Here is a 41,998-nt window from a genome sequence, read left to right as displayed (position 1 = left end):
GGCGGCTGCCGCGTGTGGTTTGGTTTGTTGCTGTTTCGCTCTTCTCCTCGCCGCTCCACTACTCTATAACAAAAAAAAAATTTTTTTTTTTTTTTTTTTTTGTTTTTCTCGGCCGGGCCCCCCCCCCCCCCCCCCCACAGCATATTCCTTGCGTCAGGGGCGTAAAATCAGGCGGAGACGGCGGCCGGTATGGCGCAGGAGACGCCGGTTCCCTGCAGGCCGCAATAGCCGTAGGGGTTCTTCGCCAGATATTGCTGGTGGTCTTCCTCGGCGAAGTAGAATTCCGGCGCCGGCGCGATCTCGGTGGTGATCTTGCCGCGTCCGGCACCGCGCAGCGAAGCCTCGTAAGCATCGCGCGAAGCGAGCGCCGCCTGGTGTTGCGCGTCGTTGAACGTGTAGATCGCCGAACGGTAGGTGGTGCCGACATCATTGCCCTGGCGCATGCCTTGCGTCGGGTCGTGGCTTTCCCAGAACAGCTTCAAAAGCTCGGCATAGGACACGATCTTCGGATCGTAGACGACGAGCACGACTTCGGCATGGCCGGTGAGCCCGGTGCAGGTTTCCTGATAGGTCGGGTTGGGCGTGACGCCGCCAGCATAGCCGGCCGCCGTGACCCAGACGCCATCGACCTGCCAGAACAGGCGCTCGGCACCCCAGAAACAGCCCAGCCCGAACATCGCCGTCTCAAGCCCTTCGGGATAGGGACCCTTGAGCGGCCTGTTCGAGACGAAATGCTTCGATGCCGTCGGGATCGGCCGGTCGCGGCCGGGCAACGCCTCGGAGGGCTTCGGCAGGTTGAGCTTCTTGTTCAGCATATCGCTGAGAAACATGTGCGATTTCCTTTTCTTCTTGCTTGAGCCTTCCCCGATCCGGGGAACGCTGGATCCGGGAACGCAGGAATTTTAGGTCGCGGCGAACCGCCCGCTGGGGCGCTGCCGCCTGTAGCCGATGGCATAAAGAACGAAGGCCAGCACCGCGAACACGGCAAAGCCGGGCTGGCTGAGCACCCAGGCGATGGCGCCGTCCCACAGCAGCGGATTGAGCTTGTCGCGGACGAAGCTTTCAAAGGCGCTGCGCGTGTCCGGCGAGACGGCGAGCCAGCTGGTGTTGAGCGGGGTCATCACCAGCGCCGAAGCCGCCACCGACCGGGTCGCGTCGAGCACGGCCATGATGACCGAAACCGAAAGCGCGACCATTGCAGCGAGACGAAAGACGAAGCGAAACATCCAGACCCTTCCTCCCCAGGAGTTTATCGGAATGTCGTGTCGGACTGTTAAATAGGATTTACCTGCTTCGTCTGCAATCGCGACACGCGAAGTTGAACTTACGCCGGCGGCTTGCACCTGGGCCGGCTGACGAGCCAGACGGCGAAGACGCCGCGGCCGACTGGTTTGTAGGCGCCCAACGAGCACACTGATGCCATGGGCTGAGCATCCCTGTCCGGCAAAGCGAATAGAGTGTCTTGGCATTCGGCACCGGATCGACTAGATGAGCCCCGCGCCTGTTGCTTGACGGCTCGGGTGCGGGGAAAGGGTATCCGCTGGTTGACGGCGCCCACGGCCGGAATTCCGGGCCGGAATCCCAAAGGAGATGCATCTCCCCAACCCGCACGGCGAAACCGGCCGCGTCGAAGATGCTAAAAGGACGGAGAGGTGGCCGAGTGGTTGAAGGCGCACGCCTGGAAAGTGTGTTTACGGGAGACCGTAACGCGGGTTCGAATCCCGCTCTCTCCGCCAGCTAATCCCGAGAAACCCTTTATTTTTGGTAAGGTTCGGTTAGTAGCTTACTAACCAGCCTACTAATCACTAGGGTCAAAACTCCGCCAATGGCCGAGATGGGTGGAAGACCGACGTTCGTTGACAGAAAGACATCACCGTCGCAGCGTCGTCTACAAACGGGGAGGTGTCTCAATGTCAGTGGAAATCCGGGCTGCCTCGGAGGCAGACTTTGACGCGCTCGTTCGGCTCAATCAGGTGGTTCAGAGTCTCCATGCTGAATTGCATCCAGACGTTTTCAAACAGGCAGCCGATCCGTCTGCGGTGAGGACATTCTTCGCAGCGAGGCTGGCTGATCCGAAGAGCTCGATCGCGATTGCTGAGATTGATCGTGCTCCAGTCGGCTACGTCTGGTTTGAAATTCAGTCGCTGCCAGAAACGCCGTTCACTTTCCCTCGGCCCCTGATCTATGTGCACCACATCTCGGTTATGCCGGAAGCTCGTCGTCGTGGAGTTGCCGCAGCTTTGATGTGCCATGTTGAACAGCGAGCTGCTTGCGAAGGTTTCGACGAAATTGCTATGGGCATCTGGGCAGCCAATCTCGACGCGCGGCATTTCTTTGGGTCGCAAGGATGCGTTCCGTACAACATTGCACTTTGCAAGAAGCTTGTGAGAGTCAGCTAAGGGTCAGCAAGCGGACGTTTGAATTACGGTGACAGTGCACTTTGAATTACGGCGACAGAATTACGGTGACAGTGCACTATTTGTCATGTTTGCTCGGCTGTCGCTGTGCGTAAATTGAACGCATGGCTCGACTTGCATTACCGCGCCGCCGATGTCGTGCAACCGATGGGCAGCGAAGCACTTCTCGACCGTGATTGCCGAGCAAACCGGAAAGAGCAGTGAAATTGGGAAACGCGACAGGCGGGAAAAAGAAAATGGTGCACTGTCACCGTAATTCGTAATTTGCAGAGGGCGCGAAGGATCGCTACTGAGCGGCTCCATCTGCGCCGCACCCCTTACCCCAGATCAGCCCACAAGCCGAACGACCCGCGCTCCACCAGAGCGCGGGCTTCGACAGGTTCGTTAGTGTCGCTACGCGTCTAGCGCGGAACCGCTTGTATTCCCGAGACCGAGCGCTCTGTTTCGCCGGAGAAAACCACGAAGGCAAAGATCAGCACGGCGACAGCGACAATCATTGAGCCGGTGGCGACGATCGGCTCGAGCGCCGGATTTCCCTGCAGCATCAGGTAAAGCGCCGGCAACATCACGACCAGGCCGAGATTGTACACGCCATAGTGGATCATCGCCGTCCTGCGGGCAGCCTTCGCCGGGTTCAGCGCATAGTAGCCGCCGAATATTGCACTAGTGACCCATCCCAGCAGGTTGATGTGCGCGTGAGCCGGAAACGCGCCGTGATCGCCTGAAATTGCCATCTGCAGGCCAGCTGCAATTCCCAGAATAAGAAAGACGATGGCTGTCTTGAAAAAGAGCTCCGAAACCTTAGGCATGTCATTCTCCCAAACCCGTTTTGCCGCCGCATCATGCTTTGTTTCCGGCGACCTTGCCAAGGGGGGACGTCGGGCCTGCCGAACCATTTGTTGGCGGCCTGACGGCCCGTTGGCGGCCGGCCGCCGGGCCTGGCCGGTTGCGAGTCCAGCCGGTAAAAAATATGCGCTCACGCTAATTTGATTGCAATATCACCCGCCAGGCTTCCACGTCGTTCTCACAAGGGAAGTGTCCTGCACGATGGTGGTGCCATACGCGCCAAAGGTCAGCCCGTCAGTGTTGCAGCAAGGCCTCGCCAAACTTCTCCCACAGCTGTGTGCAATCTGTTGCTCTGAGGCTGGGGGTTCCGAGTGGGCCATATCGGATGACGGCGGCGTGAACATCATAGCCAACGATAGGTGCATTGGCGACAAAGTGGATAGCCTCGCCCAATCGGCGAGAGCCAATTGGCGCATCGGTTTTGTTGGTGATGTCGAAGACACCACAAATATCCACTTCCTGATTTCTGGCTGCCAACGCAGCTTCCATTACCTGTTCGTGCATCATCGAAATCTCTCCTAACGGTCTAAGTCTAAGAACCGCGGCTTTTGCCGGTCCGGCAGCTGACAACCGCCAAGTCGAAGTGCCTTTTGCAGCATCTCGATTGGCTCTTGCTGCGAGCCACTCCGCCCGCTCCCGCGGCAAGCCGATAAGGCAACTGCCCGCGAAATCCGCAGGCACGTCCACGGTCGCATCAAACACGGCCCACGTGCCAGTCGGCTCCTGAACGGGCAAAAACCTCATAACAGCGCCTGCTAATATACCATACCGACTGTGAGGACGGAGCTTTGTTCCTGCATCGATCAAACGAATGAGAGATGTTGTCGAAATGTCAGGCGACGCTCGCCGAAAACAATCGTCGGCGACATCGCCAGGATCGAAGGCTGAGCAGCGATCCGGCCGCATTCGGGACAAGCACAAGATGCGGGAGACAAGCGCGGTCAGAATGTTCAGCCAGAATCGCGTTTTCGTTGCGGATGGATGGTCTCGCCGCGCTTCAGCATCTCCACGAACGCCGCGATCTTCTTCTTGCGTCCGGCTTCGGTCTTCATGTTGTGGGTGCGGAAGGCGAGCGCGAAGCGGTTTTGCTCGCTGAGCTTCGCCAGCATCTCTTTCGCCTTGGGCTCGGCGTCTATTGCCGCCTGGAGGTCGTCGGGGATCTTCATTTCCTTGCCGCTCCTATAGGCGCGCGCCCAGCGGCCGTCGGCCTTGGCTGCCTCGGCCTGCCTCAGCCCATGCTCGGTCATCCGGCCCTCCTCGATCAGCCGGGCGACATTGTCGACGTTGATCTGGCTCCAGGTGCTCTTCTTGCCGCGCGGGGTATAACGCTGCAAATAGCTTTTGCCGTCCAGGGCCTTGCGCACCGCATCGATCCAGCCCCAGCATAACGCCACGTCGATGGCTTGCTTCGGCGTGATCGACGGCAGCCCCGAATCGCGCTTATGGATCTTGATCCAGACTTCGTCCTCGCTGTCGTGATGCTCGCCAAGCCAGGCATGGAAGCTTTCGGCATCCCTGAACTCGCGCACCTTGGCCGGGTCGACCTTGACGGGCGCCATCAGCCGGTCCGCCCGTGACACAGGCGTGTAACGACGCCGAACCGCTTGCCGGCCGCGCGCGCGCTCATCTCAGCTCCAAGTCCGCAATCCGCAGGCCGGATGATTCCCGCTGGCACGCGTTCAGCCTGCGCGATTGGGCGTGCCGAGGACATGGGATTTCGGCGGCAGCATGACGTCGTCGAATGTCTGCGTGAACATCGCCGCCGCAAAGAAAGCGACGGCGCGCAGGGTTTCGGTGCCGGTGTTGACGAGGTCGTGCCGGACCGGCGTCGGAAGTACCAGGACGCTGCCGGGCCTGACCGGGTGGATGCTGCCGCCCTCGATGTGCAGCTCGCCGGTGCCGGCGATGATGTATTGCGTCTCCTCGGTGGCGTCGGTGTGCCAGCCGAGCCGCTTGCCGGGCTCGATCTCGTAGACAATGACTGAGGACTGGGTGGTGCCGTGCCCGCCGTAAACCGCGAAAGCGCCGGCCCATTTGACCGACGGATCGTCCTCTGCCCAAACCAGCGAACGTTCGAGCCTGTCGGATGCGACGACTGCTGTCATGGCTTCGTTCCTCTCAGCGAATGGCGAACACGAATCTAGATGATTTTTCTGGTCTGCGTCAGCAAAACTGGCTGCCAACCGTTTCCTCGCCCATTGCGCGTAACTATTTGTCGTGCCGCGATCTGACCATTCTACTCTGGGATCGGATCACTGAGCCGATTTCACCATGCAACCAAGCCTTTACCTTTCAGCCAGTTTGGAGTTGCCCCTGCGTTGCGTTCGTGGTCCGGTACAACCAGGGCGCTCAATGCGAATTCGGCAACGGTCGCCTCACCGACCGTCAAGGCAACACACCGTGAAGGCAACCCAGGAGATAGCAATGGGCATTTTCGACAGTATCAAAGGTGCGATTTTCGGAAACGCGGTTGCGGCCGAAGCGCCGCCGGCGCAACCGTCTCCCGCGCCTGCTTCGAGCACGGCCACCCAGCCGACGGCGCCTACCCGACCCGACCCGGCTGCAACCCCGGCTCCGGCAACGCCATCCGCGCCGTCCTCTGCTCCTGACATCGCTGCCATTCTCGACAAGGCGGTGGCCGCGAAAGGGCAAAAGCTCAACTGGAAGAATTCGATCGTCGACCTGATGAAGGCTCTGAATATCGATAGCAGCCTCGGCGCCCGCAAGGAGCTTGCTCACGAGCTGAACTACACCGGCGACATGAACGACACCGTAACGATGAATCTGTGGCTGCATGATGCACTGATGAAAAAGCTGGTCGAGAATGGCGGCAAGCTTCCGAGCGATCTGGCCGCCTAGAGTCATAAGACAAGCAATTCCAGGAAAACGTGTGAACGGTTTTCCATCCGGAATTGCGTCAAACAAAAAAGACAGACCGGTTCGGCGTTCCGTGAAACGAAGAACCGTCCTGGTCCTGCCCGCACCGTGGTTCTTGCTGCGCTGACTTCGACCGCAACCGAGCAGACCCGACTGCCAAGCAATCAAACTGCCAAGTAAATAAATTGAGACCCATCCCGGCCGCCGGGATGGGTCTGTGGCGAAGTCGCATGGCACAAAAGTGCTGCCGCCTCGCGCCTGGATTGCCTCACGCAAAACCGACGATTTCGGTCGCTGCCCCGCGCGCTGGTAGGACCACCATTTCGCTGGCGAAACCCGACGTTCGGCGTATCATTCTCGCGGGAGAGGGTTCATGGTGGGAGGAAGCCAATGAACGTGGTGCAGAGGGTGACTGTCGCCGACTTGACGGCCCAAGAGCTTGTTTCATCTGCGCTTTCAAGATTCGGCGCCGGCGACACCATATCGACGAGGGCGATGCTGGACATCGTTCGCCGGACGGCCCCGGCCTGCGGTGACAGTGACGACGATCTGGTCGAGATTATCGTCATGACGGCCGTTGGTAGGACCATGGGGGTCGTGTTCGACCATCGCTACCCTTAGCAATCCGCAACGAATACCAGGCTGCGCCCAGGAGCAGTGCGGGCGGTTGGCAGCGCGCGGGGGAAATTTACTGGTGCGGCCAAGGAAGCGAGCCTTTTTGTGCGCGAAGGCCAGCCTGGCGCCGTGCCCTTGCTTTGAGCAAAAACCGCCGCTCATGTCGGGTCATGCCCGAGGGTAGGCAACTGGGCGACACGCTCGAAGGAACTCGCTGAAATGTTGCCCGTTATGCTCTCGTTGAGATGAGGAGAGCTGCCATGGCCGACGACAAAACCAGGACCGACAGTCGCGACCGCTCACGAGTGGCGGGCGGCGAAGACTATGAGGTACGCCATTTCGCCGAGGAAGCGGGCATTACCCCTGATCAGGCACGCACGCTGATCAAGCGCCACGGCACCGACCGCAAGGTGCTGAACGAAATCGCCGAGAGCATAAGAGCGTCGTAATGGCTAACAAGAAAACCGCAATGGCCGACCGCAAGACGCGCGATCCGGACGAAAAGAAGGCTCTGCACCTGGCCGAAACCACCGACGTTTCGCCGAAGCAGGCGAAGGATCTGATGCGCAAGCACGGCAAGGACAGCCCGAAAGTCGAGAAGGAAGCCAAGAACTTCAAGGCCGAGGGCTGAACGGCCGGAGGTCTGCCCCTCACCCGCAACTTAGTAGTCGCTGCTCAACGTGCCCAGCCGGTTAGACGCGCGGCACAGGGTTGTGGCCGCAATCCTGCAGCTTATCGGTTTTCTAACAAATTCGGGCTATCCCTTCCGCTATCGCGGCTCAGGGATGCCATATGCGCGGGATGTCTGGTGAGGCGAGGCCGTCGATAGACGACATACGGCATGTGAGGTTGGTGTTTTGCCTGCTGGCGGCCGTCGTGATGGCGACGGCGCTCCTCGCCTTTGCCACCTCCCTCCTGCAGGATCCCGATAGCTGGTGGCACATCAAGGTCGGCATGGATATGCTGGCAAGCCGCACATTCCCCTCCGTCGACATTTACTCCTACACTTTTGCCGGCCAGCCATGGATCGCCAAGGAATGGCTTAGCCAGGTTCTCCTTGCCCTTGCCTTCGAAGCCGGCGGCTGGAACGGCGTGGTACTGCTGGCGACTGCGGTAATCGCGCTGACGGCCTTCCTGACGTCGTGGTATCTCAGCGCGTCGTTGAAGCCGACGCTGGCGATAGCACTGACACTGGTGCTCGCGCTCTTGATCGGGCCAATCTATGTCGCCCGACCCCACATCTTTACCTTGCCCATTATCGTCGTCTGGACCGCCGGTCTTTTCCAAGCCGCACGCAACGAGAAAGCGCCGCCTCTATGGCTGCTGGCGCTGCTTTGCCTGTGGGCCAATCTCCATGCCACCTTCACCTTCGGTTTCATTATCGCCGCCTTCGCCGGCCTCGATCTCGTCATGCGCACGCGCTTGTCGAACTCCCGGCTGCTGGCCAAGTGGATCGCTTTCGGGCTGCTTTGCCCGCTGGTCAGCCTGCTCAATCCCTATGGCGTCAAGGCCATACTCGCCACATTCACCGTGGCCTATGGCAATGAGGCGGTGCCTTACATTGCGGAGTGGCAACCCTTCGACGCCTCGCGGCATACCCTCCAGGAGGTGGCCCTGCTGGTGGCGTTTTTCGGGCTGCTCGTGTCGAGATTGCGTATTGGCTGGGCCAAGGCGCTGTTCCTTGTCTTCACCTTGCACGTCTATCTCACCCACATACGGTTCATGTACCTGTTCTTTCTTCTTGTCCCGGTCGTCCTTGCCGTCGAGGTTGCGCAACAATATCCAGCGCTTTCAGCCCCTACATGGGCCGCGGAAAAGCGCGACGGACTTGAACAATTTTTCGCGCGGCAATTTTCCAGAATTTGCGCTGGACTTGCCGTTTTGCTGGTTTTGGCGGCCGCGGTCTTCCTGGCCTATCCGGTCGTGCCGAGCCAGAAGACTTCGGCGAGGGATGCGCTGGCCTTCGCCCAAGCCCATAATCTGTCAGGCAATCTGCTGAATTCCTACAATTTCGGCGGCACGCTGATTTTCCATGGCATCAAGACGTTTATCGACGGCCGGGCGGATCAGCTCTTCCTGAACGGCTTTACGGAAACGGATGAGCAGACTGGGCACAGCCGGGGCAAGCCGATCCTGAAAGCCCAGCTCGAGAAATATGCGATAGGCTGGGCATTGTTGACCGCCGACGACAGCCGCATTCCGTTCTTCGACGAACTGGGCTGGAAGCGGGCCTATGCGGACGATTACGCTCTGATCTATACCCGCGCAGACTGATCCCCGGCAGCTTCGCGCGCCGGTGCGCACCTCCCCCTGAAGCTGTGGCCAGCGCCGAGGCGGCGAAATCCTTATGGGATTTTGATTTCTTTGCTCCGCGTCCCGTCTCGAACCTTTATGGCACTTTGATCCATATTCGGCAGAGCGATGTATCCGGCCGCCGATGTGAAGCGGTGAGCGGGCTTGGACAGTTTTGTCCAAGTTGAAAAGAACAAACTCAATATAGGAAATTGCACGATGGACATCATTGTTGTCGGGATAGGAATCTCGTTCTTTGCTCTATGCTTCGGTTACATCAAAGCCTGCGACGGGCTGTAAGTTTAGGGGATCGAAACATGCTCTTCGACTATATCCTCGGCGGCGCCGTGACCCTGTTCCTTCTCGCTTACCTGACATACGCCCTCGTTCGCCCGGAACGCTTCTGATCTCCGCTGGCAAGGAGCCAACCCCATGACAATCAACGGATGGCTGCAGATCCTCGTCTATTGCGGGATCGTCGTTTTGCTGGCCAAGCCGCTCGGCGGCTACATGCATCGCGTTTTCAGCGGCGAGCGCACATTCCTGTCGCCAATTCTGGCCCCGCTCGAGCGCGGGCTCTACCGTATGTCCGGGACCAGCGAGCGCGAGGAGCAGCACTGGACCTCCTATGCGGCGGCCCTGCTGTTCGTTAACCTGGCCGGCTTCCTGGTGCTCTATTTCCTGCAGCGGCTGCAAGGCGGCCTGCCCTACAATCCGGCCGGCATGACCGCCGTCGAACCTGGGCTTGCCTTCAACACCGCCGCCAGCTTCATGACCAACACCAACTGGCAGAACTACGGCGGCGAAAGCACGATGTCCTATCTCGTGCAGATGGCCGGCTTGACCGTGCAGAACTTTCTGTCGGCCGCGACCGGCATCGCCATCGCGGTCGCACTGATCCGCGGTTTTGCTAGAGCCTCAGGCAAATCGATCGGCAATTTCTGGGTCGATATGACCCGCTGCACGCTCTATCTGCTTGTGCCGTTCTGCATCGTGTTGACGCTTGTCTATGTCTATCTCGGTATGCCGCAAACGGTTGGTGCTTACGTCAACGCGACGACGCTGGAAGGCGCGCAACAGACGATCGCGGTCGGGCCGGTCGCTTCGCAGGTTGCCATCAAGATGCTCGGCACCAATGGCGGCGGCTTCTTCAACGCCAATGCAGCGCATCCCTTCGAAAATCCCGACGCGATCTCGAACCTGATCCAGATGGTGACGATCTTCGCCTTCGGCGCGGCGCTAACCAATGTCTTCGGTCGCATGGTCGGCAACCAGCGCCAGGGCTGGGCAATTCTGTCGGCGATGGGCGTGCTGTTCATCGCCGGCGTTGCCGTCTGCTACTGGGCCGAGGCCGCCGGCAATCCGCTCGTCCATGCGCTGGGCATCGACGGCGGCAACATGGAGGGCAAGGAAAGCCGCTTCGGCATCGCTCTGTCGGCACTGTTTGCCGTCATCACCACCGCCGCGTCCTGCGGCGCGGTCAACGCCATGCATGACAGCTTCACCGCACTCGGCGGCATGATCCCCATCATCAACATGCAGCTCGGCGAGGTCATTGTCGGCGGCGTCGGGGCCGGCTTCTACGGTATCCTGATGTTCATCGTGATCGCCGTCTTCGTTGCCGGGCTGATGGTCGGACGCACGCCCGAATATCTCGGCAAGAAGATCGAGGCCAAGGAGGTCAAGATGGCGATGCTTGCCGTCCTCTGCCTGCCGCTGGCAATGCTGATCTTCACCGCTATCGCGGTGGTGCTGCCGACCGGTGTTGCTTCCATCGCCAACACCGGCCCGCACGGTTTCTCCGAAGTCCTCTATGCCTACACCTCGGCCGCGGCGAACAATGGCTCCGCCTTTGGCGGCCTCAGCGGCAACACGCCCTGGTACAATATGACGCTCGGCATCGGCATGCTGATGGGCCGCTTCCTGGTCATTATTCCGGCGCTGGCGATTGCTGGCTCGCTGGTGGCGAAGAAGACCGTCCCTGCCTCCGCCGGCACCTTCCCGACCGACGGGCCGCTCTTCGTCGGGCTGCTGGTCGGTGTCATCCTGATCGTCGGTGGCCTGACTTTCTTCCCGGCCCTCGCGGTCGGACCGATCGTCGAGCACCTGGCCATGATCAACGGTCAGACCTTCTGAAACGCTGAAACGGCCATGCCCAGGTTCAAGATCATGTCTCGAAAGGTCCGGCATCGTTCCGAGCCGGAGGGGGAGAAAACGCCCCCTCCTTTCCCGACCCTGTCCACATTCCTCGCTATTGCGGCAGCCTTGATCATGATCTGGCTGCTGGCTTACGGGCCGCCGCACCTTCGTTCGGCACACGATCGACCGGTCAACAACATCGACACTGGAGCCACCAAATGAGCCAGTCGAAATCCGTGAGCATCATCGATACCCGCATCCTGTGGCCCGCTATCGGCGGTTCCTTCAGAAAACTGAACCCGCGCACCTTGGTGCGAAACCCGGTGATGTTCGTCGTCGCCGTCGTCTCGGCGCTCACCACCGTGCTGTTCGTCAAGGATCTCGTTACCGGCGGCGGTGATCTCGGCTTCACGCTGCAGATCATCATCTGGCTGTGGTTCACCGTGCTTTTCGCCAATTTCGCCGAAGCGGTGGCCGAAGGCCGCGGCAAGGCGCAAGCAGACTCGCTGCGCCGGGCGCGCACCGAGACGCAGGCCAAGCTGTTGACCGGCGGCGATCGGAGCAAGTTCAAGCTGGTGCCCGGCACCAGCCTGAAGGTCGGCGACATCGTGCTCGTCGAAGCCGGCGACATCATCCCCTCGGACGGCGAGGTGGTCGAAGGCGTGGCTTCGGTCAACGAGGCGGCGATCACCGGCGAATCCGCACCGGTCATCCGCGAATCCGGCGGTGACCGTTCGGCGGTGACCGGCGGCACGCAGGTCTTGTCCGACTGGATCCGCGTGCGCATCACCGCGGCTGCCGGCCATACGTTCCTCGACCGCATGATCTCGTTGGTCGAGGGCGCCGAGCGCCAGAAGACACCCAACGAGATCGCGCTCAACATCCTGCTCGTCGGCATGACTCTGATCTTCGTGCTGGCCACCGCTACAATCCCAAGCTTTGCCTCCTATTCGGGCGGCTATATCTCGGTGACGGTGCTGGTCGCCCTGTTCGTCACCTTGATCCCGACCACGATCGGCGCGCTGCTGTCGGCCATCGGCATTGCCGGCATGGACCGCCTGGTGCGCTTCAATGTACTGGCCATGTCGGGCCGCGCCGTCGAAGCGGCCGGCGACGTCGACACGCTGCTGCTCGACAAGACCGGAACCATCACGCTGGGCAACCGCCAGGCGACGGCGTTCCGTCCGGTGAGGGGCGTCACCGAACAGGAACTGGCCGACGCCGCCCAGCTTGCTTCGCTTGCCGACGAAACACCGGAAGGCCGCTCGATTGTCGTGCTGGCGAAGGAGAAATACGCCATCCGCGCCCGCGACATGGCAAGCTTGCACGCGACTTTCGTGCCCTTCACCGCGCAAACCCGCATGAGCGGCGTCGACCTGGAGAGCTCCTCGGTCCGCAAAGGCGCCGTCGATGCGGTGCTCGCCCACGTCAACCTCTCGACCGTTGCCACGGGCGGTACTCGGCCCGGCAGCGACACAGTCCGCGACCTCCAGGCGATCGCCGACGAGATCGCCAAATCCGGTGGCACACCGCTGGCGGTCGAGCGCGACGGGCGCCTGCTCGGCGTCGTCCATCTGAAGGACATCGTCAAGGGCGGCATCAGCGAGCGTTTTGCCGAATTGCGCCGCATGGGTATCCGCACGGTGATGATCACCGGCGACAATCCGATGACCGCGGCGGCGATCGCGGCGGAAGCCGGCGTCGACGATTTCCTTGCCCAGGCGACGCCCGAGGACAAGCTGAAGCTGATCCGCGACGAGCAGGCCAAGGGCAAGCTGGTCGCCATGTGCGGCGACGGCACCAACGACGCGCCGGCCCTTGCGCAGGCCGATGTCGGCGTCGCCATGAACACCGGTACGGTCGCGGCGCGCGAGGCCGGCAACATGGTTGATCTCGACAGCGATCCGACCAAGCTGATCGAGATCGTCGAAATCGGCAAGGCGCTGCTGATGACGCGTGGCTCGCTGACCACTTTCTCCATAGCCAACGACGTGGCCAAGTATTTTGCCATTATCCCGGCAATATTCGCCGTCTTCTACATCGCCCCGGGCCAGACCGCAGGGCCGCTGCAAGCGCTCAATGTCATGCATCTGGCGACGCCGCAGAGCGCTATCCTCTCGGCCATCATCTTCAACGCGCTGATCATCATTGCACTGATCCCGCTGTCGCTGAGGGGCGTCAAATACCGCGCGGTCGGCGCCGGTGCGCTGCTCAGCCGCAACCTTCTTGTCTACGGCCTTGGCGGCGTCATCGTCCCCTTCGTCGGCATCAAGGTGATCGACATGGCCATCACTGCTCTCGGTCTCGCATAAGGAACCACGTCGATGCTCAATCAAATCAGGCCCGCTATCGTCATGATCGTCTTCTTCTCCGTTCTGACGGGTTTGGTCTATCCGATCGGCATGACCGGCATTGCCCAGGCGCTGTTTCCGGGCCAGGCCAATGGCAGCCTGATCGAGAGGAACGGCAAGGTCATCGGTTCCGAGCTGATCGGCCAGACTTTCACCAGCGATCGCTACTTCCATGGCCGTCCGTCAGCTGCCGGCGACGGTTACAATGCCGCCGCCTCGGGCGGCTCAAATCTCGGCCCGACTAACCCGAAGCTGATCGACCGTATCAAGAGCGACGCCGAAAAGTTGAGGGCCGAAAACCCGAACCAGCCGGTGCCGATGGATCTGGTCACCACGTCCGGCAGCGGCCTCGATCCGCATATCAGCCCCGATGCGGCCTATTTTCAGGTCACCAGGGTGGCCAGGGCCAGGAACGTCGATGAATCCAGGATCAAATCGCTCGTCGACAGCCATGTCGAGGATCGCGAATTGGGCTTTATAGGCGAGCCGGTGGTCAATGTGCTGGCCCTCAACCTTGCGCTGGACGATGCCACGAAACAATGATGGCGGGCGCCGGGATCGACACCGAAGCCGGCGCCGTTCATGATTGATCCTAATGCCAGACGACAGCCGCACCGCCGAAACCAGGCCCTCTCCCGACGCGCTGCTTGAGCATGCCGAGCGGGAGGAGCGAGGTCGCCTGAGGATATTTCTCGGCGCCGCTCCCGGTGTCGGCAAGACCTACGAGATGCTGATGTCAGGCCGCGCCAGGCTGGCCGACGGGATCGACGTGGTGATCGGCATCGTCGAGACGCATGGTCGCAAGGAGACGCAGACGCTGGTCGAAGGCTACGAGGTCATTCCTCGCCTTGAGATCGACTACAAGGGGCGCATTCTCGAGGAGATGGATCTCGACGCCATCCTCGCCCGGCGCCCGGCGCTGGTTCTGGTCGACGAACTCGCCCACACCAACGTCGCCGGCAGCCGCCACCCCAAGCGCTACCTCGACGTCCAGGAAATCCTGACGCACGGGATCGATGTCTACACGACACTGAACATCCAGCACGTCGAAAGCCTGAACGACGTCGTGGCCCAGATCACACGCGTCAGGGTGCGTGAAACCGTCCCCGACTCCATCATCGATCAAGCCGACGATGTCGAGATCATCGACCTCACCCCCGACGACCTGATCAAGCGGCTGGAGGAAGGCAAGGTCTACTTCCCCAACACCGCCCAGCGCGCCATCGAGAACTATTTCTCGCCGGGCAATCTGACGGCGCTCAGGGAGTTGGCGCTTCGCCGCACCGCCCAGCGGGTCGATGAGCAGTTGCTCAACCATATGCAGGCACACGCGATCCCGGGACCGTGGGCGGCCGGAGAAAGGGTTCTCGTCTGCGTCGACGCGCGTCCTGGCGGAGCGGCTCGCATACGCTATGCGCGCAGGCTGGCCGACCGCCTCCGTGCCCCCTGGACGGCGCTTCATGTGGACACCCCTCGCTCAGCCGCCATGCCCGAGGAGGACAAGGATCGGCTGGCGACGCAGTTGCGCCTTGCCGAGCAGCTCGGTGCCGAGGTGACGACCATTCCGGGTCAGAATGTCGCGCAAGACATCGTTCGCCATGCGACGGCGAACAACTTCACCCATATCGTGATCGGCAGGCCGACCCGATCACGCTGGCGCGAATTGATCGAAGGCTCGCTCACCTATGATCTCATCCGCGACGCCGGCAACATCAGCGTCCATGTAATTTCGGGAACCGACCAGGGCACCGACGCACCCTCGAAAAATGTCAGCGCGGCAACCGAGCAGAAGCAGTTTCAGGTTAGGCCCTACCTGCTAGCTACAGCCTATGTCATGGGCTCGCTGGCCTTCAGCACTGTTCTCGACCAGTTTCTCGACGTTCGCAATCTGGCCATTGTCTTTCTGCTGGCGGTGCTCACATCGGCTGTAATGGGCGGGCTCTGGCCAGCGTTGTACGCCTGTGTCGTCAGCGCCCTTGCATTCAACTACTTTTTCCTAGAGCCGCGCTACACACTGACGATCAGGGATCCGGAGAGCATCGTTGCGCTTGCCGTCTTCCTTGTTGTCGCCGTTATCGCCAGCAATCTGACGGCGCGGGTGCAGCGTCAAGCGATCGCTGCCAGCTCACGGGCGCGCGCCACGGAAGACATCTATCAGTTTTCAAAGAAGCTCGCCGGCGCCGGTACCCTGGACGACGTGCTATGGGCCACTGCCTTCCAGATCGCCTTGATGCTGAAGCTGCGCGTAGTGCTGCTTTTGCCCGAGGACGGCACAATCGCGGTCAAAGCCGGCTACCCACCCGACGACACGCTGGCCGAGGCCGACATCGCAGCAGCCCGCTGGGCGTGGGAGCATAACCGCGCCGCCGGGCGCGGCGCCGACACGCTGCCCGGAGCAAAACGCCTCTATCTGCCCTTGCGGACCGGACGCACGGCGGTGGGCGTCGTCGGCCTCGACAACGACAAGCAAGGTCCGCTGCTGACACCCGAGCAGCAACGTCTGCTCGATGCGCTCGCCGACCAGGCGGCGGTCGCCATCGAGCGCATCCAGCTCGTCGCCGATGTTGACCGGGCCAAGCTTGCGGCCGAGGCAGACCGTCTGCGCTCGGCCTTGCTCACCTCCATTTCCCACGATTTGAAAACGCCGCTTGCCGCCATCATGGGCGCGGCCGGAACACTCAGGGACTTCGAGGCCGCACTGCCCGAGCAGGACCGGGCGGAACTGCTGTCGACCGTGCTTGATGAATCGGAAAGGCTGAACCGCTTCATCGCCAATCTGCTCGACATGACCAAGATAGAATCCGGCACGATGGAGCCGAATTATGCATTCCACTATGTCGGCGACATTGTCGGCTCAGCCCTGCATCGGGCCCGCAAAATCGTCGGCGAGCATAAGACCGAGACCGATATTCCATCGGATCTGCCGATGTTGCGGCTCGACCCCGTTCTGTTCGAGCAGGTGCTGTTCAATCTCCTCGACAATGCTGCAAAATACGCGCCGCCAGGTTCGACGATCCGCCTGCAGGCCTGGGCCGACAATGGCAGCGTCATCCTGCAGATCATGGATGAGGGACCAGGCATTCCGCCAGCGGACCTGGAGCGCGTTTTCGACACTTTCTACCGTGTGCGCAAGGGTGACCAGGTGCGTGCCGGCACCGGGCTCGGATTGTCGATTTGCCGCGGCTTCATCGAAGCGATGGGCGGGACGCTCTCGGCGGCGAACAGGACCGACCGCTCGGGCGCGGTTTTCACTATAAGAATGCCGGTGCCGGCAGAACTCCCCGATGTCGGTGAACCCGATGCTGACGATCGAAACATGGACCACCTGTCATGACGAATTTGGACGTCAGGATATTGGTGGTCGACGACGAGCCGCCGATCCGGAAACTGCTTCGCGTCGGGCTCGGCAGCCAAGGCTATGCGATCAGCGAGGCGCCGAACGCCAGCGCGGCGATTGAACTCATGGAGACGGAAAAGCCGGACCTGGTCCTCCTCGATCTCGGCCTGCCCGGCATGAGCGGGCATGAGCTGCTGCGCAAATGGCGGGATGATGGCCTGGACATTCCCGTGGTTATTCTTTCGAGCCGCACTGATGAGGCCGGCATCGTCTCGGCCCTCGAACTCGGCGCCGACGATTATGTCACCAAGCCGTTCGGTATGAACGAGCTTGTGGCACGCATCCGCGTGGCGCTGCGCCACAAGTTCCAGCAGCAGGGTGAGAAACCGGTGTTCCACACCGGCGACCTCTCCGTCGATCTGGTGAAGCGCATCGTCAAGGTCGAGGACAAGGAGATAAAGCTCTCGCCGAAGGAATACGACATCCTCCGCATCCTCGTACAGCACGCCGGCAAGGTTCTCACCCACCAATTCCTGCTGAAGCAGGTCTGGGGCGATTCCACCGACGTTCAATATCTCAGGGTCTATGTCCGGCAACTCAGGCAAAAGATCGAAAAGATGCCCGACCAGCCCCGTTATATCACCACCGAGACCGGCGTCGGATATCGGCTGCGCGAAGTCGAGTGAAATGGGAGAGCCAGCCTCGCGTACCGCAATGCCTCCTCAAAGCCGGCAGGACGACGTAGCAATTCGCCGCGAATCAGCGGCGGCCATGGCATCGCCGGGCAAAACCCCTATATTAATCTGAGGTCGGTTTTGTGCGGGAATTAATGAATGTCACAGCTTCGTCTATTGACGTTTTTAGGGTCGGCAATGCTGGCAACGGTGATGCTGTCGGGCGTAAATCCTGCCGCATCGGCACAGATCGTCAGCCCCGCCGACCGCAACGCATTGATCCAGCAAAACCAGTTGCAGATGCTGGAGAACAGGCTGCAGCGGCAGCAATATCAGCAGCAGCAACAGCAATACCGTGCGCAGGACCGCCAAATCCCGGCGCCCCAACCGCAGGTGGTGCCGCAGATGAAGCCGACTTGTCAGTTGCTGCCGTCAGGGAGCGGCTTTGTCAGCACTTGCCGCTAACGTTTTCATTTATTTAGCCGACTTATTATGCTTGGATGCCGCCGCACCTGAGATAACATCGAAGGCGGTTTGGATTTAGCAATGCTGCCCTTCGTGCTTTGGGCACCGCTTCGACTGGATTTTTGAATGGCAGCCAGCAGAAAGAAGGTCGTCCGTAAGGCAAGGAAGGGCGCCCGGATTCGCCAGGTCGCGGCGATCCCCTTTCGGCTGAGCGAGCATGGCGATGTCGAGGTTATGCTCGTCACATCGCGAACGACGAGGCGCTTCATCGTGCCGAAAGGCTGGCCGATGAAGGGCAAGGGCGGTCGCAAGGCGGCCACCATCGAAGCACAGGAAGAAGCCGGCGTCCTCGGCAGGATATTGAAACAGCCGGCCGGCACCTATTGCTACTGGAAGCGGCTGGCGAACCGCTTCGTCCGCGTCGACGTCGTCGTCTATTTGCTGGAGGTAACCGAGGAACTTGCCGACTGGCAAGAAGCCAACAGGCGGCAGCGGGCATGGCTGGCACCGGCCGACGCGGCGCTGCTCATCGACGAGCCGGATCTTTCGACGCTGGTGAGGAACATCAGGAGTCCCGAGCTGGAGCATACCCCCAAAAAGCAGAATCCGGCTTTCGGAAAAGATCACGCTCAATAAAACATGGGGGTCTATCCCGACTCTATCGGGAATTGGCTCCAGCGCCCTCCGCTGTCGCTTGAACCGACATCTCACTGACTGCCTTCGTCTTCCTCGGGCAAAGGCCGCGCCGGCGTGCCGGTATAGGCCCACAGCCATTCGCGCGGCAGCGGCCCTTTGTTGCGGTCGCTTTCCTGCGACTGTTCCCATGCATGGGCCAGGATGCCGACCGAGCGCGACAGTACGAAAAGGCCTCGCGTCAGCGGCGGCGGGAAGCCGAGCTCTCCGTAGATGACGGCCGTGGCGCCGTCGATATTGAGCGGGATTTTTTTGCCCTTGCCCCGCGCAACTTCCGCCTCGACCATCTCGGCGATGTCGGCGAAGCGCCCGCTGACGACGCCGCGCGCGGCAAAGTCGCGGGTCAGTTCGATGAGGCGCGGCGCCCGCGGGTCGACCGGGTGGAAGCGGTGGCCCAGCCCCGGCACATAGCCGTCTTCCCCAGCAAGGACACGATCAACCCGCGCCGACACCGCGTCCGCGAGCGGCACGCCGGCGTCCAGTTCGGCGGCGATGTCTCCGTAGAAGGAGAGCGCCTGTTCGCCGGCGCCTCCATGCACGTCGCCAAGCACGTTGACGGCCGACGCCATGGCGCTGTTGATGCCGACACCGCACGTGATCGCCATGCGGGCGATGGCGATGGACGGCGCCTGCGGCCCATGGTCGACGGCGGCACCCAGCGCGATGCCAAGCAGCGCCGCCTGCTCCTCGCTCGGCAGTTCGCCGCGCAGCATCAGCCAGATCATTGCCGGAAAGCTGACGCGGCCGATCAGATCCTGGATCTCATAGCCGCGCAGCCGGATGACGCCGGGCCGCATCTCGATGATGCCGGTCTGCCACCATTCCTCGCCGCGCGCGCGGCCAGTCTTGTTTTCCGTGTCGCTCATGCCTTCTTTTCCGTGCCGCTCATGCCTTCGCTCTTTTCTTGGCGCGTGGCGGCAAACCGGCAAAAACCTCGTCCATATGCTCGCCGAGCCCCGGCGGCGGCCTGCTCGGCAAAGGTGCCTCGCCATCGACCATGAAGCCGCCGCGCACCACGATCAGCGGCCGGTCCATCCCGGACACAGCCTGGAAGCGCGCCGTCATGCCGCGCTGGATCACCTGTTGCTCTTGCAGTACCTGCGGGATTGTCAGCACCCGGCCTGCCGGCACGCCGGCGCGATTGAACGTCTCCTCCCAGGCGGCGGCAGAGCCGCTCGCCAAGGCATCCTCGATCAGCGCTTTCAATGCAATGCGGTTCTGCTTGCGCGTTTCGCGCTCGGCAAAGCGGACATCCGACGCCAGCTCCGGCCGATCGATCAACCGGCACAGTGTGACGAACTGCTCCTGCTTGTTGGCTGCGATGTTGAGCAAGCCGTCGCCGGTGCGAAACGCGCCAGACGGTGCGGCCGTCATGTTTTCATTGCCCATCGGCTGCGGCTCGACGTCCGCCGTCAGATAGTTCGACACCGGCCAGCCGAGCGCAGAAAGCGTGCATTCGAGCATAGAGACGTCGAGGAACGCACCCTCGCCTGTCGTCTTCTGCTTGACCAGCGCGGCGGTAATGGCGAACGCCCCGACCAGCCCGCCAAGCGTATCGGCGACGGGATAGCCGACACGCAGCGGCGCCGTTTCCGGTGTACCGGTGATGCTCATGATGCCGGAAAGACCCTGGATGATCTGGTCATAGGCTGGATTGTCGCGCATCGGCCCGGTCTGGCCGAAGCCCGATATCGCACAATAGACAAGGCTTGGCCGGACCTCCTTCAGCCTGGCATGGCCAAGCCCCAGCCGGTCCATGACGCCGGGGCGGAAATTCTCGACCAGCGCGTCGGCCGAAGCGACCAGATCGAGGAAGCGTTCGCGGTCGGCCTCCTGCTTGAGATCGAGCGCCACCGAGCGTTTGCCGGCATTCTGCGCCAGGAACGAAGCGCCCATGCCCACCCGGTTGAGCTCCGGCGAGGCGCCAAGCTGGCGCGCCAGATCACCGCCTTGCGGCGTCTCGACCTTGATGACGTCGGCCCCGAGCAATGCCAGCTGGTAGGCGCAATAGGGGCCGGCCAGCACATTGGTCAGGTCAAGGATGCGGATGCCGGAAAGCAGGTCTGTCATGACGTCACGAACAGCTCAGGCATCGCCCGGCACGTGCTCCGGTCCGCGCATGCGCCTGTGCTCGATGTAGGCCCAGATATGCGGTCCAACCAACCCGATGAAGGCCAGCGTCAGCAGCGTCAGCGACAGCGGATGCTTGTAGAACACCGTCCAATCGCCGTTCGAGATGGTCATCGCGCGGCGGAACTGCGTTTCGGCAAGCGGCCCGAGAATCATGCCGATGATGACTGGCGCGGTCGGGAAATCGAAACGCCGCATCAGGAAGCCGGCGGCACCGAGCAGATAGAGGATGATGAGGTCGATCGGCGATTGCGAAATGCCGTAGGTGCCGACCGTGGCGAACACCAGAATGCCGGCATAGAGCTGCGGCGCCGGAATCTTCAGTAATCGCACCCAGAGCCCGATCAGCGGCAGGTTGAGGACGACGAGGATGACATTGGCGATGAACAGGCTGGCGATCAGCCCCCACACCAGGTCGGCCTGCGTCGTCAGCAGCAGCGGCCCCGGATTGATGCCGTAGCTCTGAAATGCCGACAGCATGATCGCGGCCGTCGCCGAGGTCGGCAGGCCGAGCGTCAGCATCGGCACCAGCACGCCGGCGGCGGATGCATTATTGGCCGCTTCCGGCCCGGCAACGCCCTCGATGGCACCGACCGTGCCGAACTCCTCCTTGTGTCTGGAGAGTTTCTTCTCGATGGCATAGGAGAGGAAGGTCGGGATTTCGGCGCCGCCGGCCGGCATGGCGCCGATCGGGAAGCCGATCAGGGAGCCGCGCAGCCATGGCCTCCACGAGCGCGACCATTCAGCCGCGGTCATGTAGAGCGACCCTTTCAACGGCACGATGTCGTCCTTGCCGGCATAGCGGCGCGAGGCCATGTAAAGCGTCTCGCCAACGGCGAACAGGCCAACGGCGACGACGATGACGTCGACGCCGTCCAACAATTCGCTCATGCCGAAGGTGAAGCGCGGCTGCCCCGTCTGCAGATCGACGCCTATCATGCCGACGACGAAGCCGACGAACAGGCTGGTCAGGCCGCGCACCGACGACGAGCCGAGCACCGCCGAAACCGTGATGAAGGCCAGCACCATTAGCGAGAAATATTCGGCCGGACCGAAAGCCAGCGCGAATTTGACGACGATCGGCGCCAGGAAGGCAACGCCGATCGTGCCCAGCGTGCCGGCGACGAAGGAGCCGATCGCCGAGGTTGCCAAGGCCGCACCGCCACGGCCGGAGCGGGCCATCCGGTTGCCTTCCAGCGCGGTGACGATAGTGGCGCTTTCGCCAGGCGTGTTGAGCAGGATCGATGTCGTCGAGCCGCCATACATGGCGCCGTAATAGATGCCGGCAAACAGGATGAACGACGCCTCCGGCGCCACCTGGTAGGTGATCGGCAACAGCAACGCGATGGTCAATGCCGGTCCGAGGCCGGGCAGCACGCCGATCGCAGTCCCCAGCGTGGTGCCGACCAGGCACCATATGAGATTGATCGGCGAGAAGGCGACCGAAAATCCGTGCGCGAGATGGCCGAGCGTTTCCATGGCGTCAGCCCCTCAGCACGGCAACGACCGAATCGACGATCGCGTTCAGCTGGTTTTCGATGAAGCCGGCGCCGATATTGACGCCGAGTGCCCTGGCAAAGCCGAAATAGGCGGCCAGCGCCAGGATCAGACCGAGCAGCACGTCACGCAGCGGACGCCGGCTGCCGAAACCGTGGCAGATGAGAACGAACATGATGACAGATGCGGCGGTAAAGCCGAGCGGCTGGATCAGCACGAGGTTGGCGATCAGTCCGAGGACGACGATGCCCATCGCCTTCCAGTCGGTCGGCGTCTCCTTTTCGTCCTCCGGCTGCCATCCGCCCCGCAAGGCGGCAATGATGAGCAGCAGCGACAGGATCACCATCCCCGTCATGGTGATGTAGGGAAAGACGGTCGGACCGACCTTGGAATAGAGCGGCGACACCGGGATTGCCAGCGTCTGCCAGGCAACCGCACCCGCACAGGCGAGGAGCCCAACGCCGATCAGCAGTTCGGGCACTGCAAGGCGCGGCGGCGCCTGCTGGTCGCTGGTGCTCATCATCGTCCTCCCAATGTCGGTCCCTTGGGGCCGGTTCTCCTTGGACCGGTCTCACTCGGCCGATCTCGGCGTAGTTTCACCTCCGGCGCCGCGTATGTCCATGCGGCTGGCGAAAGTCGGCAAGGGTTGGCGCAGGCCGCGCCTTGCCGAGAGCATCACGCCAAGCCGAGGTCCTTGAGGATCGTCCCGATGCGGGCCGTGTCTTCGGCGACGAATTTCGCATAGTCGTCACCGGTGAGCAGGATCTGCGTCCAGTTGCGGTTCTTGCATTCGGTGGCCCAGGCGTCGCTCTTGGCCATCGTCTCGATCAGCTTGATCATTGCTGCCTTGTCGGCGTCCGAGACGCCGGGCGGCGCGAAGACGCCGCGCCAGTTGAACAGCTCGACGTCGATGCCGGCTTCCTTCATGGTCGGAGCATCGATGCCCTCCTGGCGTTTGTCGGCAGATATCGCCAGCAGCCGCAGCGCGCCCGCCTTGACCTGTTCGGCGAACTCGCCATAGCCCGAGATGCCGGCCGCGACCTGGTTGCCGAGCAGCGCCGACAGCGCCTCGCCGCCGCCGGCGAACGGCACATAGGACAGGTTGGTTGCAGGAACACCGACGGTCTTGGCGATGAGGCCGAACAAGATGTGGTCCGAGCCGCCGGCCGAACCGCCGGCGACTGGAACCTGCGTCGGGTCGGCCTTGAGGGCGGCAACGAAGTCGGCCGCAGTCTTGAACGGCGAGGCGGCCGGCACCACAAGCGCCTCGAACTCGCCGGTAAGGCGGGCGATCGGGGTGACCTCGGTAAGGTTGTTGGCCGCCTTGTTGGCGATGATGGCGCCGACCATGACCATGCCAGCCACCATCAGCGCATTGCCCTTGCCCTTCCACTGGTTGACGAACTGCGGCAGGCCGACGGTGCCACCGGCGCCGCCGACATTGGTGATCTGCGAGCCGGAGATCAGCTTTTCACTGCGCAGCACCTGGTCCATGGCGCGCGCCGTCTGGTCCCAACCGCCGCCCGGCGCCGCCGGCACGAAAATCTGCAGCTGCGGTGCGTCCTGCGCGAAAGCGGGGATAAAATGCGATGCCGCGAGCCCGGCAGCACCTGCCGCCGCGGTGCTCATCAAGAATCTGCGTCTGTTCAGCATGGGATTCCTCCAAATCGCGACACCTCCTCCGGTGCCTGCCAGAAACGTAGCCTGAATTCAGACCCGCTCGATAAAATTCATGCAGAGTTTGCGTCATCCTGTCAAAGACAGAACACTCCCCATGCGCCACAATCGGCCCGTGCGATGTTCAGGCTGGCGAACTCGACGCCCGACGACGGCAGGCAGTGCCCAGACAGCATCCGTCAGGGCTGCCGCTGCAGCAGGATGGTCGGCTTGTCTTGATAGACGGTTCGCAGCACTTCGCCATAACCGCATTTTGCCGCGACGTTCAGCGAGCCGGTGTTTTCCGGATCGATGATGCAGACGGTCTTCGCGGCTGCAAATGCCTCATCGCCCCAGGCAAGCACCCGTGCGACGACTTCGCTGGCCAACCCCTGGCCATGCACGCCCGAAACCAGAGCCCATCCGGCCTCCGGAATGCCCTCGATCGACGGCGTCATGTCGCGTTTCAGATCGTGGAAGCCGGCCTCGCCGATGAAGCGGCTGGTCGCCTTTTCCTCGACCGCCCAGAAGCCGTAGCCCAGAAGCGACCACAGGCCGGCATGGCGCAGGAAACGCATCCAGCTTTCCTCCCGCGTGCGCGGCTTGCCGCCGATAAAACGGGTGACGACGGGATCGGCCCACATTGCGACATAGGCGTCGAAATCGTCCAGCCGGTGCGGTCGCAGGACCGTGCGAGAGGTCTCAATCACTGGGGCGACAATTGTCTGCGGACTGGTCATGGTCATGCCTCGGTTGTGTTGCCGGTGTGCCTAATGCCGGTCATCCAACGGTTAGGACAGCGACATGCATGAAATGGGGAATCAAAATCCGTTGCGTAAAACAAGAACCAAGGCTGTGTAGATCATCTTCCAGGCTGATGTGAATCCCGCCAAGCGGTGTTAGTTTTTCGCCAGTATTTGGTTCACTGCGTTCGGTTTCGGCGCTGCCGTCCGACAGAGGGGAAACAGCATGGACACCACCGACCTTGTGCTTGCCATCTTCCATCATCTGCTGGTGTTTTCGCTGGCAGGCATCATCGGCGCCGAATTCGTCCTGATCCGCAGCGACCTGTCCGCCGCGACGCTGAAGCGGCTTGTCGGTATCGATCGCCATTACGGCATCATTGCCATGCTGATCATCGTCGTCGGCATCGGCCGCGTCATCTATGGTCTCAAGGGCTGGGAATTCTACGTCTACAACTGGATGTTCTGGGCAAAGATGGCCGCTTTCGCAATTGTCGGCCTGTTGTCGATTATCCCGACCGTCCGATTCCTGTCCTGGAGCAGGCAGGCGAGCGCCAGTCCCGGCTTCCAGGTGCCTGCGGCGGAGCTAGCGTCCGTTCGCACCTATGTCCGCACCGAGGCATTCATCTTCCTGTTGATCCCGGTGTTCGCGGCGGCGATGGCGCGCGGCTACGGCTATTAAGATAGGTCGGAGGAAGGGCATCGCGCGGCCCGACCTTTCCACTCATTTGCGCGGACAAACGTGCAGTTTGCCGTTTGAGGCGATTGTCATTTGTCGGGTTGCGCTAGTTATTGCTCCATCTACATTCGGTTTGAGAGGAACTCCGCGCAGCGGTTGGTAATTCGTATTCTGGGAGGAAATCACGATGAGAAAATTCGTCGCCGCGCTGGCTGCCGTTGCGGTCGCCATGCTTTACCCGTTGGCCGCGGGCGCGCAGACGTACCCCGAACGCACCATCACCGTTGTCGTGCCGTTTTCGGCCGGCGGCCCAACCGACACCGTCACGCGTCTTGTCGCGGAAGCCATGTCGAAGGACCTCGGCCAGCAGGTCATCGTCGAGAATGTCGGCGGCGCCGGCGGCACGCTAGGCGCCGGCCGCGTCGCGAATGCCGATCCTGACGGCTATACGCTGCTCCTGCATCACATCGGCATGGCGACCAGCGCGACGCTGTATAGGAACCTCGCCTACGACACGCTGAACGCGTTCGAATATATCGGTCTCGTCACAGAAGTGCCGATGACCATCGTCGGCCGCAAGGATCTCGAGCCGACCGATCTGAAGGGACTGGTCGACTATGCCAAGGCCAACAAGGACACCGTCACCGTCGCCAATGCCGGGATAGGCGCGGCCTCGCATCTGTGCGGCATGCTGTTCATGAGCGCCATCGGCACGCCGCTGGTCACCGTTCCCTACAAAGGCACTGGCCCGGCCATGACCGACCTTCTCGGCGGCCAGGTCGACATCATGTGCGACCAGACGACCAACACCACCAAGCAGATCCAGGGCGGCACGATCAAGGGCTATGCCGTAACCTCGGCGCAACGCCTCGACGTGCTTCCGGACGTGCCGACAACGACGGAAGCCGGCCTTCCGCAGGTGCAGGTCGGCATCTGGCACGGAATCTATGCACCCAAGGGCACGCCGGCCGAGATCACCGAGCGCCTGTCGAAATCGCTGCAGGTGGCGCTGAAGGATCAGAACGTCGTCGCCCGCTTTGCCGAACTCGGCACCAAGCCGTCGCCCGAGGCCGACGCCACGCCGGCCGCGCTCAAGGCCAAGCTGGAAAGTGAGATCGCGCGGTGGAAGCCTATCATCGAAGCGGCCGGCCAGTACGCCGACTAAAGCTTGAACGGGGCGCCACCAGCGCCCCGTTTTTACACGGCATGGGCAAGCCCGCGGCGCGGCCCGGGAGGACGTCATGAAACCGTTCGCAATCGACAGAACCAACGGCATTTGCGCAGCGCTGTTCATCTTCCTCGGCGCATTTTTCGCGCTGCAGTCGCTCGGCCTCGAAATCGGCACCGCCTTCCGTATGGGACCGGGCTATTTCCCGCTGGTGCTGGCGATCGTGCTGATCCTGCTTGGCGCCGTCATCCTCGTCCAAGCGGTGCGTTTCGAGAGCGACCCGATCGGCCACATCGCGTGGCGCGGCATGCTGTTCATTCTGCCCGCTCCGATCTTCTTCGGCCTGACGGTGCGCGGCCTCGGCTTTATCCCCTCGATCTTCCTGACGGCGCTAATCGCATCGTTCGGCAGCGGCCGTATGAAGCCGCTGACCGCGCTCGTGCTGTCGGCCGGCCTGACGCTGTTCGCATTCGTCGTCTTCAGCTACGCACTCGGCCTGCCGTTCCGGCGTTTCGGCCCGTGGCTGCCCCTATCATTGTGAGGAGATGAAATGGAACTCCTCAACAATCTCGCACTCGGCTTTTCGACGGCCACATCTTTGGCAAACCTCGGTTTCTGCCTGATCGGCGTCCTTCTCGGCACGCTGATTGGTGTCCTGCCCGGCATCGGCGCCACCGCAACCATTGCCATGCTGTTGCCGATCACCTTCCAGATCGGCGATCCGGTTTCCTCCCTCATCATGCTCGCCGGCATCTATTACGGCGCGCAGTATGGCGGTTCGACTACCGCCATCCTCATCAACATGCCCGGCGAATCTTCGTCGGCCGTCACCGCCATCGACGGCTACCAAATGGCCAGGAACGGTCGCGCCGGGGCGGCACTGGCGACCGCGGCGATAGGCTCGTTCTTTGCCGGCACGGTGTCGACCTTCCTCGTCGCCATCTTTGCCCCACCGCTGACGGCGATAGCGCTGAGATTCGGCGCAGCCGAGTATTTTTCGCTGATGATTGTCGGCCTGGTCTCGTCCGTCGCGCTCGCCCACGGCTCGATCGTCAAGGCACTGGCCATGGTCGTGCTCGGCCTGCTGCTCGGACTTGTCGGCACGGATATCTACACCGGCACGCCCCGCTTCACGCTCGGCATCCGCGAATATGCCGACGGGCTGAATTTCGTCGCAGTGGCGGTCGGTGTCTTCGGCGTCGCCGAGATACTGCGCAACCTCGAAAACGAGCATGAGCGTTCCGTGCTGATCCGAAAGATCTCCGGCCTTATGCCGACCCGCGAAGATTTTCGGCGCATGGCGGCCCCCATCGTGCGCGGAACAATCATCGGTTCGGCGCTCGGCATCCTGCCGGGAGGCGGCGCGATCCTTGCCGCCTTTGCCTCCTACACCGTCGAAAAACGTGTCTCGAAAAGTCCGGGGGAATTCGGCAAAGGCGCAATCGAAGGCGTCGCCGGACCGGAATCGGCCAACAATGCCGGCGCACAAACCTCCTTTATCCCGATGCTGACGCTCGGCATTCCGGCCAACCCGGTAATGGCGCTGATGATCGGCGCGATGATCATCCAGGGCATCGTACCCGGCCCCAATGTTGCGATCGAACAGCCTGCACTGTTTTGGGGTATCATCACCTCGATGTGGATCGGCAATCTGATGCTGATCGTCTTGAATCTGCCGCTAATCGGGCTTTGGGTGAAACTGCTTACGATCCCGTATTACGTGCTCTTCCCGATCATCATGGCGTTCTGCTCGATCGGCGTTTACAGCGTCAACACCAACGTCTACGACCTCTATGCAGTCGCACTCTTCGGCTTGCTTGGCTATCTCCTGACCAAGCTGCGCTGCGAACCCGCGCCGCTGCTGCTTGGCTTCGTGCTCGGCCCGCTGCTCGAGGAAAACCTGCGCCGCGCCATGATCCTCTCTCGCGGCGATCCGAGTACCTTCGTGACGAGACCGATCAGCGCCAGCCTGCTCCTCATCGCGCTCGCCGTGCTCGTCATCGTGTTTCTCCCCGCGGTCAGGAAGAAGCGCGAGGAGGTGTTTGTCGAAGAGAGCTCCTGAACGTGGATGGCGCCACATAGGAGGAACTTCAGAGTCACTTGGCTGGCACTGATTCAGTAGCCGCCTCTACTGGCCCGAGCGGCGCGATCTCGACCAGTGGTGCAGGCACGCTGGTCGTCTTTTCCTTGGCCTTGCAGATATCGGCGATGACGCAGGCAGGGCAATCCGGCTTACGCGCCTTGCAGACATAGCGGCCGTGCAGGATCAGCCAATGATGCGCATGTCGCATATATTCGTCCGGAATGATCTTCAGGAATCCTTGCTCGACCTGTTCCGGCGTCTTGCCCGGCGCCAGGCCGAGCCTGTTGCCGATGCGGAAGATGTGCGTGTCGACCGCCATCGTATGCTGGCCGAAGGCGACGTTGAGCACGACATTGGCGGTCTTGCGGCCGACACCCGGCAGCTCGACCAGTTGATCGCGATCATCGGGCACCTTGCCGCCGTGGTCGCGGATCAGGGCTTCCGACAACGCGATGACATTCTTGGCCTTGTTGCGCCACAGCCCGATAGTGCGGATATGGTCGCCGAGCCTGGTCTCGCCCAGCGCCAGCATTTTCTGCGGCGTGTCGGCGATCTTGAACAGCGCCCGCGTCGCCCTGTTGACGCCGGCGTCCGTCGCCTGCGCCGAAAGCACCACCGCCACCAGCAGCGTGAAGGCGTTGATATGTTCGAGTTCGCCTCTCGGGTCCGGCCGCTGAACGGAAAAGCGCCGGAAAATCTCATGCACCTCGGCCGGGCTGTAAAGCGCCCGCGACCTCGCCGGCCGCGGACGCGGCTTGGCGTTCGAGCCGTCGCGGCGGCCGGGCAACAGGTCTTTTTTTAGCGCCGAAGAGTTTTTGGACTTGGGGCTTGTCATTGCTTTCCTATAATATTCTGTAATGAGCGACACAAACGCCTCATTTCAGGCCGACGAGCCATTCTTCCAGGCGCTGCTGATACCGCACCGGTCGCTGGGCAAGACCGGCTTTGTCATCCTGATGGGCGCATTGCTGTTCGGGTGGCTGGTGACCGGAGCGTTTTTCCTGTCGCGCGGCGCCTGGCCGGTGTTCGGCTTCTTCGGCCTCGATGTTATTGCCATCTATATCGCCTTCCGCGCCAATTATCGTGCCGCTCGGGCTCGCGAGGAGGTGTCGGTGTCTCGCACCAGCCTCGATATCCGCAAGACTGCCCCGTCAGGCAAATCGGAAGCACATCGCTTCAATCCGTTCTGGGCACGCTTTTCGATCGCCCGCCACACCGAAATCGGCATCACCAGAATGGCGGTCGAGGCGCAAGGAAAAACAGTCTCGATCGGTGGCTTCCTCAACCCCGACGACCGCGAAAGTTTTGCCACCGCATTTTCGCGCGCTCTGGCGACCGCCAAGGCGCGCTGACGATCAAAACCGAAATCTCAACAGCCTGCCGACCCTCCGAAGAGCCGGAACGTGGCTCCAGAGGCGAAAGACCAGTCCGGCGAACCAGCTCACACGGGCGGCATGTTCGGGTTTGTACGCCATCGTTTCCTCGACCAACCGCAGGCCGGGCACTGACCGTTCCAAGTCGCGCGGATCGTTGATCGCCCAGTGGAGTTCGGCTCCGGTGGCGCGGAACGACCGGTTGAGGCGCACGAGCTTTAGACCCAGGTCGCTGTAGGCATCGCAGATAAATTCGCCGCTGGCCAGATGCGACACAAGCCGCGAAACCAGTCTTGGGCCCTCGTCAGCGGCAAGGTAGGGGGTCAGGCCCTCCGCCACGACCATCGCCGGGCGATCGCCGGGCACTTCATCCAACCAGCCAGGCTCCGTGACGGATGATCCGATCAGGTGGTAATGCTCGCGCATCGGGTAGAGCTTGCGCCTGAGCTCGATGACTTCGGCGTAGTCGACGTCGAACCAGTCGACGCCGGCTGGCGGGTCGATACGGAATATTCGTGTGTCCAGCCCGCAGCCGAGATGCAGTACAATGGCGTTCGGGTTGTTCGCCAGAAAAGCCGAAACCCAGTCGTCCAGCGTCTTGGCCCGGATCGCCAGACCGACGCCGAGATTGTTGTCGACCTTGAGCCGCGAGAAATCGTAGTCGATGCGGCGAACCGCCTCGTCCGCAAAGCGGTCTTTCAGCAGCGAGTTGGGAAGCCGGCTTTCCAGCGCCTTGCCGTAGACGGTGATCAGCAGCGTTTCTTTTTCCTTGGTCAGCTGCATCTTCTCGCCGGCCATGATTGTCCTCCCCATTCAAAGCCAACTCTATCTGGGTACATGCTGCGGGAAAGCAAGTTTCGGGTGGTGATCGGCGCCGCGAAGGACGATATTCGCACTCAAGGAGATACTACCATGAACGCCCAAATGCCTCTCAAAACGACAGCAATCCTTCAGAAAGACATCACGCCTGAAGGCGGCGACTACGAAATCGTCCGTCGTGCCATCGAAAAGATCAGCCTCGACTATCGCGACCAGCCTTCGTTGGAAGTGCTGGCCGAGGAGGTCGGCGAGACGCCGACCGGGCTGCAGAAGCTGTTCACCCGCTGGGCCGGCCTGTCGCCGAAGGCTTTTCTGCAGGCCGTCACCCTCGATCATGCGCGCAAACTGCTGGATTCCGGCATGCCGCTGCTGGAAACTTCGTTCGAACTCGGCATGTCCGGCCCAGGCCGGCTGCACGATCTGTTCGTCACCCATGAAGCGATGTCGCCGGGCGACTACAAGACCCGCGGCGCAGGGCTCACCATCCGCTACGGCTATCATATCTCGCCTTTCGGCATCGCTTTGATCATGGTGACGGACCGCGGCCTTGCCGGCCTCGCCTTCAACGACCCCGGCGGCGAGCGCGCGGCCTTTGCCGACATGTCCAGCCGCTGGCCGAATGCGACCTATGTCGAGGACATGGCGGCGACGGCGCCCTATGCCGCGCGCATCTTCGATCCGACGCTGTGGCGCGCCGACCAGCCGCTGCGCGTCGTCATGATCGGCACCGACTTCCAGGTCCGCGTCTGGGAGGCCTTGCTGCGCATTCCGATGGGCAAGGCCTGCACCTATTCCTCGATCGCCGCGCGCATCGGCGCACCGAGCGCCAGCCGGGCTGTCGGTGCCGCGGTCGGTGCCAATCCGATGTCCTTCGTCGTGCCGTGCCACCGGGCTCTCGGCAAGTCCGGCGCGCTCACCGGCTACCATTGGGGCCTGACGCGCAAACGCGCCATCCTCGGCTGGGAGGCGGGACAAGTCTCTTCTTGAATAGCCAACGAATGGAACGATAGGAGCGAAGGGCCCCGAGGGTGACAAGCAGCGATCTTACGGAGTAGCTTCCCGCGCAATTAGAGTGACATGCGCTAGCGGGAGGCACTTCTTGATCGTCGTCATCGGTTCCATCAATCTCGACCTCATCGCCAGTGTCGACCGCTTGCCCGGTCCCGGCGAAACGGTGCGCGGCTCCGGTTTCGCCACCGCCCCCGGCGGCAAGGGAGCCAACCAGGCGCTGGCCGCCGCCCGCGCCGGCGCCAAGGTGCGCATGGTCGGCGCGGTCGGCAAGGACAGCTTCGCCGGCGAGGCTTTGGCGCTGCTGCGCGACGGCAAGATCGACCTGTCCGGCGTCGGCGAGACCTTTGCCTCGACGGGTACCGCGTTGATCATGGTCGGCGCCGACGGCGAGAACGTGATCGCCGTCGTGGCGGGCGCCAATGATTCGGTCGTGCCGGGTGACCTTTCCAAGGCTTTCCTGAAAAACGGCGATGTCGTGCTGCTGCAGTTGGAGGTCCCGTTGCAAACGGTCGAGACAGCGCTTGACGCGGCAAGGACGGCCAACGCGGTCACCGTGCTCAACACCGCACCTTTCCACGGCGACGCGGCCGGCTTCCTCGGCAAGGCCGACTATCTCGTCGCCAACGAGACCGAGTTCGACCTCTATGGTGAGGCGCTGTCGTTGAGTGGCCGCGACCGCCCGGCACGGATGCGCGACTATGCCTCGAGAACTGGCCGCACCATCGTCGTCACGCTTGGCCCAGACGGCGTTCTCGCCGCGACGCCGGACGATCTCCTGATGGTTCCGGCGCTGAAGATCACTCCGCTCGACACGGTCGGCGCCGGCGACACGTTCTGCGGCTATTTTGCTGCCGGACTGGCGGCAGGCCTGCCGCTCGACCAGGCGCTTGCCCGCGCTGCCGCAGCCGGTTCGCTGGCCTGCCTGAAAGCCGGCGCCCAGCCTGCCATCCCGCTGGCCAGGGATGTCGACGCCGCCATGCCGACATCTGCCGGCTGAAGCGCGATGACAGCCACGCGCCCGACCACCAGGCATGCCGTGCCGCCCGCCGGCGACATCTGCCGCCTGTCCGCCGTGGAACTGGCCGACAGGATCAGGCGCCGGCAGCTTTCGGTGCGCGAAGTGATCGCTGCATTCCTGGACCGGATCGAGGCGGTGAACCCACAGGTCAACGCCATCGTTTCATTGCGTGAGCGTGCCGACATCCTGCGCGAGGCCGACGAGGCAGACGCTCATTTGGCGCGAGGAGCAGATACCGGATCGCTGTTCGGTCTGCCGATCGCGATCAAGGATCTTGCGCTGACAAAAGGCCTGAGAACCACCTTCGGCTCGCCGATCTTCGCCGATTTCGTGCCTGAGGAAGACGACTTCTTCGTCGAGCGTGTTCGGCAGGCCGGCGCCATCATCATCGGCAAGACCAACGTTCCCCAATTCGGGCTCGGCTCCAACACCTACAATACCGTGTTTGGACAGACGCTCAACGCGTTCGACCCAGCGCTGACCGCCGGCGGCTCGAGCGGCGGCGCGGCGGTCGCGCTGGCGCTCGACATGGTTCCCATTGCCGATGGCAGCGACTTCGGCGGTTCGCTGCGCAATCCCGCTGCCTACAACAATGTCTATGGCTTCCGCCCGTCGCAGGGATTGGTACCGGCCGGCCCTGATCTTGATGTGTTTCATGCGCAAATGGGCGTCGAAGGGCCGATGGGGCGTAACGTGCGCGACATCGCCCTGCTGCTCGACGTTCAGGCCGGCTATCATCCTCGCGCGCCGCTGTCGCATGATAAGCCAGGCTCGTTCCTCGAAGGGCTGGAATCGCGGGCGGCCGGCGGGCGCATCGCCTGGCTCGGCGATCTTGACGGTCATCTGCCGATTGAAGCAGGCATTCTACAGCTTTGCGAGGCAGCACTCGGCCGATTAGCGGATCTATCCTTCGAGGCCGAGCCGCTGATGCCGGAATTCGAGTTCGAAGCGCTGTGGCAGGCCTTTGTAACGCTTCGCCAGGCGAGCAGCGGTTGTGCGCTCAAGGTGCATTACGACGATCCCTTGAAACGCCGCCTTCTCAAGCCGGAGGCCGTGTGGGAAGTGGAACATGCACTGGGCCTCACCGCACCGCAGATCCACGCCGCCACGGTGAGGCGCTCGTCATGGCACAAAACCCTGCTGTCGCTCTTCGATCGATTCGATCTCATCGCGCTGCCGACCGCGCAGGTCTTCCCTTTCGAGGTCTCCACCCACTGGCCAAGGGAAGTGGCCGGGCGTGCCATGGACAGCTATCATCGCTGGATGCAGGTTTCAGCGTTCGCCACGCTCGGCGGCTGCCCGGCGATCAATGTGCCGGTGGGCTTCGACCCCAAGGGCAGGCCGATGGGCATGCAATTGATCGGGCGGCCACGCGCTGACCTCTCGGTGCTGGGGGCGGCTGCCGCCTATGAGGCAACGCTACCATGGCAGGCCGGCGCCTGCTGAAATCAGCTCCGCATTGTCGGCGCCTCGCCGGCTTGCACGCAACTCATCGCCATGCATTGATCGCGACAGCGCGCCGCACGAGCGGCATTCTGCGGAGGGAAAAATGTCGCTGGAACTCTACGCCACCTACGTCGTCGCTTGCATCGTCATCATTCTTGTGCCGGGGCCGACGGTCACGCTGATCATCGCCAACAGCATCCGCCACGGCTCGCGCGCCGGCCTCGCCAATGTCGCCGGCACCCAGGCCGGGCTGGCCATCATGATCGCCATCGTCGGCATCGGGCTGACCTCGCTTATCGCCGGCATGGGCCACTGGTTCGAATGGGTCCGGCTGATCGGCGCCGCCTACCTGATCTGGATGGGCGTGCAGATGTTCCGCTCGAAAGGCAAGCTGAACGCCGACGGATCGGCTAAAAAGCCGCGCGGCGGCTTCTTCCTGCAGGGCCTGCTGGTGGCGATCAGCAATCCGAAGACGCTGGTGTTCTTCGGCGCCTTCTTTCCGCAGTTCATCGCCCCCGAAGGCAATTACGCGTTACAGATCGGCGTCATGGGTCTCACCGCCATGATCTTCGCCGCCGTCTCGGATTCGACCTACGCGTTGGCCGCCGGCCGCGCCGGACGCCTGCTCTCGGCCGGCCGCGTCAAGCTCTTGTCGCGAATCAGCGGCAGCTTCCTGGTGGGCGGCGGCCTGTGGCTGGCGTTTTCCAAGGCGAAGTAACAGCCGCGAGCCGGGACGCAAATAGCAATCTCCTGGAACAGGAAGCCCGATTGAAAGTCAGCCTTCTGTGCACCACATGAATCGACAGTTGGGGATTCATGCCGGTGCCATGGACTTTTGTGGATGTGAAAAGGCACGCGATCGGCGTGATCCTGATTGTTGCTTTGTTTGCGGCGGTGTTGGCCCTCGATCCGCTCAAGTGGACGAATAACGCCAGCCCGATCCGCTCGGTGGACCCAATCGATGCAGCCGTCAAAAGTGCCCATTGGGGCAAAGGCCGAAGTGTCTACATGCTGGTCCTTGAAGACGGCTCATCTGTTTTCATCGACGACGATCGTCCGCGCCTGATCGGCTCGCACGTCGGCATCGAGCGCGTCACGCGCGACAATGGCTTTGTCTTCTACCGATTTCCAAATTGAACGGCGATCGATCAATGAAGCTGTTTTCGAAGGTAAACGAGTGACAGAGCTCTCTTCGAAGAAATCGCTCTTGAACAAAGCCCTTACGCTATTCAACTCTAAGTGATGGGGCCGACGAATCTTTCTCTTAGAAACCGCCTTCTTCTGCTTCGGGAAGAGTTTCGCGATACAGTCGTTGGCGTCGCTTTCTTTTGCTCATTCGCTCTTGTGGCCGCCGTGGCGATTGTAACAAGACAGAATAGCCCGATCATGGGCACGCAACGCATAGGAGGCATCGTCGAAGATGTTGCGACGATGCCTCATCCGAAAGGTTCCGTCGGCCATGGACTTTATTATAGATATGAAGTCCGTCTCCATGACGGCAACGCACTGGTATTTATCGATGGTGAGGTGGAGACGCCCCACATGATCGGATCGGAAGTCTCGATCGAACAACAGCACCGCAATAACGGCACCAGCACCTACCGCCTGCTCAATGACTGAGCGGCACTAAAGCCGCCCCAGCCTTTCCAGCAACAGCGCGAAAAACGCATCATGATCGATGTCGCGCATCACCATGGCGTTCTTCGGCCGCTTGGTCACTCCCCACCAGTCGATCACCGTCATGCCCATGGTGAGCTCCGAGGCAGTTTCCACGCTGACATTGCAGTTGCGGCCCTTGAACAGCTTCGGCTTCAACAGATAGGCGATGACGCAAGGATCGTGCAGCGGGCCGCCATCGGTGCCGTATTTCTCTTCGTCGAAGCGTTCGAAGAATTCCAGCATGTCCGCCGTCGCCGTGCCGACCCTGGTGCCGAGCTTGCGGAAAGCCTTCGTGCGCTTGGCGGTGGTCAGCGCCTTGTGGGTGACGTCGAGCGGCATCATCACGATCGGAATGTCGGATTTGAACACGACATCGGCGGCATGCGGGTCGACATAGATGTTGAACTCGGCAGTCGGCGTGACGTTGCCGCCCTCGAAGAAGCCGCCGCCCATCAGCACGATCTCCTTGATGCGCGGCGCGATTTTCGGCTCGCGGATCAGCGCCAGCGCAACATTGGTGAGCGGCCCGAGCGCGCAAAGCGTGATCGTGCCGGTCTCCTCCTTCATCAGCGTCTCGACGATGAAATCGACCGCATACTGATCCTGCAGCTTCATCTTTGGCTCAGGCAGTTGCGGTCCGTTGAGGCCGGTCTTGCCATGCACTTCCTCGGCGGTGACGAGTTCACGCGCCAGCGGCCGGATGGCGCCTGCATAGACCTTGACATCCGGCCGGCCGGCCAACTCGCAGATCTTGCGTGCGTTTTTTTCGGTGAGTTTCAGCGGCACGTTGCCGGCCACCGCGGTGATGCCGACGATCTCCAGCTCGGCGCTGCCGAGCGCCAGCAATATGGCGACGGCATCGTCCTGGCCGGGGTCAGTGTCGATGATGATCCTGCGGGATTGGGGCATTTCAATTCCTTGTTTTGGCAAGTCTTTTTGGGCGGGACGTGTGACGGCTTGAAGTCTGCCGGGCGGCGGACCATATCAAGACCATCGGGAAAAATGCCATCCGGGTTTTTCCACTTTATGTCGCTCTTGAGAGGACACTGTAACATGAGCCGAATGACGCCTTTTTCCAGCCCGCTTCTCCTCGGTTTCGATTCCATGGAAAAGACACTGGAGCGCTTGGCGAAGTCGGGTGACAGCTATCCTCCGTACAACATCGAGCGCCTCAGCGGTGCCGACGGCAAAACCGAAAGGCTGCGCATCACGCTCGCCGTCGCCGGTTTCGCGGAAAGCGATCTCGATGTCTCCACGGAGGAGAACCAGTTGGTCGTGCGCGGCCGTCAGAACGACGACACCGAGCGCGAATTCCTCCACCGCGGCATCGCCGCGCGCCAGTTCCAGCGCTGTTTCGTGCTGGCCGACGGCATGCGGGTGATTGCGGCGGAATTGAAGAACGGCCTCTTGTCGATCGATCTCGATCGGCCGGAGTCCGAACGGCTGGTACGAAAAATAAACATATCGGTGAAAGACTGAGTTTTGCCGATAGCTCTCATGCGGGATGGCCTTGAGCGGCGTCTCGCGGCAAGGAGGCTTGAAATGACCAGAACTGACGAAAATATCATCATGACCAGCGGCGAATTCGCTCATCTCGGCGAAGGTTCGGTCGCCTATCTCAGGAAAGTGTCGAGCGACGATCTGCGCGGCCGTTTCCCGGGCCTCGGCGAAATCGCGCCCGGGCTGGAACTGTGGGCCCTGTTTGCCGCCAACGGCCAGCCGATCCTGCTTTCGGATGCTCGCGACCGGGCGCTGGCCGGCGCCTTGGAAAACGATCTGACCCCCGTCGCTATCCACTAACAACACGGCGCGCCGATCTGGCTGAAACGGACAGGGCCGCTCACGGCGGCCCTTCAACGGGTCCACTCAACTCAGGCGGCGTGCGAGGCCTGTGTATCCGACAGCAGCGCGTGGATAGCCACGGCATCGCGCGTGCCCCTGATCTTGGCAACCGTGTCGGCATCGCGCAGCACCCGCGCGATGCGCGACAGCGCCTTGAGGTGGTCGGCGCCGGCACCTTCGGGGGCCAAAAGCAGAAACACCAGGTCGACCGGCTGATCGTCGAGGGCCTCGAAATCGACCGGTGTCTCCAGCCGGGCAAAAACTCCAGCGATCCGCTTCACCCCGGCCAGCTTGCCATGCGGAATGGCGATGCCGTTGCCGACGCCGGTCGAACCCAGCCGCTCGCGTTGCAGGATGGTGTCGAACACCTCCCGCTCCGGAATGCCGGAAATTGCCGCCGCCCTTTCAGACAGCAATTGCAGCAGCTGCTTTTTGGAGTTCGCCTTCAACGCCGGCATGATTGCCGGAACGTTGACGAGATCGCTCAGATCCATGCTTGAAATCCCTTGTTCGCCTGCCGTCGCCAGTCCCCACGCTTGCGTGCGGCTGGTTTTTACCCCTGCGCGACCTTGGCCGTAGACGGGTCGATCCAGCCGATATTCCCGTCCGGCCGGCGATAGACGATGTTGAGATGGTCGTTTCCGGCATTGCGGAAGACCAGGACCGGGCTGTCCTTGGTGTCGAGCTCGATCACGGCTGACGCCACCGACATGGTCCGCAGCGTCATGGTCGATTCGGCGACGATGGCCGGCGCGAAATTCTCCGGTATCTCCTCGTCGTCATCGGCAAGCGGGGCCATCACCGTATAGGCGACGTCGGTGAGTTCGCCATTGCTATTGCCTGAATTGTGCGACTTCAGCCGGCGCTTGTAGCGCCTGAGGCGGGTTTCCAGACGGTCCGCCGCGGCATCGAAGGCAAGCGTCGGATCCTGGGCATCGCCGGTCGCCTGCAGCGAAGCACCGGAATCCAGCCGGATCATGCAATCGGCCGTGTAGCGCGACCCCGATTTGACGACTACGATTTGCCCTGAAAAGCCCCGATCGAAATATTTCCCGATCACTTCCCCGACACGGTCGTTGATGCGCGTACGGAACGCATCGCCGATATCCATGTGTTTTCCCGATATGCGCAGTGTCATCTGAAAACTGACCTTCCTTGCTCAGGCTTCAAACTGTCCCGAGTTTATACTCGTGGTCCGTGCGCACAAGCTTTGCGGCGTCACTTGCGCCGATTTTAAATCCGAACTTTCCGGTTGATCACAAGCCGCCTTCTTGGCCGTCCGTGGCCTACGTCGTGACGGACCATCCCTCGTGCGGGCATCAGCGAACTCAAATCCACTCGCCAGCCCGTCTCATGCGGGCGGGCTTCTAGCCACTTCGTTGCCGCTTGTCAATGAACGCGAAAGCTGTGGAAATTCTGCCGGAGTTCAACGGCCGGCGCTGGCCAAAGCGCGTTTTTCGCGCCGCCGTTGCACCGAAGAGGGTATGTTCATGCCTTCCCGGTATTTGGCAACCGTGCGCCTGGCAATGTCGACGCCGCTTTCCCGCAGCATGTCCACGATGGCATCGTCGGAAAGCACATCGACGGCTTTCTCTTCGTCGATCAGCTGCTTTATGCGGTCGCGCACCGCTTCCGACGAATGCGCATCGCCGCCACCCGACGAAGCGATCGAGGCGGTAAAGAAATAGCGCAGCTCGAACACGCCGCGCGGCGTCAGCATGTATTTGTTTGCCGTGACCCGGCTGACCGTCGATTCGTGCATGCCGATAGCGTCCGCCACCGTGCGCAGGTTGAGCGGCTTCAGGTGCCGCACGCCGTGGACGAGAAAAGCGTCCTGCTGGCGCACGATCTCGGAGGCGACCTTCAGGATAGTCTTCGCCCGCTGGTCGAGGCTGCGCGTCAGCCAGTTGGCATTCTGCAGGCATTCGGCGAGGAAATCCTTTTCCGCCTGGTTTTTCGCATGCGGCGTGACCTGAGCGAAATAGATGTGATCGACCAGCACGCGCGGTAGCGTCTCGGCGTTGAGCTCGACCGTCCAGCTGCCGTCATTGGCTGCGCGCACCTCGACGTCGGCCACGATCGCATCGCTGGCACCGCGCGAAAACGCCATTCCCGGCCGCGGGTCGAGCGCCCGGATCTCGGCCAGCATGTCGAGCAGATCCTCCTCGTCGACACCGCAAATCCGCTTCAGCGTCTGGAAATCGCGCCGTGCCAGGAGTTCGAGATTGGCGATCAATGCCCTCATCGCCGGATCGAGCCGGTCGCGCACGGCAAGCTGCAGCGACAGGCATTCGGCGAGGTCGCGGGCGAAGATGCCGGCGGGCTCGAATGTCTGGCAAATCGCCAGCGCCATTGCCACCGCCGGGGGGTCCGTGCCGAGGCGGGCCGCGATCTCGGCCATGTCCGCACGCATGTAGCCGGCCTCATCGAGGCCGTCGGCAAGCTCGCTGGCGATCAGGCGCGCGGCCGGATCGGCGAAGGCGAGCGCCACCTGCTCGCCGACATGGTCGCGCAGCGTGATGGCAGCCGCCGCCATATCCGCGACGTCGAAGCCGTCGGAGGAAGAGGCGGAACTATTGCCGGACGCCGATTTCCATTGCGCCGTCAGGTCGGGGCCGAGCCGCTCGCTCGTTCCAGGATCGTCGGGAAACAGGTTTTCCAGCGACGTATCGAGCTTTTCCGAGATCGCCTCGGCGCTCCACGCCGTCTCCGCTTCGAACCAGTCGCCGTCGGCGGCCGGTTCCGATGCGGCGTCGCTCTTCTGCGCCTGGTCGCTGGCGGCGTCGTCCTGCGGTTCGGCGCGTTCCAGCAGGGGATTGCGTTCGATCTCGTCGTCGATGAAGCGTTCCAGCTCGAGGTGGGTGAACTGCAGCAGGCGGATCGACTGCATCAGCTGCGGCGTCATCACCAGCGACTGCGACTGTCGTAGCTGTAGTTTTGCCGCCAACGCCATGGTTCGGTTTCAACGCCCCGTCTACGCGCCCGCACTGCTGGAAAGAATTTTCCAGGCCAGCATAGAAACTGGCCCGGCTTTTGCTTGTCAAGGCGAGGTGCGGAAAAACTCGCCTGCCAGCGCGTTTTTCAGGCAGAAAATCGAAGAAAAAGCTGCCGGACTACGCCGGAAATCCCGTTCGAACCGGAATTTCGCATTTAGAGCGTAAATCCCTCGCCAAGATAAAGCCGCCGCACATCGGCATTTGCGACGATTTCGTCGGCTCGGCCATGGGTCAGCACCTGACCGGCATGGATGATGTAGGCGCGGTCGATCAGGCCAAGGGTCTCACGCACATTGTGGTCGGTGATCAGCACGCCGATGCCACGTGCCGTCAAGTGGCGCACGAGCTGCTGGATGTCGGCGACGGCGATCGGGTCGATGCCGGCGAACGGTTCGTCGAGCAGCATGTAGGCGGGGCGGGTTGCCAACGCACGGGCAATTTCGAGGCGCCGCCGCTCACCGCCGGAGAGCGACAGCGATGGAGCCTTGCGCAGATGGCTGATGTGGAATTCCTCGAGCAATTCGTCGAGCAGGCGCTCACGCTCCTTGCGGCTCTTTTCGACCACTTCGAGCACGGCCCGGATGTTTTGCTCGACGTTCAGGCCGCGAAAAATCGACGCTTCCTGCGGCAGATAGCCGATGCCGAGACGGGCGCGGCGATACATCGGCATCGACGTGACGTCGAAGCCGTCGATTTCGATGGTGCCTTCGTCGACCGGCACCAGCCCGGTCACCATGTAGAAACAGGTGGTCTTGCCGGCGCCATTGGGGCCGAGCAGCCCAACCGCCTCGCCGGCGCGCACGCCCAGCGTCACGCCGCTGACGACTTTGCGGCCCTTGTAGCTTTTGGTCAGCCCCTTGGCGATCAAGGTTCCCTTGAACTTTGCCGCTTCGACGGTGACCCTGGCCGGTGCCGCAAGTTTGCTGGCGGCGCGCCCTGGAAGACGCGCCAGCAGCGACGATATGCCGGTCATCAGGGTTTCGCTGCTCCAGACTTCGCCTGCGGCGTGATCGACATCATGACGCGGCCGCCGCAGGCGTCGACCTGGGCAAGGCCGCTCTTCATCTGCACGGTAAGCTTGCAGCCGACAAGCACGTTGTCGCCTTGCGAGAGCACGACCTTGCTGCCCGAAAGCACCAGCACCTCGGTCTTCATGTCGAAGGTGCCGCGGT

The 41,998-nt window shown here is 62.1% G+C and carries 47 protein-coding genes and 1 tRNA gene (1 of these 48 only partly in view); 28 read left to right on the top strand and 20 right to left on the bottom strand.

Annotated features, from left to right (window positions below; genetic code table 11):
• Positions 1-167 precede the first annotated feature (167 nt).
• Positions 168-830, bottom strand: coding sequence for a peptide-methionine (S)-S-oxide reductase MsrA (gene msrA / locus NKH89_RS25725; RefSeq protein WP_352483568.1), 663 nt, complete (start codon positions 828-830; stop codon positions 168-170).
• Positions 831-902: 72 nt separating this feature from the next.
• Positions 903-1,226 (bottom strand): hypothetical protein, encoded by a 324-nt coding sequence (locus tag NKH89_RS25720; protein ID WP_023719002.1) that lies wholly within the window; start codon positions 1,224-1,226, stop codon positions 903-905.
• Between the two features lie 420 nt (positions 1,227-1,646).
• Between NKH89_RS25720 and NKH89_RS25715 the strand changes: the two genes are divergently transcribed.
• Positions 1,647-1,736 (top strand) — tRNA-Ser (locus tag NKH89_RS25715).
• Positions 1,737-1,910: 174 nt separating this feature from the next.
• On the top strand, positions 1,911-2,399 hold the full coding sequence (locus tag NKH89_RS25710) for a GNAT family N-acetyltransferase (RefSeq protein WP_352495472.1): 489 nt from the start codon (positions 1,911-1,913) through the stop codon (positions 2,397-2,399).
• A 419-nt stretch (positions 2,400-2,818) separates the two neighbouring features.
• On the opposite strand, the gene NKH89_RS25705 is transcribed toward NKH89_RS25710, so the two are convergent.
• The 4 genes from NKH89_RS25705 to NKH89_RS25690 all read right to left on the bottom strand — a co-directional run bounded on the left by NKH89_RS25705 (position 2,819) and on the right by NKH89_RS25690 (position 5,368).
• Complete coding sequence (locus tag NKH89_RS25705) at positions 2,819-3,226, bottom strand: heme-copper oxidase family protein (RefSeq protein ID WP_023719001.1); 408 nt, start codon at positions 3,224-3,226, stop codon at positions 2,819-2,821.
• Positions 3,227-3,497: 271 nt separating this feature from the next.
• Positions 3,498-3,770, bottom strand: coding sequence for a hypothetical protein (locus tag NKH89_RS25700; RefSeq protein ID WP_031194005.1), 273 nt, complete (start codon positions 3,768-3,770; stop codon positions 3,498-3,500).
• Between the two features lie 443 nt (positions 3,771-4,213).
• The gene (locus tag NKH89_RS25695) at positions 4,214-4,822 is read right to left on the bottom strand and encodes a YdeI/OmpD-associated family protein (protein WP_023718999.1); all 609 of its coding nucleotides are present in this window, start codon (positions 4,820-4,822) and stop codon (positions 4,214-4,216) included.
• A gap of 120 nt (positions 4,823-4,942) precedes the next feature.
• Positions 4,943-5,368, bottom strand: coding sequence for a cupin domain-containing protein (locus tag NKH89_RS25690; protein ID WP_031194003.1), 426 nt, complete (start codon positions 5,366-5,368; stop codon positions 4,943-4,945).
• Between the two features lie 319 nt (positions 5,369-5,687).
• Between NKH89_RS25690 and NKH89_RS25685 the strand changes: the two genes are divergently transcribed.
• The 13 genes from NKH89_RS25685 to NKH89_RS25625 all read left to right on the top strand — a co-directional run bounded on the left by NKH89_RS25685 (position 5,688) and on the right by NKH89_RS25625 (position 18,649).
• Positions 5,688-6,122, top strand: a complete 435-nt coding sequence (locus NKH89_RS25685; RefSeq protein ID WP_352483570.1) for a DUF3597 domain-containing protein — start codon at positions 5,688-5,690, stop codon at positions 6,120-6,122.
• A gap of 408 nt (positions 6,123-6,530) precedes the next feature.
• On the top strand, positions 6,531-6,761 hold the full coding sequence (locus NKH89_RS25680; protein WP_023718996.1) for a hypothetical protein: 231 nt from the start codon (positions 6,531-6,533) through the stop codon (positions 6,759-6,761).
• Positions 6,762-7,015: 254 nt separating this feature from the next.
• Entirely contained in the window at positions 7,016-7,204 is a 189-nt protein-coding gene (locus NKH89_RS25675) for a DUF3606 domain-containing protein (protein WP_023718995.1), read from the top strand.
• Positions 7,204-7,386, top strand: coding sequence for a hypothetical protein (locus NKH89_RS25670; RefSeq protein WP_036244723.1), 183 nt, complete (start codon positions 7,204-7,206; stop codon positions 7,384-7,386). The genes NKH89_RS25675 and NKH89_RS25670 overlap by 1 nt, the downstream gene beginning before the upstream one ends.
• Positions 7,387-7,547: 161 nt before the next feature.
• Positions 7,548-9,029: a hypothetical protein gene (locus NKH89_RS25665; RefSeq protein WP_352495474.1), complete on the top strand. Its 1,482-nt coding sequence runs from the start codon at positions 7,548-7,550 to the stop codon at positions 9,027-9,029.
• Between the two features lie 335 nt (positions 9,030-9,364).
• Positions 9,365-9,454, top strand: coding sequence for a K(+)-transporting ATPase subunit F (locus NKH89_RS25660; RefSeq protein WP_023675300.1), 90 nt, complete (start codon positions 9,365-9,367; stop codon positions 9,452-9,454).
• Between the two features lie 25 nt (positions 9,455-9,479).
• Positions 9,480-11,183, top strand: a complete 1,704-nt coding sequence (gene kdpA / locus NKH89_RS25655) for a potassium-transporting ATPase subunit KdpA (RefSeq protein WP_352910491.1) — start codon at positions 9,480-9,482, stop codon at positions 11,181-11,183.
• 221 nt (positions 11,184-11,404) lie between these two features.
• Positions 11,405-13,498: a potassium-transporting ATPase subunit KdpB gene (gene kdpB, locus NKH89_RS25650; protein ID WP_352483573.1), complete on the top strand. Its 2,094-nt coding sequence runs from the start codon at positions 11,405-11,407 to the stop codon at positions 13,496-13,498.
• 12 nt (positions 13,499-13,510) lie between these two features.
• The gene (gene kdpC, locus NKH89_RS25645) at positions 13,511-14,080 is read left to right on the top strand and encodes a potassium-transporting ATPase subunit KdpC (protein WP_023718989.1); all 570 of its coding nucleotides are present in this window, start codon (positions 13,511-13,513) and stop codon (positions 14,078-14,080) included.
• 52 nt (positions 14,081-14,132) lie between these two features.
• Entirely contained in the window at positions 14,133-16,871 is a 2,739-nt protein-coding gene (locus NKH89_RS25640; protein ID WP_352910487.1) for a DUF4118 domain-containing protein, read from the top strand.
• A complete protein-coding gene (locus NKH89_RS25635; protein WP_023718987.1) occupies positions 16,868-17,560 on the top strand; it encodes a response regulator transcription factor in 693 nt (230 codons plus the stop codon). Before NKH89_RS25640 ends, NKH89_RS25635 begins: the two co-directional genes overlap by 4 nt.
• A 147-nt stretch (positions 17,561-17,707) precedes the next feature.
• A complete protein-coding gene (locus NKH89_RS25630) occupies positions 17,708-18,013 on the top strand; it encodes a hypothetical protein (RefSeq protein ID WP_023718986.1) in 306 nt (101 codons plus the stop codon).
• A gap of 126 nt (positions 18,014-18,139) precedes the next feature.
• Positions 18,140-18,649 carry an NUDIX hydrolase gene (locus NKH89_RS25625; protein WP_352483576.1) on the top strand — a complete coding sequence of 170 codons (510 nt, stop codon included), beginning with the start codon at positions 18,140-18,142 and terminating at the stop codon, positions 18,647-18,649.
• A gap of 71 nt (positions 18,650-18,720) precedes the next feature.
• Here the strand turns inward: NKH89_RS25625 and NKH89_RS25620 are convergent, their stop codons facing one another.
• From NKH89_RS25620 to NKH89_RS25595, 6 genes are all read right to left on the bottom strand, one after another.
• The gene (locus NKH89_RS25620; RefSeq protein ID WP_352483577.1) at positions 18,721-19,572 is read right to left on the bottom strand and encodes a citryl-CoA lyase; all 852 of its coding nucleotides are present in this window, start codon (positions 19,570-19,572) and stop codon (positions 18,721-18,723) included.
• A 19-nt stretch (positions 19,573-19,591) separates the two neighbouring features.
• On the bottom strand, positions 19,592-20,776 hold the full coding sequence (locus NKH89_RS25615; protein WP_352642217.1) for a CaiB/BaiF CoA transferase family protein: 1,185 nt from the start codon (positions 20,774-20,776) through the stop codon (positions 19,592-19,594).
• A 15-nt stretch (positions 20,777-20,791) separates the two neighbouring features.
• Positions 20,792-22,315 carry a tripartite tricarboxylate transporter permease gene (locus NKH89_RS25610; RefSeq protein ID WP_352483579.1) on the bottom strand — a complete coding sequence of 508 codons (1,524 nt, stop codon included), beginning with the start codon at positions 22,313-22,315 and terminating at the stop codon, positions 20,792-20,794.
• Between the two features lie 4 nt (positions 22,316-22,319).
• Positions 22,320-22,853, bottom strand: a complete 534-nt coding sequence (locus tag NKH89_RS25605; RefSeq protein WP_023718981.1) for a tripartite tricarboxylate transporter TctB family protein — start codon at positions 22,851-22,853, stop codon at positions 22,320-22,322.
• 155 nt (positions 22,854-23,008) lie between these two features.
• The gene (locus NKH89_RS25600; protein ID WP_352453995.1) at positions 23,009-23,986 is read right to left on the bottom strand and encodes a Bug family tripartite tricarboxylate transporter substrate binding protein; all 978 of its coding nucleotides are present in this window, start codon (positions 23,984-23,986) and stop codon (positions 23,009-23,011) included.
• 203 nt (positions 23,987-24,189) lie between these two features.
• Complete coding sequence (locus NKH89_RS25595; RefSeq protein WP_352483639.1) at positions 24,190-24,729, bottom strand: GNAT family N-acetyltransferase; 540 nt, start codon at positions 24,727-24,729, stop codon at positions 24,190-24,192.
• A 229-nt stretch (positions 24,730-24,958) separates the two neighbouring features.
• On the opposite strand from NKH89_RS25595, the gene NKH89_RS25590 reads away from it, so the two are divergent.
• From NKH89_RS25590 to NKH89_RS25575, 4 genes are all read left to right on the top strand, one after another.
• Positions 24,959-25,414 (top strand): DUF2214 family protein, encoded by a 456-nt coding sequence (locus NKH89_RS25590; RefSeq protein WP_023718978.1) that lies wholly within the window; start codon positions 24,959-24,961, stop codon positions 25,412-25,414.
• A 184-nt stretch (positions 25,415-25,598) separates the two neighbouring features.
• The gene (locus NKH89_RS25585; RefSeq protein ID WP_023718977.1) at positions 25,599-26,576 is read left to right on the top strand and encodes a tripartite tricarboxylate transporter substrate-binding protein; all 978 of its coding nucleotides are present in this window, start codon (positions 25,599-25,601) and stop codon (positions 26,574-26,576) included.
• Positions 26,577-26,652: 76 nt separating this feature from the next.
• Positions 26,653-27,120, top strand: coding sequence for a tripartite tricarboxylate transporter TctB family protein (locus tag NKH89_RS25580; protein ID WP_023718976.1), 468 nt, complete (start codon positions 26,653-26,655; stop codon positions 27,118-27,120).
• A gap of 9 nt (positions 27,121-27,129) precedes the next feature.
• On the top strand, positions 27,130-28,641 hold the full coding sequence (locus NKH89_RS25575; protein ID WP_023718975.1) for a tripartite tricarboxylate transporter permease: 1,512 nt from the start codon (positions 27,130-27,132) through the stop codon (positions 28,639-28,641).
• Positions 28,642-28,675: 34 nt separating this feature from the next.
• On the opposite strand, the gene nth is transcribed toward NKH89_RS25575, so the two are convergent.
• Positions 28,676-29,497, bottom strand: a complete 822-nt coding sequence (gene nth / locus NKH89_RS25570) for an endonuclease III (protein ID WP_023718974.1) — start codon at positions 29,495-29,497, stop codon at positions 28,676-28,678.
• Between the two features lie 22 nt (positions 29,498-29,519).
• On the opposite strand from nth, the gene NKH89_RS25565 reads away from it, so the two are divergent.
• Entirely contained in the window at positions 29,520-30,014 is a 495-nt protein-coding gene (locus NKH89_RS25565) for a DUF2244 domain-containing protein (protein WP_023718973.1), read from the top strand.
• Positions 30,015-30,017: 3 nt separating this feature from the next.
• On the opposite strand, the gene NKH89_RS25560 is transcribed toward NKH89_RS25565, so the two are convergent.
• Positions 30,018-30,833 (bottom strand): class I SAM-dependent methyltransferase, encoded by an 816-nt coding sequence (locus NKH89_RS25560; protein WP_023718972.1) that lies wholly within the window; start codon positions 30,831-30,833, stop codon positions 30,018-30,020.
• Positions 30,834-30,947: 114 nt separating this feature from the next.
• Between NKH89_RS25560 and NKH89_RS25555 the strand changes: the two genes are divergently transcribed.
• The 6 genes from NKH89_RS25555 to NKH89_RS25530 all read left to right on the top strand — a co-directional run bounded on the left by NKH89_RS25555 (position 30,948) and on the right by NKH89_RS25530 (position 35,949).
• Positions 30,948-31,841 (top strand): methylated-DNA--[protein]-cysteine S-methyltransferase, encoded by an 894-nt coding sequence (locus NKH89_RS25555; protein WP_023718971.1) that lies wholly within the window; start codon positions 30,948-30,950, stop codon positions 31,839-31,841.
• Positions 31,842-31,953: 112 nt separating this feature from the next.
• Complete coding sequence (locus NKH89_RS25550) at positions 31,954-32,862, top strand: ribokinase (protein WP_023718970.1); 909 nt, start codon at positions 31,954-31,956, stop codon at positions 32,860-32,862.
• Positions 32,863-32,868: 6 nt separating this feature from the next.
• Positions 32,869-34,329: an amidase gene (locus NKH89_RS25545; protein ID WP_352483582.1), complete on the top strand. Its 1,461-nt coding sequence runs from the start codon at positions 32,869-32,871 to the stop codon at positions 34,327-34,329.
• A 103-nt stretch (positions 34,330-34,432) separates the two neighbouring features.
• Positions 34,433-35,047 carry a LysE family translocator gene (locus NKH89_RS25540; protein ID WP_023675274.1) on the top strand — a complete coding sequence of 205 codons (615 nt, stop codon included), beginning with the start codon at positions 34,433-34,435 and terminating at the stop codon, positions 35,045-35,047.
• 98 nt (positions 35,048-35,145) lie between these two features.
• Positions 35,146-35,466, top strand: coding sequence for a hypothetical protein (locus NKH89_RS25535; RefSeq protein WP_023718967.1), 321 nt, complete (start codon positions 35,146-35,148; stop codon positions 35,464-35,466).
• A gap of 249 nt (positions 35,467-35,715) precedes the next feature.
• On the top strand, positions 35,716-35,949 hold the full coding sequence (locus NKH89_RS25530) for a hypothetical protein (RefSeq protein WP_352910480.1): 234 nt from the start codon (positions 35,716-35,718) through the stop codon (positions 35,947-35,949).
• A 6-nt stretch (positions 35,950-35,955) separates the two neighbouring features.
• Here NKH89_RS25530 and NKH89_RS25525 read toward each other — a convergent pair whose 3' ends face one another.
• Positions 35,956-36,897, bottom strand: coding sequence for a nucleoside hydrolase (locus tag NKH89_RS25525; protein WP_352483583.1), 942 nt, complete (start codon positions 36,895-36,897; stop codon positions 35,956-35,958).
• Positions 36,898-37,041: 144 nt separating this feature from the next.
• Between NKH89_RS25525 and NKH89_RS25520 the strand changes: the two genes are divergently transcribed.
• Together NKH89_RS25520 and NKH89_RS25515 are read left to right on the top strand one after the other, a co-directional pair.
• Positions 37,042-37,467: an Hsp20 family protein gene (locus NKH89_RS25520; protein WP_023718964.1), complete on the top strand. Its 426-nt coding sequence runs from the start codon at positions 37,042-37,044 to the stop codon at positions 37,465-37,467.
• A 63-nt stretch (positions 37,468-37,530) separates the two neighbouring features.
• Entirely contained in the window at positions 37,531-37,788 is a 258-nt protein-coding gene (locus NKH89_RS25515) for a BQ00720 family protein (protein WP_352483584.1), read from the top strand.
• Between the two features lie 71 nt (positions 37,789-37,859).
• Here NKH89_RS25515 and ptsN read toward each other — a convergent pair whose 3' ends face one another.
• From ptsN to NKH89_RS25490, 5 genes are all read right to left on the bottom strand, one after another.
• Positions 37,860-38,324 carry a PTS IIA-like nitrogen regulatory protein PtsN gene (ptsN, locus tag NKH89_RS25510; protein WP_023718962.1) on the bottom strand — a complete coding sequence of 155 codons (465 nt, stop codon included), beginning with the start codon at positions 38,322-38,324 and terminating at the stop codon, positions 37,860-37,862.
• Positions 38,325-38,383: 59 nt separating this feature from the next.
• A complete protein-coding gene (gene hpf, locus NKH89_RS25505) occupies positions 38,384-38,968 on the bottom strand; it encodes a ribosome hibernation-promoting factor, HPF/YfiA family (RefSeq protein WP_352483585.1) in 585 nt (194 codons plus the stop codon).
• Between the two features lie 288 nt (positions 38,969-39,256).
• Positions 39,257-40,783: an RNA polymerase factor sigma-54 gene (gene rpoN / locus NKH89_RS25500; protein WP_352483586.1), complete on the bottom strand. Its 1,527-nt coding sequence runs from the start codon at positions 40,781-40,783 to the stop codon at positions 39,257-39,259.
• 197 nt (positions 40,784-40,980) lie between these two features.
• A complete protein-coding gene (lptB, locus tag NKH89_RS25495) occupies positions 40,981-41,799 on the bottom strand; it encodes an LPS export ABC transporter ATP-binding protein (RefSeq protein WP_023718959.1) in 819 nt (272 codons plus the stop codon).
• Positions 41,799-41,998, bottom strand: partial view of an LptA/OstA family protein gene (locus tag NKH89_RS25490; protein WP_023718958.1) — the final stretch only. The gene runs 412 nt beyond the window's last position; the window shows 200 of its 612 coding nt (coding positions 413-612); its start codon lies off the right edge, out of view; its stop codon occupies positions 41,799-41,801. Before NKH89_RS25490 ends, lptB begins: the two co-directional genes overlap by 1 nt.

Source organism: Mesorhizobium sp. M0923, assembly GCF_040319365.1.
Lineage (GTDB): Bacteria > Pseudomonadota > Alphaproteobacteria > Rhizobiales > Rhizobiaceae > Mesorhizobium.
This window is presented reverse-complemented; position numbering and strand designations above follow the sequence as displayed.

What these genes read in the sequence shown, in the direction of transcription:
- msrA (WP_352483568.1), bottom strand. Translation starts at nt 830, where the DNA reads ATGTTTCTCAGCGATATGCTGAACAAGAAGCTCAACCTGCCGAAGCCC.
- NKH89_RS25720 (WP_023719002.1), bottom strand. Translation starts at nt 1,226, where the DNA reads ATGTTTCGCTTCGTCTTTCGTCTCGCTGCAATGGTCGCGCTTTCGGTT.
- NKH89_RS25710 (WP_352495472.1), top strand. Translation starts at nt 1,911, where the DNA reads ATGTCAGTGGAAATCCGGGCTGCCTCGGAGGCAGACTTTGACGCGCTC.
- NKH89_RS25705 (WP_023719001.1), bottom strand. Translation starts at nt 3,226, where the DNA reads ATGCCTAAGGTTTCGGAGCTCTTTTTCAAGACAGCCATCGTCTTTCTT.
- NKH89_RS25700 (WP_031194005.1), bottom strand. Translation starts at nt 3,770, where the DNA reads ATGATGCACGAACAGGTAATGGAAGCTGCGTTGGCAGCCAGAAATCAG.
- NKH89_RS25695 (WP_023718999.1), bottom strand. Translation starts at nt 4,822, where the DNA reads ATGGCGCCCGTCAAGGTCGACCCGGCCAAGGTGCGCGAGTTCAGGGAT.
- NKH89_RS25690 (WP_031194003.1), bottom strand. Translation starts at nt 5,368, where the DNA reads ATGACAGCAGTCGTCGCATCCGACAGGCTCGAACGTTCGCTGGTTTGG.
- NKH89_RS25685 (WP_352483570.1), top strand. Translation starts at nt 5,688, where the DNA reads ATGGGCATTTTCGACAGTATCAAAGGTGCGATTTTCGGAAACGCGGTT.
- NKH89_RS25680 (WP_023718996.1), top strand. Translation starts at nt 6,531, where the DNA reads ATGAACGTGGTGCAGAGGGTGACTGTCGCCGACTTGACGGCCCAAGAG.
- NKH89_RS25675 (WP_023718995.1), top strand. Translation starts at nt 7,016, where the DNA reads ATGGCCGACGACAAAACCAGGACCGACAGTCGCGACCGCTCACGAGTG.
- NKH89_RS25670 (WP_036244723.1), top strand. Translation starts at nt 7,204, where the DNA reads ATGGCTAACAAGAAAACCGCAATGGCCGACCGCAAGACGCGCGATCCG.
- NKH89_RS25665 (WP_352495474.1), top strand. Translation starts at nt 7,548, where the DNA reads ATGCGCGGGATGTCTGGTGAGGCGAGGCCGTCGATAGACGACATACGG.
- NKH89_RS25660 (WP_023675300.1), top strand. Translation starts at nt 9,365, where the DNA reads ATGCTCTTCGACTATATCCTCGGCGGCGCCGTGACCCTGTTCCTTCTC.
- kdpA (WP_352910491.1), top strand. Translation starts at nt 9,480, where the DNA reads ATGACAATCAACGGATGGCTGCAGATCCTCGTCTATTGCGGGATCGTC.
- kdpB (WP_352483573.1), top strand. Translation starts at nt 11,405, where the DNA reads ATGAGCCAGTCGAAATCCGTGAGCATCATCGATACCCGCATCCTGTGG.
- kdpC (WP_023718989.1), top strand. Translation starts at nt 13,511, where the DNA reads ATGCTCAATCAAATCAGGCCCGCTATCGTCATGATCGTCTTCTTCTCC.
- NKH89_RS25640 (WP_352910487.1), top strand. Translation starts at nt 14,133, where the DNA reads ATGCCAGACGACAGCCGCACCGCCGAAACCAGGCCCTCTCCCGACGCG.
- NKH89_RS25635 (WP_023718987.1), top strand. Translation starts at nt 16,868, where the DNA reads ATGACGAATTTGGACGTCAGGATATTGGTGGTCGACGACGAGCCGCCG.
- NKH89_RS25630 (WP_023718986.1), top strand. Translation starts at nt 17,708, where the DNA reads ATGTCACAGCTTCGTCTATTGACGTTTTTAGGGTCGGCAATGCTGGCA.
- NKH89_RS25625 (WP_352483576.1), top strand. Translation starts at nt 18,140, where the DNA reads ATGGCAGCCAGCAGAAAGAAGGTCGTCCGTAAGGCAAGGAAGGGCGCC.
- NKH89_RS25620 (WP_352483577.1), bottom strand. Translation starts at nt 19,572, where the DNA reads ATGAGCGACACGGAAAACAAGACTGGCCGCGCGCGCGGCGAGGAATGG.
- NKH89_RS25615 (WP_352642217.1), bottom strand. Translation starts at nt 20,776, where the DNA reads ATGACAGACCTGCTTTCCGGCATCCGCATCCTTGACCTGACCAATGTG.
- NKH89_RS25610 (WP_352483579.1), bottom strand. Translation starts at nt 22,315, where the DNA reads ATGGAAACGCTCGGCCATCTCGCGCACGGATTTTCGGTCGCCTTCTCG.
- NKH89_RS25605 (WP_023718981.1), bottom strand. Translation starts at nt 22,853, where the DNA reads ATGAGCACCAGCGACCAGCAGGCGCCGCCGCGCCTTGCAGTGCCCGAA.
- NKH89_RS25600 (WP_352453995.1), bottom strand. Translation starts at nt 23,986, where the DNA reads ATGCTGAACAGACGCAGATTCTTGATGAGCACCGCGGCGGCAGGTGCT.
- NKH89_RS25595 (WP_352483639.1), bottom strand. Translation starts at nt 24,729, where the DNA reads ATGACCAGTCCGCAGACAATTGTCGCCCCAGTGATTGAGACCTCTCGC.
- NKH89_RS25590 (WP_023718978.1), top strand. Translation starts at nt 24,959, where the DNA reads ATGGACACCACCGACCTTGTGCTTGCCATCTTCCATCATCTGCTGGTG.
- NKH89_RS25585 (WP_023718977.1), top strand. Translation starts at nt 25,599, where the DNA reads ATGAGAAAATTCGTCGCCGCGCTGGCTGCCGTTGCGGTCGCCATGCTT.
- NKH89_RS25580 (WP_023718976.1), top strand. Translation starts at nt 26,653, where the DNA reads ATGAAACCGTTCGCAATCGACAGAACCAACGGCATTTGCGCAGCGCTG.
- NKH89_RS25575 (WP_023718975.1), top strand. Translation starts at nt 27,130, where the DNA reads ATGGAACTCCTCAACAATCTCGCACTCGGCTTTTCGACGGCCACATCT.
- nth (WP_023718974.1), bottom strand. Translation starts at nt 29,497, where the DNA reads ATGACAAGCCCCAAGTCCAAAAACTCTTCGGCGCTAAAAAAAGACCTG.
- NKH89_RS25565 (WP_023718973.1), top strand. Translation starts at nt 29,520, where the DNA reads ATGAGCGACACAAACGCCTCATTTCAGGCCGACGAGCCATTCTTCCAG.
- NKH89_RS25560 (WP_023718972.1), bottom strand. Translation starts at nt 30,833, where the DNA reads ATGGCCGGCGAGAAGATGCAGCTGACCAAGGAAAAAGAAACGCTGCTG.
- NKH89_RS25555 (WP_023718971.1), top strand. Translation starts at nt 30,948, where the DNA reads ATGAACGCCCAAATGCCTCTCAAAACGACAGCAATCCTTCAGAAAGAC.
- NKH89_RS25545 (WP_352483582.1), top strand. Translation starts at nt 32,869, where the DNA reads ATGACAGCCACGCGCCCGACCACCAGGCATGCCGTGCCGCCCGCCGGC.
- NKH89_RS25540 (WP_023675274.1), top strand. Translation starts at nt 34,433, where the DNA reads ATGTCGCTGGAACTCTACGCCACCTACGTCGTCGCTTGCATCGTCATC.
- NKH89_RS25535 (WP_023718967.1), top strand. Translation starts at nt 35,146, where the DNA reads ATGCCGGTGCCATGGACTTTTGTGGATGTGAAAAGGCACGCGATCGGC.
- NKH89_RS25530 (WP_352910480.1), top strand. Translation starts at nt 35,716, where the DNA reads ATGGGCACGCAACGCATAGGAGGCATCGTCGAAGATGTTGCGACGATG.
- NKH89_RS25525 (WP_352483583.1), bottom strand. Translation starts at nt 36,897, where the DNA reads ATGCCCCAATCCCGCAGGATCATCATCGACACTGACCCCGGCCAGGAC.
- NKH89_RS25520 (WP_023718964.1), top strand. Translation starts at nt 37,042, where the DNA reads ATGAGCCGAATGACGCCTTTTTCCAGCCCGCTTCTCCTCGGTTTCGAT.
- NKH89_RS25515 (WP_352483584.1), top strand. Translation starts at nt 37,531, where the DNA reads ATGACCAGAACTGACGAAAATATCATCATGACCAGCGGCGAATTCGCT.
- ptsN (WP_023718962.1), bottom strand. Translation starts at nt 38,324, where the DNA reads ATGGATCTGAGCGATCTCGTCAACGTTCCGGCAATCATGCCGGCGTTG.
- hpf (WP_352483585.1), bottom strand. Translation starts at nt 38,968, where the DNA reads ATGACACTGCGCATATCGGGAAAACACATGGATATCGGCGATGCGTTC.
- rpoN (WP_352483586.1), bottom strand. Translation starts at nt 40,783, where the DNA reads ATGGCGTTGGCGGCAAAACTACAGCTACGACAGTCGCAGTCGCTGGTG.
- lptB (WP_023718959.1), bottom strand. Translation starts at nt 41,799, where the DNA reads ATGACCGGCATATCGTCGCTGCTGGCGCGTCTTCCAGGGCGCGCCGCC.